Here is a 57197-nt window from a genome sequence, read left to right as displayed (position 1 = left end):
CCTAACGCAATTTAAAGCGGTTTCCCCTGATAATTACGCCCAAGCTCAGGAAAAACACAGCGAATCCCCTCACCCGCTCTACAGCGATGGATATAGCCTAATGGACTTACTGGAGGCATTTTCATGAATAATCACAAACGCAACACCCACAATAACGTGACTTCACTAGCGCCATTTCAGAAGTCTCCCACGGCATTTTTAATGGAAGGATTAGATAAACTCGATGCTAAAGCTAAACCATATCACGTAGAGGAGTGGGATTTCTCACCCTCACATATGGTTGGGATTAGGTCTAAGTTGACCCTAAGTTTTCGTACAACAAAGACGGAATATGTTAACGGAATACAGGACGCGCTCTATAAGATATATCACCATTACAAGAATAAAAACTCAACCTATTTATCAGTCAGCTATGTGGAGATCATAAAGGGTGGATTGCAGCATATCGCAGACTGCTTAGACGGGATAGAATGGCGCAAACTAGAAAATAATCGCGAATTGAAGTCTTTCCTTCGTCAACTGAAGCAAAAGAAACTCAGCTCTTCCAGTATTTCAACTATTCTTCAATCATTGAACAAACTGACGGGGTGTGGGCTGCTAAACGTCTACATTGATTCAAAGGCGCTATACCGATGCGTAGCCAGCAATGAATCAAAACAACATGTCGCTATTCCACATCGTTTGTATCAGCGCATCCTGTCTCGTGCCCTAGAAGTTGTTGAAAAGTATCACCCCTATCGTCATGACATCTCTAATGTGATGAGTCAAGTGTATGATATTCATGAGCGGATAAACTCAGGGGAAAAACTGGTTACTAAAGGTCGTGGTTATGGGCGTGCTGAACCATCAATGTCACCTGATGCTATTAACGGCAGAATTCGTCGACTTTGCAAGAGTATAACTCATGGCATTCCTGACTTTGATATAAGGTTAGATGGTTCACAACTCACTGATATTCTGGTTAGCTGCATAATCGTTACTCAGGGGTTTTCAGGTGTTCGAATTGGTGAGCTGGTAAGTTTTAATACCAATAGTGCTGATGAAATCATAGTTAATAGCAAGAAGATCATTGTCCTTACAGGGGAAACAACCAAAGGTAATAATGCCAAGCCTAAGACTGTTACATGGCAATCGCATCCTGTAGCTAAAGTTGCGCTAGAGCTAGCCTACGACATGATGGCGGCTAACCGAGCGCTTTATCAAAAGGATGTTGATGAAAAAGAAAGGCAGGGCGAAACCCCAGAAATGATTAACCATATGAGAAGGCAGTTGGAGTCAGCGTTTTTAGTGCCAACTGCGACAATGCAGGTAAGTAATAACTACATATTCAACCCGTGGAAAGCACTGAAAAAATTTATTAAAAATTTAGACTACAAGGCAACTACTGAAGATATTGAAGAGTTTAATATGCTCAACCCAACAAGAGAGGGAGAGCTAAAAGTTGGTGGCACATACTCAGGTTTGTCTTCTCACGACTTTAGACGGAGTTTTGCGGTATTTTTCGTTCGTTACGGGTTTGGTACTGCCTCTGGAATTAAATTTCAGTTCAAGCACGAAAATATCAACATGTCGGGCTACTATGCCAACAACGCTGAACTTGCGCAGATGAATGACCTTCTGATGGATGAAGACATCCTTGAAGAGCTAAAAGAGGCAGGTATTGATTTAGGTGTTGATATTTTTGATGAAATCTTTAACCAAACTGAGCACTTGAGTGGTGCTAAAGGTGAGGCAATCATGCAAGACCGAATGCAGAAGCTAGAGGCAGGAGAAAGCATCTTCATGACTCGTGAGGAAATTGAGGAAAACATTCGTCGCGGGAACTTCCATATTATGCAGCTCCCTAGTGGTGCCTATTGTACGAATGGTTCTTGTGACCGAGTGTGTGGGACTTTGTCATTTCGTGCAGAAATCAAAGAGTGTGAGCATAAGGTTGTCACAGATAAAGGTGCTAAATTGATTGCTAAACAACGAGATCGACTGATTGCTAAGTTTACGAACCTAAATACTGGCGATCCACTGAAAAGCTCGATTCTAACTGGTTTAAAACAGAAAATTCAGGTTGAGGAGCTGACGCTGAAAGCACACGAAATCCCATACCAGCCATTTAACGATGACATTATTTTGAATAGCGCTAGTTAAAAGGTTGAACCGATATTATGAATACAGAAGAATTAAAAAAACTGAAGCAAGAAGAGAAGTCTCTCTCTGCTGAGGAAAAGCTTAAAAAGGCACTAGAGCGCCTTCAGGCTGGTAAACCTGTTCGAACCAAAGCAAAAGGCCGTCTAACCCTGAATAAAATCAACAATGAGGCTGGTTTAGGGCGAAGCTATATTCATAAGTTTAAGGATTTCGTTGAAAATGTTGCTAACCCAGCAATCGAAAAATACAACGGTGCCTTGGATGACCCTGAACAATCTGAGCAAATGGCTTCAGGGTCAGAGGATATGAGTGAACTTGATAAGCTCAGAGCCGAATTAAACCGAGAGAGAGAACTTAAGGTCGAGTATCGGCGAGAACGAGATGAGGCGATTGCGATCAATACTGAACTCGAAACTCTCAATAAATCTTTGATGTTTCGTGTGTACGAGCTTCAGGAGCAGCTTTCGGCTGAAGTTGTAGAATTTGAGCACCACAAAAAGTAATTACGCTTAGGTTAGGCGCGTAGCTGGCAACTCGTAAGGGGGCGTTCCTTACCAGTTGCCTGTTGGGGCTAATATGGATTAGTCAGGACGTGATCTGCCAGTTCTCTAACAGCGATGTAATCAGATCTGACAGATTACTCTAGCTCACTTTTGCCCCGTTTCTACTTAGATAAAAAACTCACTCATATGTTGTTCATCTCTTTTTGCCTTACTAAACCTAATGGTACAGCGTAAGAGTTTCAGGTGGATTCTTTCCGACATGCAAGGCCAACAATCACATAACGTGCTTATATTGCTTGAGTTGCATAAATGATGGTAGCAAGATATACCGAAAGCAAAGGCAGAAAGATTCTACCTAAAAAACGTTATAACTCATGGGGGAAGAATGTACTTTTACTTACCAATTTATAAAGAAACAAAGGAACAGTTTGAAGATAAATATGAAAATGCCTTTGCTAAGAGGATTTCTGAGTTAGAAGCTCAAACTGATGGTGTAATTAGTCAAAATATGCAAATCAGGATGAAAGATCAGTTGGCTAAAGATATGGGGAGAAGCTGGCGAGAGAATCATGCTGTTGGCTGGATTAGAGTCGGTAAGGGGAAAGGTGGTTTTACCTTTATTATCTCTAAATCAAACCCCGAAAGACCACGCAGTCCTAAACGCTATTTTGATTTGATACCACCAGATAAGTGTTATGGCGCATACCACGTAATTTCATTTGAAAGCTGTACAAATACAGCGGAAGTGCTAGGTCAATTTAAGCGTATCTTCTCAGAGATTGTGCAAGATTCTCCATTCAAAGGCTGCTTCGTCGATGATAGTCAAATTGTAAATTTGAGTGATTTTATCGATTGGAAAGCACTCATCGAAAAATGAGTTATGTTTCAGAGGATGATATGGAAAAATACTTATACTTAACGGAAGTGGAATGGGCTGATGCATGGGTAAATGGCGGCGATATTCCAATAGCATTAGCTAGCTCTTATTTAAGTGATAATAGGGAAGGAATTTATACCCCAGATGAAAACTTAATTCATGATTCACCTGTAGATCTAAAAGGTTTATCTCCGTTCTTACACATAGCAGATGGTGCTCAAGTAAAAGGTCTAACTATGACCAACAACACCGTTAATGGTAGAAAAATGCCTGATGTGGTCAACGCGAGCTACTTTAATGAAGATGGGTTGATATTATCACTTTGCAATGAGTTTTCACCTGATATCGCTAAGGAAATGGGGAAGAAATGTTGCGTCAAAATTATCAATGTTGAAAAGTTAAGGAGAGTTATTGATAAGCAGCTTGGGTGTAAAGGTCGAATGGATGATTGTCTTTATACAAACAATCATGAAAGAAACCATTTCCTTAAATCGATAGATGATAGTTGGCAAAAAGAATATCGCTTGTTTTGGCGTTCTCTTGAGAGTAAATGGGTAAAGTTACCTGCTGGTATGGCTGAATTTGTCTGTGAATTTGAATAAAAGCATAACAAATATTAGTCGTCGGAGCTGTTTAGCAAAGCGTTAGCTGTATACCGATAATCAAGGAAAACTATGTGTGAAGTAGAGCAATGTAATAGTCGAAATATCCCACTACCAATTCAACGGGAAGTTCGTCAAAGGTGTGGTTTTGGCTGCGTGATTTGTGGTTTGCCTCTATATGAATATGAACATATGGAGGAGTGGGCTGTTGTCAAGCGTCATGTAGCTGATGAAATTACTCTTTTATGCGATCAGCACCATCGAGAAAAAACTGGTGGGTTACTTCCTATTGAAGTTGTGCGTGCGGCTAACAAATCTCCGTACAATTTGAGAGAGGGTAATTCAAAGCCCTATAACTTACACTTTGCTGGTACTGAAGCCACAGTTGAAATTGGTAGTAATAGTTTCACTTGTCAAGACAAGGGGTATGGTACAGCTATGGTACCAGTAAGCGTTGATGGTACGCCTCTTATTGGTTTGATACTGGCGGATGGGCATTTGTTACTCAATTTGGTTGTGTTTGATGAATTTAATTCTCCAGTGCTACATATCAAGAATAATCAATTAATATACTCAACTTCGCCGTGGGACATACAGTTAGTAGGTAAAAAACTAACCATTAGGGAAGCGCACAAAAAAATCCTGTTTGAAATCGAGTTTTATCCACCAAATCGTGTAGTTATAAACCGTGGACGCTTACTGAGAAATGGTGTGGAGATTTTAATAAGACCAAGCAATATTTTGGTCACTAACAATTCAATGTTACTAAGTGAATGCCATGCTCACAATTGTTATGGCGGCCTTATTATTGGACACCATGACAAACCAGTAGGTGGCTTTATGGCACTACAGAGCGTGCCAAGATATCTAGGCGACCGTACAGAGGCGCTCAAGTTCGAAAAAGAGTCTCTCAAGTGAATGAAATGCAGCTAATAAGTTACTTAAGTGAACGCAAAATGTTCGGCGCTTTGGGTTTGGAGTTTGGTATGTACGCTTTCGTCAGCGCCACTTATAAAAACGGTATTCCATACTAGAAATAATTCACCAGTTACTAAATTAGCAAAGCCACTGACAAGGTTTTGTCCAAAAGCGATTTTGGTGGCATAAGGGACAGTCTGTACGACTAGGTCACACTTCACCACCATAGGTGTCAGATTGTGTATAAGTCAGTACAGCTAATAGCTAACTTTAAGAATTTGCGCTTTGTTTAATGTCATTTTCAGTTAGCTCCATCACAATCGTGTTTACGTCGTGTTCCACACTACTATCGTCGGCAACAATTCTATCCGCCACCAACTGCAATAACTCCTTAACGCTGATCCCTAGTGCTCTCGCCTTTGCGTTAATTATAAATTGCTGATCCATATGACCTCCGCCTACACATTGTATCTTTTATGCCATTTAAATGTTATTTGGTGCTGTAGGGCCAACATCCTAATGCCATTGGCTAGCCCCTTGTCGCCTGTATACACACGTAAAATGCTGTCTCTAGATATATTGTTGGATGCCAACATTACAGCGGTGTCAGCGACAAGCCTGAAATCAGATGCCTGTCGCCCGATGGGTACGATCTTACCAACTCGACGCCCTCCTATAATGGGCAATTTGTTCGAGTGTACTGATGCTGCAATTACCGTAACGCCTTCTGGTGCCCTATTTATGCGTATAGGCCCCAAATTGTCCGCATCCATAATCCAGAATTCCATTTCCTATCCTCCATGATATGCTGTTTAAATATACAGTATTTTTTGCATCACCGCTATGATATTGGTTTGATAATTCTGTCGCAGAAGTGAGGTTTTTGATGAGGGTTTTGTATGTGAACGTGTTTTCACTTTTATACTCAAAGCGCTTTATAGGCAGCAATGAATCTGTTCTCGCTACATACCAGTCTGGGCAATACCGAACGCCCCTAGATGTTATGAGGAGCATCCCGCATGATGTAATGTCAGCTAAATTGTTGGAGCAGGCTGCCGTATCGGCTGGCATGTTGATCTATCCTGTCGAGCCTAGAGGCATCAGAAGTTTTATTATCGATAGAGATATTTTTAGTCGCTCAGCTCTAGCGCCGGATATCAATTGGACTGGTGCATTAAGAATGGGTAGTGACAGCCACATTGCACGTATACGCAAACACGCTGAGTTAGCTGGCGTGAGAGATTGGCGTAGTTGTGGTGACCTATTTTGCTGGGAATTCAAGCATCAACAGCATCTGCATCTAAAAAGTCCGCCCGATAGGGGCGTTACCCCGCAGCTATTGCGGAGAATTCGTGCTATCAAACAAGAGGAACAAATATGAGTGACAAGCAGCAACCAGAGGTGCCAGAGGAAGGTTCTGTACAATTTATGCAGGAAATCCTTAGGGAAAAAGCAGTAGCGTCTGTAGTGATGGGTGAGAGCGGAAATGTGGTTGTTCAATATTGCGATAGCATCACGGTCTACAGTCGAGATAACTCGGCTGACCTTGCTGCTAAACTGCTAAGCATTATCGCCGAAACCCAAAAGGGTTAATGTAGAGTATGCCTGAATATGTTTTGTATCCGAACTCGCTCTGGTATGTCTCCACTGATATTGCGAGAAGATTTGTCGTCGAGTAGTAAGTTGTACAAGCACCTTCATGTACTCATGCGCAATGGAGAAATACGCTCATTTCCATTTCATGGGTTCATACACCTAGACAACGTTTATCCGCTAGGAACACAGTTTGTAAAGGTGCTTTATGTTGAGGCGTTTTCTTCTGATGGAGAGTTCTCCAAGTTTTGCGAAATATCCAATTTTAGGAAGTGCTATACCGTTGGGATGTGGACAGGATCAGGAGTTAAGGTTTGCCTGTATAACAACAGCCCGAGGAGCCTTCCATTGCCTGAAGGGTTTGAAGAGCGAGGTAGTCAATCGAAGGGTGATGTAATCAACCTACATGACTATCGGCAATGATGTGTGGGGGGCACTATATGCCAAAAATATTAGAAACATCAATGATGTTCTCTGGCATAGAAGAGGGAAAAAATGCTAAATCGATATGATATTGATGAACTCAAGGCTCTATTAAAAAAAAACGACGTATCAGTTAGCGAGCATGAGTTTATTATTAGACAAATTGAATACGGCATGTGGGAATTCAAAGTCAGGGAATCCAATGCTAACCAACATTTTCTAATGTAAGATGGTGATATATTATTGGTTTTATTTAGATTCTTGGGTAGCGTTTTATGAAAAGGAAAGAACAGTTAAAAGTGCTAGCAGCTAATTGCGGTACTACGTCACAATGCCCTTACTGTAACTACGAGCTAGAGAGAGTACCTAAACGTAAAGCAAAGTGTAAATCTTGTAAGAAGCCCATTTACCCAAGAAAAGAGCCATTGTCTGGTAATCAACGCCTCTATCGTGAGGGCGATTTGTTTCTGTTGGAAGAACTGAAAGCGCTAGCAGATGGATGGTGGCATGACTGGTATGAAGCTAATAAGGGCGTATTAAATGCACGTAAAAATTTAGCAAAAGAATGGAATGTTGATGAAGTCAATGTGTCAATTGCAGATGCTAGATGGAGAGAGTCTCATACTAATCTAGCTGAAGCGACCGAAAAGCAAGATTGGGATCTAGTCTATTCGGCATATGAGTCTATGCTGAGGCAAGTACAAAGAGAAAAAAGCCAAGATAAAACACCTTTGGAAGAGTTGGTAGCTGGGCTTTTGGTCACTGGCTATGGGCGTGAGCGATCTATTAACGGTTACTTATTGGAGCATAGAATCGGCAGACCGCAATACATGTTGATTGACCAGCTAACTACTGAGCCAAGCAAAGTTTATGAATTGGTTAAAGGCACCAATACAGCAAAGACCTATTGTACATTGTTGAATGTGTCATTAGATACGGTGATTAACCGTTACAAAGATGAACTCAAAGAAGATGATGAGATAAGAGATAGCTTAGAACAAAAAGGAACCCCTTCAAGTGCTACAAACATCGCATCCACTTTAAATGTTGTGGAGACGCCACCTAAGGAGTCCAAGAAAAACAATGCTGCCTCAAAGCTACCAATATTGCTTCTCATACTGGCAGTAGTAATAGTGATTTTTATGAACACATAATTGCCCCAAAGCCATTTAGACTAAATACCTAACACAATGCAAATGACGTGCGTTTACCTTACTAAAACTTATTTGATTGAGTTGATAACCTATCATTCCCGTTATTAGGCGACGTCTTGCAGTCTAACTTCCCTTCATGTGGCATAACTTATTGATTATCAGTTGAGTTAATATAAAAAAGACTGGATCATCGAAGGATGAAAGACGATTATTTGTCGCCTAATAAGCGTTAGGGTGCAATTTGAGTATGGAGGACGAATGTCTGGTAATTCTGGAATAGATTACGTAATTCAAGAACCTTTAGAATTACTTGATAAACTGCTATTTGAAGCTGAAAAGATTGTTTCTATCCCAAATAAAAACGATTTTTTTAACTTTGTGGTTACAGCAGCAGTATTAAGTGAGTGGATTTGCAAGCACTATGATGAGCAAATGGATACCAACTTTAAAAACACAATGAAAGGTAAGTCTGATACAGGTTTGCCTCTTATGTCAGAGGATTGGATTGAAGATAAAACCTGCCTTCCTAACCAACACCAAGGTGCTGTTCGACATATTTTGAATAGTATACGTATATGTTGGCACACAACAAATGCGACAAAACACTATAAATGGAAAGAGTCTTCAGGTGTCAACTCTATCGGTACTGAAGCAAAGATTTTTAATCACTATGATTATTGTTTTACATCGGTAGAAAATGGAATATTCATCCGATACCATGATGAGAATTACACAATTAAACAAGTTAAAGACATCTTAATTCAGTTTTATCCAAAGCTAATTAGTCACCTAGAGTCAATCAGAAATGCACCATAACAAAGCGTTTAAGGCAGATTCGCAACGCATGGCATTTGCGGTTTGCTTTAAATTTAGTGTTTACGGCACAATGGTTTAGGTTCAGTGGTAGTGTTGCTCACTACTTAACGCGGCGTTATGTTTTAAGAGGATTCTATGGGGTTAAATGATTTTCAGAAGAAAGTGTTTGAAATGTCATCGGTTACAAAGGGGCATTCAGGTTTCGCTGCAAAGTCGAGTATTCGCTATGTCGAGCGATCCTTTGAACTTGCGGGAACAATGCCTGAAGTGGCTGCATTTTTAGCTATCACTGCTGAAGAAGAGGCTGCAACAGCTCTATTTCTTGCTCTGAAAAGTAAAGGGTATCTTCGTTCTAGTGAACTAAAAATGCATGATCATAAGCATAAAGGGGGCTTGTACCCATTTTTAACTCTGTTAGGTGTTGCATTAAAGTTAAGTGAAGTTCCATATCAGCTAGTCGTCGATAACAATAATGGGCGAGATACACTTAGGACTCAGATGCAGATCGGTGATTTTGTTTTACAGCCAGACCCTCCACTTAATCAGGTTAATGTGGATGCTTCAGGTGATGCTAAAAATTACCTACACGAAGTACGTGCGGTTGCGTCCGAGAGAGGAATTACTTCAATATTTCAATATATTAAAGACACTGCTAACAAAAGAAATTTATTATTATATGCATCTGCTACTGCGTTACCTAGTGTTGAAAATGTTAATGCAGAGCTTCAAAGGCATATCGGTGCAACGATACTGATCCACATAATTTATCTTTTAGTTATTCAGCATAGTAAGCAGAATTTGGTTGAAGAGTGTGTGAATGTGTACTTGAAGATCCAGCATAATCTTGAAAATAAAACATAACAAACGACGTTTAAGGTTTTAAGATACTTTTTCTAATCTGAACGAAATGGTTTAGAGCAACACACCTAAAACATTCTGTCCAAAAATGAGTTTCATAGAGTTTGAAGCCTATAACTATTCTATATTTTGCCTGTGCCTAACATACTAAAAGGTGTGAATTCGAGTAGTTTCTGATTCTCACCTTTTAAGAAGTTTTGAGGCAAATTTCACTATAATGTGTGAATGGTGAGACAACCCTTTCATTACCTCTTCTCTCTCACCAATTTGTTATAATAAAGTGTAAGGGTGATTGAAGGCGAAGATGCGCTTTACCCTGAAGAAGATGAAGACGACGAGTAATCAAAGCTCACTACTTTTGGAAAAACCAGCGTTTAACGCTGGTTTTTTTATTCCTTGAAAAACTGACGAATGTGGAGGCGATAAATAATTCACATTGAGTTTATAGGGGATTTCTCCCTATAATGCGTGAAAATTGATCTAGCTCAAGGTGTATATGCAACTCTCACTCGCCGGTTTATGGCAAGTCTCTCCACTGACGGACCTTTCTATCCCACAGGATGACATTACTTTCCCTGCTCCTTTGAGTCAGGTATTGCCAGCTGAACTGACAGAAGAAGCAATTCGTCAGCAAGAGTGGCACCTGATGCATGACATTGAAGTGGACGAATCCATGATGGCATTCCCAGCGGTAGAAATGGTGTTGGGTGGTGTGGATTACCATGCAGAAGTGCGTTTGAACGGAGTAGCATTGTTCGACTGTGACGGTTCTCAAAATGTCTACAAGAAAGACATTCGTCCGTTCATGCAAATGGGGCGTAACCGCTTTGAAATCTTGTTCTTAGAGGAAGAAGAGGATCTTCTGTTTGATGAAGATAAACCTGAGCTGTGCTCTCTGTCCGATCATGAATATAAAAAAAGTGATGAGCGCTTAGGGGTATGGCAAGAACCGTATCTGCAGTTCATTCGCAATGTACGTTTAGACCGCGTGGCAACCGAGCAGATTTGGCACCACGGTGGTGGTTGCGAGTTTAAAGTAGACTTGTACTATCAAACTTTTGCGCCGGGTCTGGTCTCTGCATCGGTTAAGTTTAATGGTATGACTTACCATATTCCTATTGATGTCCGAGCGGAGCATGCGAGCGCTTTATTCCAGATCGAAGCGCCAAAGTATGCCGATCTTACTGATCCTGATCCAAGTGATCTCTACCAATTGTCTGTTGAGTTGGATGGGCAGCACCAAAACTTCACTGTTGCCTTGAGCCAGGAGCTTTGTGTTACCCATGTTGTGCTTTAACTTCTAATAATATTATCTATTACAGCATCTTAAGCATTACGACTTCACATGCATCATGCCCTGTTTGTCCAAGCGGGGCATCGAGATGCTCAAAGCCTAGCTTTTCATACAAGCTTACCGCTTCTCTCAGACATTCAGTTGTCTCTAAATAGCACTGCTGATACCCAAATTGTTCCGCCAATTGTAAGCTCAATGCGACGATGCGTTTGGCTAAACCGTGTCCTCGTGTTTGAGGTAAGAAGTACATCTTTTGTAGTTCACACACATTTGGCTCGCCAGCTAAAGGGGCAAAGCCACCGCCACCAACGATCTCTCCGCGATGTTCAATGACCCAATAGGCGGCCCCGCATTGATTGTAAACCGAATACATATCATCAAGCGTTGGATCGGCCACACCATAACCTTTGTCTGCGGTTAAGCCGTATTCTGCAGAGACTTTACGAATCACATCTGCGACTTGCGGGTTGTCTGCTTTAGTAAGAGGCCGAAGAACGTATTCCTCAGACTGACACACTTTTGTTAGCCCTTTTAGGTAAGTCTCTAGACCAAGTTTGAGTTGCTCTTGCTCGCTGTCATCGAGTTGGGTAAGCAGTTGTTCAAAGAAGTGGTTTTGCTGTTGGTCCAGTTGTGATAACGCCTGTTGGCCTTGCTCTGTAATCGCTACGAGTTGACTACGTTTGTCTTTTGGGTTTTCGATGCTCTCGACCAAACCTAATTTAATCAAACCAGTAACGGTTCGGCTCGCGTTGGACTTGTCGACATTAAGCTGCTGTGCCAGCTGATTGATGGTCAATGGCTGCAATTGGATTTCACCCAATGCGTGCGCTTGCACTGGAGTGAGAGCGACATCGCCGCATTGTTTATCAAGCATACCAAGCAATCGGACGGCTTGACGGGAGTAGTGTCGAAGTTGACGAGCGTTCATTATCACTTACCTCTAAAAATAAAGTTGCGCACCGCAATTAAATTAATTGCGGTGCGCAACCTTGTCAATGGTAAATGTCATTTTTCTCGTTAGGAGACGTAGTGAGCCTCCATGTTTAAGCGTGGTGATGTAAACAAAACTGCGGTGCTGGAGCTTTTTCTGATGATTTACGCATCCATACTTTCTCGTGGAAGTAGTAAGCCACCGTGTTCAAACTCGGCTCTAGCATCGCCATTACGCCGCCGACAAATGCATCACCTGTTAGTAAGTAAACCACGGTAAAAGCGACGCTGAAGTGCACGGTCGCAAAGCTTGCGGTTTTTAATTTGGTCATCCACTGACGAGCTTTAAGTGCTGGGACTTTTGCCCATGCCTTTTCATGAAAGTAGAAGGCTACGGTGTTCACTGAAGGCTCAATCATGGCAATTAAACTACCAATTAGAATGTCGCCTGTGAGTACGTAAGCGACACTAAATGCGATAGTAAAATGCAGTGCTGCGAAAGTTAGTGTCTTTTTCATGATAATTACTCAATCGTGTTTGTTTCGATGAGTTCATTATCGATAATAATTCTCATTAATGCTAATGGGTAATGAGTATTGTTGTGATAGGGGGAAGCTATTGATGATGGTTTTGGTGAAATGTATACAAAAAAGGTTGGCCATGATGACCAACCTTTGAACCAAAAGTGAGAAGTGTTAATTCTTCTCTTTCACTGAGGCTTAAAGCGCAGCGATCGTTGTCTTCTGCTCTTCTAGCTTAGCTAGTGTCTCTTTGTAGCCTTCAAGCTTCTCACGCTCTTTAGCAACAACTGCTTCAGGTGCTTTCGCTACGAAGCCTTCGTTACCTAGTTTGCCTTCGATACGCTTGATTTCGCCGTGAGTCTTCTTGATTTCGCCATCTAGACGAGCAAGCTCAGCATCTTTGTCGATCAGACCTGCCATTGGGATCATCAACTCAGACTTACCAACCAGTGCTGTCGCACATGCAGGAGTTTGTTCGCCAGTTTCAAGCACGCGTACTGCTTCTAGCTTCGCTAGTGACATCAGTACTTGCTTGCTTGCTTCTAGACGAGAGGCATCTTCTGCATTTGCTGCTTTCAGCATAACGTCAAGCGGCTTACCAGGGTTGATGTCGTATTCAGCACGTAGGTTACGGATGCTGGTAATGAACGCCTTCACCCATTCGATATCATCTAGCGCTTCTTGGTTGAAGTTTGCTTCGTCGAATTGAGGAAGTGTTTGTAGCATGATTGTCTCGCCTTCTACACCTTCAACTAATGGCTTGATGCTTTGCCAGATAGTTTCAGTGATGTAAGGAATCACTGGGTGAGCTAGACGTAGAGTCTTCTCAAGAACCGTGATTAATGTACGACGAGTACCACGCTGTTGTGCTTCAGTACCTTTCCATAGAACTGGCTTAGTAAGCTCTAGGTACCAGTCACAGAATTGGTTCCAGATGAATTCGTAAAGCGTGTTCGCAGCCATATCTAGACGGAAGTTGTCGATATGGTTGTTGAACGCTTTCGCTGCTAGTTCAAACTGAGACTCGATCCACTTGTCTGCTAGTGAGTATTCAATCTCACCACCGTTGAAGCCACAATCTTGCTCTTCTGTGTTCATCATTACGTAACGGCTTGCGTTCCATAGCTTGTTACAGAAGTTACGGTAACCCTCAAGACGCTTCATATCCCAGTTGATATCACGACCTGTCGATGCCATTGCTGCAAGAGTGAAACGCAGTGCGTCTGTACCGTATGCTTCGATACCGTTTTCAAACGTCTTACGAGTGTTCTTCTCGATCTTCTTCGCTAGTTGAGGCTGCATCATGTTGCCACAACGCTTCTCTACGAGAGACTCTAGGTCGATACCATCGATCATGTCGATTGGATCAAGGACGTTACCTTTCGACTTAGACATCTTGTCGCCGTTTTCATCACGGATTAGACCAGTAACGTAAACCGTCTTAAATGGTACTTGTGGTTTGCCGTTTTCGTCTTTCACGAAGTGCATGGTCATCATGATCATGCGCGCAACCCAGAAGAAGATGATGTCGAAACCAGTTACTAGAACGTCTGAAGGGTGGAATACTTTCAGGTCGTCAGTTTGCTCTGGCCAACCTTGAGTACCGAATGTCCATAGTGCAGAAGAGAACCACGTATCCAGTACGTCTTCGTCTTGGTGCAGTTCAATGACTGACTCTAGGTTGTTGTTCTTACGAACTTCTTCTTCAGTGCGACCTACGTAAACATTACCTTGGTTGTCGTACCAAGCTGGGATGCGGTGACCCCACCATAGCTGACGAGAGATACACCAGTCTTGAACGTCACGCATCCAAGAGAAGTACATGTTTTCGTACTGCTTAGGAACAAATTGGATGTCGCCGTTTTCTACTGCTTCAACTGCAGTTTTCGCTAGAGGCGCAGTACGTACGTACCATTGGTCAGTTAGCATTGGTTCGATAACCACGCCACCACGGTCGCCGTAAGGAACTTGTAGATCGTGATCTTTCACTTCTTCAAGTAGGCCTAGCTCGTCGAATTCAGCAACGATAGCTTTACGAGCGGCAAAACGCTCCATACCGTGGTATTTAGCTGGTAGCTCAGTGCTGTAAGCGTCGCTTGCTTCGCCGTTGGTGTTGAATACTTCAGAAGCATCACGGATGTTTGCGTCGAAAGTCAGAATGTTGATCATTGGTAGCTGGTGGCGCTTACCTACTTCGTAGTCGTTGAAGTCGTGCGCAGGTGTGATTTTCACACAGCCAGTACCTTTTTCCATATCTGCGTGCTCATCGCCCACGATTGGGATGCGACGATCAACGATAGGAAGGATGATTTCTTTACCGATAAGATCTTTGTAACGTGGATCTTCTGGGTTAACTGCAACACCCGTATCGCCTAGCACGGTCTCTGGACGAGTCGTTGCAACAACGATGTAGTCTTTGCCATCGGCTGTTCTAGCGCCATCTGCTAGTGGGTAGCGGAAGTGCCACATGTGGCCTTTAGTGTCTTTGTTCTCTACTTCTAGATCTGAAATCGCTGTGTGTAGCTTTGGATCCCAGTTAACCAGACGCTTACCGCGGTAGATTAGATCGTCTTCGTATAGACGTACGAACACTTCTTGAACGGCGTTAGATAGACCATCGTCCATCGTAAAGCGTTCACGATCCCAGTCTACAGATGCGCCAAGACGACGAAGCTGCTTAGTGATAGTGCCGCCAGATTCGCCTTTCCATTCCCAGATTTTGTCGATGAAAGCTTCACGACCGTAATCGTGTTTTGTTTTGCCTTCTTCTGCAGCGATCTTACGCTCAACAACCATCTGAGTTGCGATACCAGCGTGGTCAGTACCTACTTGCCAAAGGGTGTTTTTACCCTTCATACGTTCACAACGGATAAGCGTATCCATGATCGTATCTTGGAACGCGTGGCCCATGTGTAGGCTACCAGTGACGTTCGGTGGCGGGATCATGATGCTGTATGATTCTTTAGTAGTGTCACCGTGTGGCTTAAAGTAGCCTTTCTCTTCCCAAGTCTGATACAGAGCTTGTTCGATTGAAGTTGGGTTGTATGTCTTTTCCATAGCGCTCTTTTAATGGATACGTTGATGGTTGAATCTTAGTCAATCTTTATAAGTGAGGGATCTTAACAAGATCGCCTTAACTATAAGGATTGACCGTTAAGGATATTGAATTTCGATCGTTTGCAGCTGGTAACCTGCTTGACGGTAAATTTTATATCTTTCTCTTGCGAGTTGTTTAGCTTTTTCTTCGCAGGGCACGAAGTCTACCACTTGAGCAAACTTGTTCGCAAAGGTTGTCTCATTTTCCGCCAAATTAATTACCAGCTGACGGTTCCAATTAGGTTTTACACCTTCATGGCCGATTTCAATATTGGTGGCGTATTTCGGTCCCTCGCCTACGAGGTTATGTGCCATGAACTTGTCTGCATCAACTTGCCAAAAGGCTTCAGCGAGCTGCTCGGCGTGTGGTTTGTCTTGGCAGTTTAAATACACTTTAGCGCCTTGGCGAGCAAAGTGCTGAGCCAAAAACACGATGTATTCTTCAAAGCCAGCCACCGTTGCTTGCGGGCTCTCTTCGTTAATGATGTAGAAGGTTGCAGTTTGCATCATTCTCTCACTTGCCTTGGGTCTCTTCCTAAGACCATCTTAAGTCCCACTTTCATTTTAGAAAATTAGGATAATAAAAAAGGGCCTTGCGGCCCTTTTAGATTCTGTTCAGAAATTACTCTTCTGTCTCTTGGCCGCTGCGGTTCAAAAGGAATTGGACAAGCATTGAGACAGGACGGCCCGTTGAGCCTTTCGCTGCGCCTGATTTCCACGCGGTACCTGCGATATCGACGTGTGCCCAGTTGTACTTCTTCGCGAACTTAGATAAGAAGCAACCCGCAGTAATTGTGCCACCAGGGCGACCACCAATGTTTGCCATATCCGCAAACGGGCTCTTCAACTGTTCGTGGTACTCGTCTGCCATTGGTAGACGCCATGCACGGTCACTCGCTTGCTCAGAAGCGTTTACTAGCTCATGAGAAAGAGGGTTGTGGTTAGAGATTACGCCGCTGATATGGTGGCCTAGTGCGATAACACAAGCACCAGTTAGCGTTGCAACGTCAACCACGCAGTCTGGTTCGAAACGCTCTACGTAAGTCAGTGCGTCACAAAGAACAAGACGGCCTTCAGCATCCGTGTTCAGAACTTCTACAGTTTGACCAGACATGGTCGTTAGGATGTCACCTGGACGGTAAGCGTTGCTGCCAGGCATGTTTTCACAGCCCGCTAGAACACCAATAACGTTGATTGGTAGGTTTAGCTTCGCTAGCGCTTTCATTGTACCGAATACCGATGCCGCACCACACATGTCGTACTTCATCTCATCCATACCTTCGCCCGGCTTTAGAGAGATACCGCCTGAGTCGAAGGTTAGACCTTTACCTACGAGCACAATCGGTTTTGCATCTGAGTCAGGGTTACCTTTGTACTCGATGATAGACATCATAGATTCGTTTTTAGAACCACGGCCTACTGCTAGGTAAGAGGTCATACCCAGTTTTTCCATCTCTTGCTCACCAATGATTTTGGTGGTTACGGTTTCGTAATCGTCCGCTAGACGACGAGCTTGAGAAGCAAGGTAAGCTGGATTAGCTACGTTTGGCGGCATGTTGCCAAGGTCTTTTGAGGCTTTGACACCTGATGCGATAGCAAGACCATGAGTGATTGCTTTTTCACCCAAGTTCAATTCACGACGCGTTGGTACGTTGAAAACAAGCTTGCGCAGTGGGCGGCGAGTCTCAGGTTTCACGCTCTTGAATTGATTAAATGTGTATAGACCATCTTTAGTCGCTTCTACAGCCTGGCGCACTTTCCAGTATGTATCACGACCCTTAACATGCAGTTCAGTTAGGAAACATACCGCTTCCATTGAGCCTGTCTCGTTAAGTGTGCTGATCGTCTTTTGAATGATTTCCTTGTACTGGCGCTCGCCAAGTTCACGCTCTTTGCCGCAACCGACAAGTAAAACGCGCTCTGACAAAACACCTGGTACTTGATGCAGTAGCAGCATCTGACCAGGTTTACCCTCTAGATCACCACGGCGAAGTAGTGAACTGATGTAACCGTCACTGATTTTATCAAGTTGTTCGGCTACTGGAGAAAGGCGACGTGGTTCAAACACACCAACAACGATACATGCGCTACGTTGTTTCTCTGGACTGCCACTTTTTACACTGAACTCCATGCGTACTCCTACATCCTGAAGACAAATTGCTCTAAATGTTAGATAATGATCGCTTACTTGTTGAATTTTAGCTCCAGGCTTACATGCAGAGCTGATTAAGCGACTAACATCTAGTTTATAATTTTTAAAAAAATAAATGGTTCAACGGGAAACTATAGTGATTCGACCAAAAAAACAAGTTTTGTATAGGTAATTTCAGCGTGATTATTGTTAGATATTTGATCCGCGAAACACTCAAGAGCCAATTTGCGATTTTTTTCGTACTTTTTTTGGTGTTTGTAAGCCAGAAATTCATAAGTGTTCTTGCTGATGCTTCTGATGGGGATATTCCTGCTGGATTGATTTTCTCGATTGTTGGTTTGAACATGCCAGCAATGGGTCTGTTAATGCTGCCTTTAAGTCTGTATATCGGCATATTGATCACATTTGGTCGTCTGTATGCAGAGAGCGAAATTGTCGTAATGAACGCGACAGGTATTGGTAATAAATTCTTGGTTCAAGCGGCCTTATACCTAGCGTTGATTACTTCAGCGGTGGCGGCTTTCAATGCGTTGTGGCTATCGCCGTGGTCTCAAGACCGCGTTGAGCAGCTTTATGAGCAGGTAGCGTCAGAAAACAGCGTTGACCTACTTAAAAAAGGTCAGTTCCAAGGTACACCAGACGGTTCATCGGTTGTGTTCATCGATGACATTAAAGACAATACCTTGAGCAACGTTTTTGTTGCGCAGATGCGCCCTCGAGATTCAGTGTTACCGAGTGTGATGTTCTCATCTTCTGGTGAAGTAAAAGAGCTTTCGGACGGTCGTCAGATCATCACTATGAAAGAAGGTACGCGTTATGAAGGTGTGCCTACTCGCGTTGAATATATGATCACGAAATTCGATGAATACGAAGGTGTTATCGGCCAACGTGAGGTCAAAAAGAAAGGGCGAGACTGGGAAGCATACCCAACGGTTGACTTGATAGGTCACCCAGATCCAGAGGCGCAAGCGGAGCTACAATGGCGAATTTCGTTATTTGTGTGCATTCCACTCTTAACAATGCTCGTTATTCCTTTGTCTGCGGTGAATCCGCGTCAGGGACGGTTTGCCAAAATGGGGCCTGCGATCCTGATCTACCTAGCGTATTTCTTGGCGATCAGTGCAACCAAATCTGCATTAGAAGATGGTGACATCCCGGCTGCTATTGGTATGTGGCCAATCAATGCGATGTTGCTGATTGTTGCTATCATGGCGAATATGATGGATAGCGTTGCTGCTAGACGAATAAAAGACAAATTCCGCAAGAAGAGGCTCGCGTAAGCTGTGTTCAAAATCTTAGACCTTTACATCGGTAGAACCATCATCTCTACCACTGCCTTGGTTTTAGCGACGTTTGTTGGCTTATCGGGCATCATCAAATATGTAGAACAGCTACGTAAAGTAGGGCGAGGTGTGTACGACCTCACTCATGCGTTGTACTTTGTGTTACTCAGTGTGCCGCGTGATATCGAAATGTTCTTTCCAATGGCGGCATTACTCGGTGCCCTTATCGGCTTAGGTATGTTGGCTTCAAGCTCTGAGCTGGTGGTGATGCAAGCTGCTGGTTTCTCTAAGCTGGATATCGGGTTATCGGTACTCAAAACGGCCGTCCCGCTCATGATTGTTGTTATGGCGTTAGGTCAATGGGGCGCTCCTGAGGCCCAGAAGATGGCCCGTGACTTACGTGCGTTTGCGATATCAGGTGGTAGCATTGTGTCTGTGCGCTCAGGTGTGTGGGCTCGTGACGCAAACGACTTTATCTTTATAGGTAAAGTCGAAGACGACAAGCTTTATGCTTTAAATATGTGGCGTTTTGATGATGATAAGAATCTACAAAAAGTTATTTTCGCCGAAGAAGTCGACTACCAACAAGATAACAACTGGCTGATGCGCTACGTACAAATTACGGACATGGAAAATGAAAACGTAATTTCAAAGCAAGACATCGAACAGATGGAGTGGCACACCTCTTTGGCACCGGATAAGCTAGCTGTGGTGACCGTGAAGCCAGAAGAACTGTCACTGAGCGGTTTGTATGATTATGTGACTTACCTAAAAGCATCGGAACAAGATGCATCTCGCTATGAGTTGGCGTTTTGGCGTAAGTTGACTCAGCCGCTTTCAATTGCTGTGATGATGTTAATGGCGCTATCTTTTGTTTTCGGTCCACTCAGAAGCGTGACCATGGGGGCAAGGGTATTGTCGGGCGTGGTTGCCGGGTTTACTTTTTACATATCCAGTGAGTTCTTTGGCCCATTAAGCTTGGTGTATGGCATATCCCCAGTGTTTGGTGCTTTGGCCCCGAGTTTGGTGTTCTTAGCTATTGCGATTGCACTACTACGAAGAAAGCTATAACTGAAGCATCATCGAATAAACCAAGTTTTACCGAACCAAATGTAAAAGGAAGGCATTACGCCTTCCTTTTTTGTGTTCCTAGACAAGTTAGTTTGCCTTGGGTAATACAACAACCTCTGTTTTGGCCCAAATGTCGTGGAAACCACGTCTCTTCGGATCAATCGGTACAGTCAAATTTGCCAAGCCAAAGCCAGATGTCGAAATACGAATCAGAGCTTGAGTTACCGTAATTGGTGCTCCGTCTTTGGCATTGCGAACTCGAAGTTTCCAAGCGCGCATCCCAAGAGTTTGTCCTGCTCGCGTCCAGAAGAACACAAAGAAATATATCCACACACCCGCAAGATAAAGTGTAAATAGAGGGCTCAATACAGGGTGTTTTCCGAGCATATCTGCGGCATCAGCGTACTCGCCATAGCTCAACAATCCTGCTGCATTTAGTGCAAACACAACGGCCATAACAATACCTGCGGCCATCATTTCAATTGCGATAATAATCAATGTGTCGTAAATCAACGCTGCAAGTCGACGAAAGAGACCAGCAGGTGGAAGAGTTGTAGACGTTGTCATTATTCCATCACTTACCTTAAAAATTGTGCGTCAGAATATAGATTCCCTCACCAAGAGAAAAGAGACCTAACGCACAGAGTCTTTAATTGTGTATAAACGAAGAGACTTTTCTGCCCTACGTTATCAGCACATGTCATGATACACGAGGCCGTGCAGCAATATGTTTCAACTGAATTCGACTCTCTTAACCATTGGCTTTTTGGTCTGTGACCAGATTAGATAGCTGAGAGAGTTGGTGTTTCTCATCTTCGGTATAATGTTGGCTTAATGAAAGCTCTAAAGCTTTTTCTGACAGCTTGATTGCTGGTGACAAAAATAACTTAGGGTGCATACTAGAGAGAGCTAGCAAGGCCTTTTGTAGGCGAATCTGTATTTGGAGTTGCGCTGCACCATCGTGTGCTATCGGCAAAAAGACATCATCGAACAAATCCTGGCAGCTTAATGCGGGCACAAATAGTCTAGGGTATCGAGTTTTGGTAGGCGGCTCGCTGAGTAGGTCTCCCCATAATGAAAGTGCTCGTACAGAACGCCCAAGAACGTCAATCGCGGTGCCATTATCATTTACAGCCGGAGATAGTGCTCGTGAGGCGATTTCCGCCATAACGACTAAACCAAAGCGAGGGTCCTGATCATATGAACGCTCCGTTCGAATCGTGAAGGCTGCCGTTACTTCGCTTTCGTCTGGCAACTCTCCACAAACCCAAGCCAATGGTTGACCTACGTACACAAAACTTCCCGGTTGTCGCTCAAGATAGATGGTGCATTGGTTTGCTTCAGCAATACTATCGAGATGATGCATATCAACATGCTGTAAGTAGCCAATTTCTTGGCTCAAAATAGGTTTACTTCCTCTGGGTTTATGTTCTGGGTGGCTCCACGGGTGAGCACCTAGCCAGCGCTCTTTACCCCGTTTTCTTATCGCATCTAACAAGGCTTGCTCTACGTATGAAGTGGTTTCACTGACCCTTCCTAGTACGGAAAGGTGCTGAATCCAACGTAACAGAGTGAGTATGATCATCACGATTACGGCGATAGTCACGATGAATAGATAAATTTGTGCTTGTTGATGATAGGCCCCAATACCTAGCGCGATAATTCCTACCAAACTAAATAGAAAAGAGCCAAGAAAGGTTGCTAAGGCATTTTGTGTTGTGCTGTCTTCCATCAACAGTTTTGTCGCTCGCGGCGTTACCCCTGCACTAGCGGCACTGTACGCTGAGACCATAATATTGAGAGAGAATGTAGTCACTGCAAGCATGGAGGTTGCGAGGATATTTAATATGTTGTTCAACAAATCCTTGCTGACGTTGATGGCAGGGGGCAGAGTAATGAACTGGTTTAAAACAATCGACATTAAGGCGGTAGCAACAGCTAGTAATGCGTAGAGTGACGTCCGGACCCACAGTTTTCGTGTCATCTGTTTCAGTAACCACTGCCATTTTGACCCAGTCATTCTTTGCTCCTATTCAGTTCTCACTAGAAAGTCGATAGAAAATTCAGAAAGTTATTCTTGCTTAAGCATAGGTTAAATGCCCGTCGTTCTGCTTGATATTTCATGCATCACGAAAGTAAGAAAGCTGCTTGCTTCAAAGAATGGTGCTCTTGAGGTGTGAATTACCACGATTCTGTTACCTTAATTGATAGATGAATTAAAAGTATGTGATTGAAAAGAGGTAGCGCATGATTGTAATTACAGGTGCAAGTAGCGGCTTAGGGGCGGAACTAGCAAAGCGTTATGATGCGGAAGGCAAAGAGACGTATGTAATAGGAAGAAATACAGAAAAACTATCCGCACTAGCAAAACAACTCTCTCATAACGTCGGCTATCAAGCTTGCAACCTCTCATTACATCAAGGTGTGAAACAGCTCTTTGATGGGATGAAACAGCCGCCTGAAATGGTCATTCATAGTGCAGGAAGTGGTTATTTTGGCTTACTGGAAGAGCAGGAGCCGAAAGAGATTCAAAAGTTGATTGATAACAACCTGAATTCTGCGATTCATGTGTTAAGAGAGTTAGTAAAGCGTTACAAAGATCATCCAATAAAAGTGGTCATGATCATGTCCACAGCCGCGCAACAACCTAAAGCGCAAGAGTCTACGTATTGTGCAGTGAAATGGGCCGTCAAAGGATTAATTGAGTCGGTTCGTTTGGAGCTAAAAGGAAAACCTATGAAAATTATCGCGGTTTATCCTGGTGGAATGGATACGGAATTCTGGAAAACAAGCGGCAATACGATGGACACGAGTTACTTCATGCAAGCAGAAGATGCCGCAGAGATGCTCCATAATGCGTTGTCGAGCATTGGGAATGGTTATGTTTCTGATATTACAGTGAATAGAATTTAAAAAGAGTTTCGTATACTCACTTTCATCTGGAAGAGTAGTAGAAAATGGAGCGTACGTTTCTTATGAGTACAGCTTTGTCACACTTTGTGGCGAAATTATCAGCAAACGATAGTTATTTAAGGTATTTCTGCTTGCGCAGGTCAAAAGCTTACGTATAATGCCAACCATCAAAGGGCAATAGCCCAAAGATGCCGGTGTGGTGAAATTGGTATACACGACGGATTCAAAATCCGTTGCCTTCGGGCGTGGCGGTTCAAGTCCGCCCACCGGTACCATATTAGAAAGGTCGCTTTTATAGCGGCCTTTCGTCGTTTTAGGTGCTTGAAAATGTTCGGTTTTTCAGGTGTTTGCCTCAAAACTCCTTTCCTGCTATCGCCTCTTCTCTTCCCAAAATAGACTCACTTTATCTCCCTTAAAATTTCTCCCATGGTCCATATATGGTTCATCGCATGACGATTCTGTGCGCAAGGGAATCTTAGTAAATCCAACAAATGCAAACTTCTGTAATCTCGCAAGTCAGTATCTTCAAGGGTTTCGAGCGAGAAGAACCATGATACGACCATGGTGACTTTACGGTACTATGCGGTTTTGGCTTTGCCTTTATGGAACAACTGATCGTTTTGATGGATAGTCGAAAAGTCGGTTTGAGATAGGAGGTTTTGCGGTGTGTGTAGTAAGCGCGTTGGGGTAATACATCTACAATCAATCACACAGATGAATTAACTCCAAGTTGATATCAATATGCAACTGTGTAATCTTCTTTATAGTGGTGAACAAATGGAGCTTGACCAACTATGAAGATGATTTTCGTCGATGCTGAAAATGTAGGACTGAAGGAGCTAGAAAAGATTAACGCTTCTGTTGTTGATAAAGTCTTTGTTTTTTCTAAGTCAGATTCAGTCAAGCTTGTTTGTGAAAAGTCGTTGTACCTGTTCTTATCTGACTATCCGACAGGTCAGAACCAAGCCGATTTCTATATCATTGCATATCTGTCTAGGGTGCTACTTGCTTTAGATAAAAAGCAGTTGGGCTCTGTTCATTTTGAGCTATACAGTAACGATGAAAGCTTGATTTCAGCATTTGAGTTTCAGTGCAAGCAATTAGGCGCACCTTGTCAAAGCATCAGGACTAGAGAGAATACCGTTGTTCCAATTGTTAAGCCACAACAGACACCCCAAAAATCTCCTGAAGACAAGCTTCTTCATGCTTTGAAGTCTCCTCGTGCTTTAGATCCTAGCTTTCAAAAGCAGCTAGGGCTGTCAAAGTCAGATTTTACCAAGGCAATCAATGAGCTTTCCAAAAATAACCAAATCAAGCGTAGTCCTCAGTCCAAGAAAAAATGGGTTAGGTGTTAGTACGCTGACTTACCGACCTCATTAAAGTGTAATAAATGGCGGTATTCTCCATCTCTACTACTAACCGTCAGTGTGTGAATATCGCTGCCCTAAGCTTGCTGAGTGATGATCTCGGTACTCTCTGGCGATTCGAGTGAGGGATTGGTGTGCCGAGTGGCGTACCGTAGAAAAATATGTGGTTTGAGCGAGTGTCTATGTAAGTTATGGACTCTAAACGCGTTGCTGGTGTCGGTAGTTGTAGGATTACGTGGATGTGGCTTGATAGATGAGGACTAGATCTTGGTTGGGATTTTTATATTAAATATATAATAACCAGTACAACAGCTTGCCGTAGGCTGCTGTTGTACTGGTTATTATTAATACTATGTTAGTGGTTCTGGTGGCGAAATCTGTAGGTAATACAGTGGTAGTTTCCCTTTTAAGCTATGACATTTTTCACTCATCCGTCCAAAATCACTGAATATCACTAAGAATCACTGAACAATCACCGTCCCATCATCGTCGCTACTAAACCACCTCTCATACAATGTCATCGTTCATTCAACAAAGGAGATAGAACGATGAGCAACAAACAGAACAACCATAAAGCAAATCAAGCTAACAGCAACAAAGGTACATCTGGACATAACACCACGTACCAAAAGGCTCAAGATAATCGAGCAAATCAACTAAACCCAAACAACTCACGTTATCAAGGAAAGAAATAATTATGATGAATCCTTCAGATATGTCACAAGACGAGCTAGACCTGTGGTCTGATATTAATAACCCTAATAATGATTCTGATATGGATGACTGGGCGGATGCTCACAATCCAAATAATGATGACTACTTAGGGGATGACTAAGTCTAAAGCCGATGGTTTAATGCCATCGGCTTTCTATTAAATAACAGTTGGTTAGCATGACAAAAGTGACGGTAAAAAATACAAATATACAAGGCAGTTGTTGAAAATTGCTAAGCAATTAGCTGCCCCCCCCCCCACATTTAGGGCAGTTATATGCAGAAGTACTAACTTCTGTATAGCATTCAGGACACTTGATCAGAGCCATAGCTACCACCTTATACTAGGTGTGTTATTGAAATTAGGCCAAAGACTAACCTATACAATTGTTGAAAATTGAAGCTCTAGCAAAAAGTTTCTATTGATTTCTTTGACACTTAACCTTCAGCTCAATAAAACTCTTTGTCCCTCACATTCTGCAAGTAGCGATAAATGTCAATATGTAAACAAACGCAGTGCTAGAACTACCTAGTCCTCAAGCTCATATTCGTTCAACATTTCTTCAAAAACTCTTATAACATACCCATCCATAATGAGCTTATCGCGCAATGATGTATAGTAGGATTCATCCGACAATTCATCTACAGAAACAATAGCAGTACCCAACGGTGGGTTTGACTTGAATGTAGTCTTGGTTGGCTGAGGCAACTCATCACAAAAGATAGTGCATTGAGTCTCAAGTGGCTTATCAGTTTTAATTAGTACATACCCATCTGCTTCTAAATTGGTTTGCGCTTGCAGGCGGTTTATACTCCAATTGATGTAGTAGTTTTTAGCATCAGATGACACACTCAAGTCTGGTAGATTATTAAGACTATGAATACCTTTAATTTTTAATCTATCGTAAGGTTCGTATTCTGCTTTAGGCTCTTCTGGATACTTATTCTTGGGTACGTGAAGTGATGACCCTTTGTGGCGTGGAATTATTAGCTCTACAGACACGCCATTTGCCAAGATACTACTATCGTTAAATATGGTTAGGTAAAGAATCTCTGCACCAGCCCACTCTCTGAGCACATCGGCTCGCTCTCGGTATAAATCCTTATTAAGCTGTTTTCCAGTATCCTCCCCATGCTCCCACGGGGCGGATACGCTCAATATCGCCAATAGACAAGAAATTGCAGAAAATATTTAGCCTAGCCTGTGTAAAAGTCCTACATAAATCTACCTTCAACCTACCGCTGCCAACTTTATCCAACCGCCTATTTAACATTAAATTATGCGGCAAAGATCACATCAAAAAACAAAAACTCGAAGTAATATATATGCATATAATCAAGTTTCATATCAATTTGGGTATGAATAAAATATTGTCCGTTCGTCAGTAGGCTAATTTATATGCAACTTTATGGGGTGTGCCCTTCGTGTAAGAAGAGTACGGTGTTTAATCGAATACACCGATCATTCATAGAAAAAGTATTCCGCAAAAAATACTTCAAATATGAGTGTGTAAATTGTTCAGCAGAAGTTTTTTCTCATCAAACTCAAATAGATATAGTTCTTCATCGAAATGGGAGCTTAAATGAACAATGACATCAGATCTATGGATCAAGCTGATGGTTTGCGTCGTCTTGCGAAACCTCCAACTGGCTTAGATAAATTGAAGGCTCTACAGGTCGAATTACGCAGTGCCATCATCGCAGGGAAATACAAAGATGCAGACAGACTAATGGCGTTGCTAGATAAAGCTCAAAAAGAGCTAGAAGAAACACATTGGAGGTAAACTGTCGTTCGATCTGGTAAGCAAAACTCTGATCTGCTCCAGCCAGACTGGACACTTCATTAAGCGACATTTTGCTGTTCAAAGTTAACTGGGCTTAGATACCCAAGAGCACTGTGCCTTCTCGTCCGATTATATACTCGCTCAACTTGAAGATGCAGGTTTCAAAATCTGAAAATTATCCGTAATTCGGGATACCAGTGAGCCTGCAACTTCTGGCAACGTTACATTGAAAAATTCATTAATAGCCGTTGTAAATTCAGCCTTCGAGGAGAAGTAAATATTGTTCCTCGCATGCTCATTCATCACTTTCCATAACCGCTCGATTGGATTTAAATTTGCCTTCCCATTTTTTTAATCTCAAGCATACTTCACCGATGAGATTTTCTTTTTATCAAAAGCTAATGAAACTTGGTTTGCATAGCGATCTGTTGCCGTTTTAAGATGTAGCCGAAAACCCAATAGCCAAACCTCAAAGCAGAACTGGATGTCAGTTCAACAACAAGTACCTTTCATCATGAGCACCACCTTAGCTTTAAAGTTGAGGTCGTGTATAGGTATTCGGATAACCTTGTAACCTGTCACTGACTAAGTGAAAACGCTGAGGCAAGTAGCTGAAACGGTTCAAGGTTTATTAGGGATAGGGGTGGGTAAAGCCGAACCATATAACTTCGTGTTGTATCGTTCGGCTTTTATTTTTACTTCATGCAATTCTTTATTTTACCTATTAAAAATTCGCCAAATTCTTTAGTTATCTGTACTTTATCGTTACCGAAGTTAAGCGTGCCTAGAGTGAAATTTCCTGACTTCGTCACTGGAATTGTGGGATAAAGTTGTCGGAATTCTTCTAATGCTGCGTTACGTTTAATGTCATATTCCCACCATGAGCCACCGAAGTCACAGCTATGGTTTTGTCCTTCCATATACCAAGGCCAGCGTTCTTTCCAAGCCTCCTGTTTTATCTCTTGATCTGTTACATGGAAAAGACTACCCGTGACTTTGAAGTAACTAAGCAAGGAACCACACCCTACGCCAGTTGTAATGACGATATCGCCTTTGGTTACACCTTTAGGCTTTTTCTTGGAAAAGTGTAAGTTCTGGTGGAGATCTGAGTAATCTCGTCGTTCTTCGAGAAGTACAGGATCATCCTGAGTCCCAATTGGTTTTAGGAAGTAGAGTGGCTCTTTATCTGAGTCGCTCTCAGAGGAATAGACTCGTGGTAGGATATCGATGTCAGCACTTGGCTGCTTTGTTTCCCATGCTTTTTGTGATCTATACTGCTCAGCGAACATCACGGCTTTTCTGAGTTGAGTTAACGTAAGCTCTCTAAATTCAATGGCTTCGTAAATTTCATCAATAAGATTGTCCAGATGGGCACTGTGTGGGGTTAGTACCCCCCATTCGTGATTGCGGTGTAATCCGTTTTTAGTGAAGTTTGCCGATGTGATGATAGCTTGATGCTCATGGTTTTTGGTTAGGGCATAGATTTTTCCATGAAGGTTATTATCGATGTGAACTTTTGCCTTTACCTTTGGGTATTTGGCATTGAAGTATTCGAGGAAGTCTAATAGTTGTTTTGGCTTTGTTAACTGCTCGGGATCATTGGCTTTGAATGTCGTTACCAGTTCAATGTTCTTGACTGCATTGAAATGAAAGCCATCTAAAAAATTTGTCATATCAGAAGCTAAGAACGGTGATGTAATGAGAAGTCTATCGCCACCTTGATCAACTAACCTTTGCAGATCTTGGTGATGGGAGCCAGTGATATTCGATAATATATACATGTTTTTCTAGCCTTGAATGACGTGTCGATATCTCATCATATTTGGCTGTGCTTGGTAGTGCATCAATATCGTCCTATGTCTGTTCAGTTTTGTTAACTATAGTGGTTTTTTACCTAAAACCACTATTAATCAATGGTGTACCCGTAACTAAAGACCTCTGAAATTTATATTACTGAAGTGTGGGTATATAAATTAACGGAGGTCTAAATGAGCAAATCACAACGACTCACCACCACTTTCCTTAACAACCTTAAATCCAATCCAGCTAGCGCTAAATCTACCGATTACGAAGTCAATCTGTCCGCTATGAAGGATTCTGGTTTGCCTACTGGTGTTCGCTGCTTAGTGGGTAAGTCTGGCGGGAAACGCTTCCTTCTACGCTATACCAGTCCGGTAACAAGTAAGAAGGCAAGCATTGGTCTTGGTAAGCACCCTGAAACTGACCTCGCCACATTGCGCAAAACAGCCAAAGAGTATCGCCAGCAAATTATAGAAGGCGTTGATCCCAAGCTTGAGCGTGACAATCAGACTACCGAGAAGACGATGACTCTGGAGCGGTTCTTTGATGAAGTGTACCTGCCACTGGCTAAACAGAAACGTAGCTGGAAAGATGACGTTGCTCGGTTTCGTTTGGCAAAGTCGATACATCACATATCCATTCATGAACTAACCGCCGCCGATATCATCAAAGTCCAAATGGAGATGCAGAATGCCGTTACGATTAAGGGTAAACCGTATGCTCCTGCCTCGATAAACCGTGTTCTAGCTCTGCTCAAAACGATCAATCGTCAGGCATATAAGTTGATGGACGCGCCACTCATTGCTGACAAGGTGAGCTTGTTGAAAGAAGATAACGTGCGAACTGGGTACTTGTCCGAATCACAGCTAAAGGAGTTCATAGGTCACGCTCTGAACCATGAAGATAAAAGTATTGGCGCGTACCTAGCTTTGCTGTTTTTGACTGGCGCGAGGGATAAGGAACTGCGTTTGCGCTTGAAATCCGATGTGAATTGGGAGGAGAAAACACTCACTATTCCGCATACGAAAAACGGTAGTAGCCACGTTATTTACTTGAGTGATTACATGCTTGATATTTTGAGGTCAGTGCCTCATGTGGCGAATAATCCGTATCTCTTTCCTGGACGCAAAAAGGGTAAACCAGTAGGGCAACCTAGGCATGCTTTCAAGGCTATCAAAGCCAGGATGGGACTGCCCGACATACCTGGTGATAAAGCGAATCTAACCCTGCATTCAGCTCGTCATACGGTTGGAAGTTTGTTAGCTAGCCAAGGAGTCTCGTTACACGACATAGCCAAGCAGTTAAATCACGCTGACCTGTCATCAACAAGACGCTATTCGAAGCTGACTGTAGGGCGTCGGCGGGAGATTGGCTCTCGTTTGTCGGATATGGTGACTGCGAAGCCAGAGATACGTTGGGAATAAAGAAGTTAGGTTTAACCAGTTAATTTAGAAATGACATTAGAAAAGCCCCTGTTTAGCGACGAGCTAAACAGGGGCTTTTTCATTCTTAAACGGAGATTAGAAATGAAAACAGTAAACAAGTTTGAAGATATTCAATCACTGCCAATGCCTGATGGTGTGAAAGCAAAACTACTCGAACACCTGATAGAGCCATTCGGTGATGAAGAAAACACCAAAGCATTCTGGGATGAAGTTGGTACGACCTTGTACTTGATTGAGGAAGGGGATACCAACGAAAAACTGAATGAAGAATCTGAGGAAGATCTGCACTTCCTTCGCTTTGTTACTAATTACCCAGAATGGGTGCTGTTGTTAAACGACGATGATTGTCCTTGGCTTCTAGCGGTCGCCATAGTGACCATGGAGGGCTCAGGTGTGTACTGCTGCGCTCCAATTAACAGTCCAACGTTCCCTGTCGCCAAGTTAGCTGACCAAGCTGAATCTTAAAACCAAATTATACCTGAACAATTCCATCTCAAAGGAGGTGTCCTATGGCACGTAAATCAAACCAACAACAAGAAACAGTTCAACCTGAAATCGTAGAGGGCAATGAACAAGTCACGGTCACTGACGATCAACCAGTAGACCATTTCGCTAATATTGTGCGCGAGGGAAAAGCGAAGAAGTTAAGTCCGAAAACAGAGAACCATGTGTTCTATGAAATCGCCTTACATGACGAGGAAAACGAACTCTATATCCGTATGACTGGAAATCAGGGCTCTGGACTGCATAGTAAAGAGATGATCCCGCTTAAAGATATCACCGCTGTGCTAGATGTACAGGGTGATAAGCCGTTCAAGAGTTCAGTGCTGAAGTGTGTGTTTTCTGGACAGTCAGCGAACAACGCTGGTTTTATGGCTGCTTGTTGCAGGGGACTTGGTCTTATCATCCAGTCGGAGAAGTCAGTGTTTCTCCACGTTCTAGCGCCTGACTACGAGCAACGTCGAGATGAAATTCTCTCTCTAGTTGACGCTGAAACCAAAGCGAAATAACCCCCCAAAAAGCACATCGATTCTTACCACCAAGTCAATTCTGGCTTTCATATCGAGCACTTAACAAGAGTGCATTCCTAACAAACTAAAAGAGATTTTATTATGAACTTAACTTTTGACGTTGAGCGATTACTGCTGCCTGTCAGTGTCGATCTTCAAGATGCTTTAAACCGAGTGATCAGCGAATCAGGCAAATGGACACCCATGATCCAATCGGTGGTGATCAACTTCCGAGATTCATCCTATAGTTCGGAAAACGGCGGTTGGCACCCTGTTGAAATAAGGCTTGTTCGCCTCTACGACCAGTGGATCTTTGATTACATCACTGACTTTACGTATTGCGGTGGTCCTTATCCCGAACTGGTTAAAGAGGTGGACTTTAACTTCTCATCTGGAACAGCAAGTTTTTCCTATGTTCCGGAGCTGCCGATAACAAGTAGTGAGGTAATGGAGTTCTACTCGATGTGGGAATCCAACTTTCTCAGCTACGTCGAAATGAGCGTGTTCGATGAGATAAAAGTCACGGTGGATTAGTCCATTCGTCTGGAACCAAGTTGAAAGCACCGTATATGAACCATAAAATTGGTTACTCACTTCCTAGTGACTCAGAGGCTTCCTATTGCTCCATGTTAATCATGGTGTGATGGGAAGCCTTTTTCATTGGGGCAAGTTTTAGCAACGTTTACCCAATCCGTTGCCTTCGGGATTCAGAGGGGATGAAGTTGCTGGATTGCAATGAACGGTGAAAACACCATGGAAGGGAGCGTTAATTTTAACGAGTTTGGTTGGTTTACACTGGTGTTTTGTTATTAAAAGCTCCCATTGCTATGTCGAAGCAATGGGAGCAGTAAGGGGTGGGAAGCCTATATAAAATACCGAGAGAATGATTTGTCTGATGCTATCTCTGCTGCTAGGGGTAAAGGCTAGCCCTTATTATGCGACGAGAGGCGCCCCTTAATCTTATGTTCGTAGTTTGGCGCGAAAACTAGGGTATTTTCAACGTTGCCATACGAAATGACAACTTATCCAATGTACCCCCCAGTACAAACAGAATTAGGTATAACTTACTGACTTAGTTCGTCCAGTAGAGACAACCCTAGCTGATACTTGTCATCTAGTGCCGATGGGTGAACATGTCTCTTTATATTTGGTAGAGAGTTCAGGTAGCTGAAGAATCCGGAAGTGGTCATAGGGTATCCAGGCTCAAAATACTCTTCCTCATCATCCCCAAATGAAAACCAATGACAAAGCATTACGAGGTCTTCTTTCTCGTAAACAACCGCAGATGTGCGTGACTTTTCATGGTCGCTGTAAGCTAGAAAGTCAATGAAGATAACTTCTTGGCTTTCTGGGTTTTCCAAATGCTCTTCTGCCATCTGAATCGAGTAGTGATCCGACTCTGCGAAAAACATTTGAGTTCCCATCGTTGCTTCATGTCCCCAAGCTGCTGCCGCACACTTGGCAATTTTCTCACTTTGACAGTCGTTAAGTAGATGCTCTGTTTTATTGAATGAAATAGACATGTTTTTTGTACCTATTTTGTTTTGGTTTCGATATGCGGATTAAACATGCTTCACTTATAAAACACTAGTCTAACTGATAGATTTATAACGATATTCGTGAATGGATTGACACAAATGAACTTTTACTCAAATTTTTCACCTATTTTCAGAAGCTAGTTAAAACAGGCTAGGTGTAACAAAAGGAACTTGTCACCGGAATCTATAGTGACAAGTTCAATTCATGGCTCTGTTTATCCAGTCATCATACCCAGTAGATAGCCAACGACGGTGAAGCTTAACAAGTTAGCGATATCAACTAGGTAAAAATACGGACTGGACTGAGTGATTTGGAGCAGAGTTCGTGCATCAGACATCATGGTTATACCCCTATTAAATTACTTCTCCTACCGGAGTTATTTTAGTGTTTGCTAATTAACGACGAAAAATGGCATCATTTTGAGTTTTCCCTTGCGCGGTATCGGTTTGAGGTTTCGCTAAATCACCCCTTTCGCTTATTCCACATAGGTAAGCTCAAAATCGGTACATAGTGGCAAGTTGATGGTTAGGAGGGGCTTTAGCGGCGCAGTGAAACGACATTATGTCGTGGTTCTTTGGTGTCTTGGAGCTGTGCTTCTAGAGAGAACACTAGGGCGTTATTTATTAACGTGGCATCGTGATGAAACGATACTCATGTACAGCAAATAAAGTATTTGGATCATCATGATCTAATTGCTCAGTAAGCTGATCGGTTTCAGTAGTCTAAAACGTGTTGACTACTTGTAACGATCCAATGTGGCGTGGAGATCGCGTATCAGTTCAAGCTTAAGGCTGACAGGGGAAAGCACCTCGACTTGAGGTATCCAAGACTTCAACAAAGGCAAGATATCGCTCAATCTTGATACTCGACTGCTAACCAACAAACTACCGTCGCTCAGTTCTTTCAATAGCTGCTGGTGGGGAAGAATCATACCTTCAAGAAAGTGCGGAGCTGCTTCCCTATCAACCTGTACAAGCACTTCTGCATCATCCGGAGTTAGCCACTCCATCCCTTGTTTATATATCTCCTCGTGGACTTTTTGACTCGGTTTGTATTTATCTTCCCTGCGGTGAATCCGTGAAATATTCGGCAGTCGGTACGAATGTAGCTGGTCACAGTAGGTCGCAGCGAGGAACCAGATACCACGGTCATTCACCAAGCGATAGGGATGGGCAGATTCAAACGTTTTGCCATTGTAGGTAAGGTCAATAACAGAGTGAGTGGTAATAACTTCGGTCAACTGTCTAAACAGCGCATCGAACTTCCCGATGGATTCGGAGCGTGGATTCTTAAACAGAACGGGGGTGTGACCGTTGAACTTGTAATGATTAGGTAGTAGCGCAGACAAACCCGTATCGTGCAGTACCTTGTTGGTATTCGCATTACCATTATTTCGAGTTACCGGATCTAACCGATAACCCTCATTGGTGCGGATAATTGGAGCGTTGACTAGCCTTTCATTGAAATCGCGTCTCAGGGTTTTCTCACTTACCTGATAATCCGCTACCAACTGCTCAGGGGAGAGCACTTCTCCCATAAACAATCTCGTCAATATGTCACCTAGTCTTAAAGCTAGCTTTTCACTCTTATCGCTCATGCTACTAGCGTACGGTTTCCTCTGGACAGGTTGAGGGCAAAACATTTTTAAATGTTTCAAACCGTCGCGCACTGAGATTTGGCATAGCTTTCATCGGATAAGGCAGGGCAATGACGATGACTATTTTCACACTCATTCTGCGGTCTTGGACATACCCTGTCCGAGCGCAGTGGGATAATACACAACGTAGATTTACTACAACGTCAATTAAAGGAAACTATAATGAAAGTGACATTCATTAAGCCACTTATGGCATCAGGTTATTCATGCCGCTCTTTAGGTTGTCCCGGTTGGGTCAGTAAGGGCGGATCATGTGATACATGCGGCGCAATGGATTACAGCTAAGAAGGAGTATTCGTTATGGGCGGTTGGACAGAAGACCAAGGTGACTATGATGATGGCACAGAAGATTCTGGCTTCAGTCAGGACTTCGACATGGAACCGGGCGACGATGGTTGGCTCGGCGGTGACTTCATGGCTGATGATGACGATGATTAAGTTATCTTGATAATTTGAATATATCTAAGGGCGATATCAGCAATGGTGTCGCCCTTTTTCGTACCTGTGAGAAAAGGAGAAGCTATATGGAATCACTCCCCGAAGAAAGCGCTATTAAGGTATATCACCCTGAACGTGATAGCTCTGTGAAATATGAAGTTGAGTTAAGTGAATCTGGAGCTCGTAAGGGCATGATTATTGGTGGAATGATAGGCTCAAAGGTTCCCCATCCTCTAGGCACTCCTGTTGGCGTAGTCGTAGGGGGGATCGTTGGTGCAATTTGGGGCAAGGCTGACTAAAGAAATAGTAGGGATGGTTTGTCCCTACTTTTTTCTTTATCGTAACTTATGGGAAGTGTTTTCCCTTTATCTCGTCGGGCTTTTTCCTCTGTGTTCATTTAGCCCGTTGGGGAATTAATACCATTCTTAATTTCACACGGCCATGTGAGCAAGATAGGTTTCGTTTTATATGCTTGAGGTCTTTCAATGAACATTTTGGGTGTAACGATATCGTGAAACTCTGTCAGCGAGAGCGATTGGTGCATACGTTGCAAGATATATCTTATGCTGCGTTTGCCGATATGTCCCTCCGATGTTGAGAGCTTTACGTTACATGTGTGAATTTTTCTTTGTCTAACAATTGTGTGTTTTTTGTCAGGTAACGATGGCTCCCAAAAGTTGAACTTATTGAATAATATCTGACCAGTAAACGGGTTAGGTACGTCTTGCTGAAAGTCTTGCTCGATGGTGGCTTTATATTTTATTCGACTTTTGTCACTAATAACGAGTTCGAGCGTTAATTGATTACGGTTTTTAATTGCATACACTGAGTAAGTGCTGTCTCTACTACTAAGATATTTGTAGAGCGGATTTAGGTTGGTAATTTTGAACGGGATGTATTTGATACTTTTGCTTGGTTTAACCAAGAGATAGATAAGGTACGTGCTCTGTTCGTCGTCTTTCTCGTCAGTTTCGCCACGCGTATCGTCATAATAATCTAAGTAATTATGAGTGGTTGTCTCAATCTCTTTGCTTTCTTTGGTATCAGCTTTACTATCTTTGTTATCAACCTCGTCGTTAATGGTGTTAAAGATAACGAGTTTGGCATCTAAGAGCTGTTTGTTAGCTACTTTATTGGTACTTGGTTGACCAATATGTTTTTTGTAGAACTTGAGATTCGTTTCTATTAGGTGCTTTTCTGCTGGTGGTGATGCTCTGCGTACGGCTTCAAGAAGCAACTGATGGCTTTCTTCTTCGTACTTTCGCTCGGTTGAAATGAAGTTTCCCAAGAGCTGGATAAATTCTCGGTTTTGTTTATACCAGGGTGGGAAGTCTAGAATATCTACCGTGATTGGCATCTCTATATCTTGGTATGCCTCGTCTTTACTGCTGTCCAATTCTACAATGCTGCTCTCGATTAAAGTGAGCGCAATTCTTTTCTTGTTTGACAATTCTTTCAATGGCTTGAGCGTTTTAATGTGCTTAGTTTTATAAGTGGAATGTGCGGAACGCTTTGGGAACGACTGGTGTAACCCTGCTTTTTTAAAGGCACTTTCCAATGCTGCGGTAGCTTTATCAGGACTGAAGCCAAATAGCCGCTGTAGGGTAATGATGAGCAAGTGCTTGTTATGAATTGATAAGGGTTTAGCTTTTGGCGTGAAAAGGTAAACCGTTTTTTCATAGAGTACGGGTTTTCTTCTAGGCATATTAAATCAAACAAAATGGTTCCTTAATCTGTGCATACTAACTAGTTAATCTCTTTGTATGAACTCTTTTTTCTTACGGTGCATCATATTTTATGGTCTGTAGAGGGAGTCGTGTGGTCGGCACTCTTCAGTCAGTGTCACCTTAATCTTTGCTCACGATTTACTTATACGGAGTGAGATATTGTGAGCACTACACCGATAGAAATGAACCAGAAGTTACTTAACGCCTTGCCTCGTCCTGCTAAGGGCGAGCAAGGTGTTGAGTATCCTTGGAAGAAAAACCCCCGATTGCGCGTACTTGTGACCGCGAAGAGTATGCGCTGGATTGTTCGCCTTGGCTGGAAAGGAAAGCGTTACTACGAGTCGTTTGGGACTTACCCCGAAATGAAGTTTGCTGAATTCAATCAGTTGGCTTACCAATTTATCGCTGATGTTCAGTCTGGGGCATACCAGAAGGGGTCGCGTTTGACTGTACAACAGTTCTTTGATGACGTTGTACTTCCATACAGTCGTAATCATCACCGCGATTCTAAGACCTTTTTATCCCGCTCTAAGCGCGTAATGGCTGCGTTTGGTAAAGAGCGTGTTACGGACGTGACTCGCCGTGATGTTGAGCGGTTTCTCAATTCACTTACTGACTTAAGTCATGCGTCTATTAACCGCTATCACGCCTTCTTGTCGAAACTTTTTTCGATGGCGGTTGAGCACGAGATTATCGATAAAAGTCCAGTAAAGGGCGTTAAAAAGAGGGTGGAGAACAATGCGAAAGACCGAGTGTTGTCCTCGAAAGAAGCGGAAAGCTTTTGTCGGAATGCGTGTGCTGAACCTAACTTTCTACATGCGAGTGCGCTGATGTTGAGTTTGTTGACAGGTATGCGCATTGGTAATGTGATTAGCCTGACTCGATCTATGCTTGCGGATGACCTTTCTTCTGCGCTCCTGCTGATGACTAAGTCTGGTAAATCACAGCGCGTCTATTTCTCCGAGCCAGCAAAACGCCTGATCCGTAAATGTCTCAAAGTGTCGTTCAACGATTGGGTGTTCCCTTCGTTAAAGAACAAAGGTGAGCACATTGCCTACCCACGCGCTTGTATGGAGCGCATTCAGCTTGCCATGAAGCAAGAAGGCTGTCTGGACGCACCTTTTACTATCCACGATCTTCGCCGCACTTACGCAACCCAAATGTTGATTGCGACGAACGATATCCGTCTCGCGCAGCAAAGCCTTGGTCATTCCAATGTGAATGTCACCGAGCGTTACGCCTACTATCAAAATACCCATTTAGCGCAAGCCTCTCAGCAGACCGTTGACGCCATGCTACCTAACTTACAAATCGATTAAGGAGTTCGACATGTCCAGAGTACTAACAATTGAAGAATTTGCTGAAATGTACGGCTTAAACCCGGCAACCGTACGAACTAATGTAACTCGCAACCCTAAAAGCTTACCGCCAGTGATGCGCATAGGCCGCAGTGTGCGCTTCTTGCGTAGTGAGGTTGAGCGTTGGGAGAAAGAGATGACAATGCATTAACACAGTAATATCTCTCAATAGAGATAAAAGCCCAAAGGCGTCCGTTAGGACGCCTTTGGGCTTTTTAGTATCTGCCTATGAAAATCAAACAAAAGTGTACCGAAGATCGAGCTTTTTACTATCACAGCATTGACGATTGATATTTCTTCTAGCGCCTTTCGTGACTGGGGATCTCCGCTTGAGATTCTTTGGTCTTAAATATCAAGGTCAGTTGTTTTGTGGTTTGTCGACTCTATTCCCTTCTTAGTTGAGTGCTTTCTTTCATCCCTAATATGGACCTCAGCAACGCAGCGATTCTCTCGCTTGGTTGTTCTCGAGGGGGCAGCGAGCTTCTTCGCTGCTCTTTAACAATTCAATTTTAGAAGGAAAAATAAAAAATGAACGCAATGTTTGTAAAAACGAAATCTGGTGTCGCGAATGTGGCTAACGGCAAAACAGTATTAGCGTCTGATGATCGCTTAGTGGTGTTGGATAAGAACTGTCACTTGATTCTTAACGAGTCTGGCGATCAAGTTGGTGAGCTGTTCGATAAGATCTTAAAAGCGGTGAAGCCAGAGAAAGGAAAGTGCTTGATGTTGGAAAGTGGAAGCTGGATTCACGCGAGTGCGATCTCCAACGCTTTCATTTCAGGTAAGTCTGGAGCGCTTCTGATTACGGCGACGAATAGCGATAACCTACTCGCGATGTTTACTCCCGAAGAATACTCAGATCTAGACGGTTTACGAGATGCGATTGTTGATGCGCTGATATCGTTTTCTGAAGGCAATGATTTGCCAACGGTGGACTGGTCAGAATATCGATAAGACCTATCTTTTAACCCTTTCAAAAAGATGCCTTCGGGCATCTTTTTGCGTATCTGGAGTAAACCTAATGAGTAAAAATTTTAATTGGTTAGAGCAGTCTTCTGACTTAAGCATGGACAACCTAGCAACATCCGGTTGGACTGAGGAAGAAGCGGTAAGTGCTTGGGGTGAAGCTCAACCGAGTGAGCCTGCTTCTTTTGATGGCGTAAAGCGCAAAGCTAAATCCATAGTGCTCCGCAAACCCAAAAAGAAGAAGCAAACCAAGCGTAAAAAGCGAAAGGCAACACCGTTCTTTGAACGTCCCGTGATAGCCATGGATACTGAGTATGTGGAGTCTGAATGCGGAGGCTACAACCGTATCTTGAGCTACCAATTCGCGGTTCTGTTCCAGGGCAAGTTATCAACTATTATCTTGTTCCCTGATTCGACCAAAAAATCGGGACGGCTGGCACTGGACAAATGCTTGGTTCAGGCTATAGAAAAAGCGATGGAAGATGAAGTACTTGATAAGTGGCCGACAGACATCATTTTGTGCGCCCATTGGCTATCGGCGGATTTGTTTAACTTCAGCCAAGCCTTTGATCAGTTAAAGACCCACGTAAAAGGGTTGCGTAAGACGGTGGCGAGTCTTGATGACGTATACGGACTAGAACTTGATAAAGTCATGTCTCGACGTATCGATAAAGAGCCTCTCAATGTTCACGACAAATCCCGCAATCGACACACCTTGTATATCACGTTTTACGACACCATGCTGCTTTCACCCAATGGATCATCATTAGCCTCTGTCGGAGAGCTATTGAAGATTCCAAAGGTAGAAATCCCAGAGCCTTACTCTATCTCTCGAATGGATGAGTTTCTGGAAGCACAACCGGAGAAATTCGCTGAGTATGCAATTACTGATTCAATTATCAGTGCTCGTCATTTCGAGCGTGTTTCTTCCTTCTGTCAAAATACACTCGGTCTAAATTCGGTTCCGTTCACCATCGGTGGTATTGCCGTTAAAGCCTTTGTTAATAGTTTGGAGGATAAGCGCGGTTACCGTGGTTTGTTTGGTTTTGAGAAGGTGACTAAAGAAGTGTGGCCTTCTGACCGAAGTAAACCGCTAACGATAACTCGTGATGTGCCTGTAACAGCTCGCATGACATTAGAGCATTTTTCGACCATGGCCTACCATGGAGGACGCAACGAGTCATTTATCGCTGGTCCTACTCCTATTGATACTTGGCGAGATTATGACGTTCCATCATGTTATTCGGCGATTACGCTAGGTCTGCGAGAGTTAGATTACGACCAGATGTACATGACCAGAGATCTGAAAGAGCTGTTTGGAGACAAATGTGCTTTGGCTTGGGTTGAGTTTAAGTTCCCTGAACATACTCGCTTCCCAAGTTTAGCCGTTCGATCTGAGTATGGATTGATATTTCCGCTATCGGGTGAGACGCACTGTACAGGTCATGAGCTTGAAGTTGCTTATAGCCAAGGTGCAGAAATTATCATCAAGCAAGCGTTTGTCGTGCCCTGGAAGAATGATAAACGAATCTTCGAAGACTTCATGCGCTGGGGGCGAGAACGGCGTAAGTCATTAGTTAAAAATAGCTTTGACGAGAAATTGACTAAGGAAATGTTGAATAGTTGCTATGGAAAGCTAGCTCAATCGTTGCGCCCAAAGAGGTCGTTCGATATCCAAGTTGGTTACTCTACACAACTACCACCATCGACTTTGACCAACCCATTTTTCGCCGCTTACACGACTGGCTTAGCTAGAGCCTTGTTGGGGGAAATGCTTCATAGCATCCCCGATGACAAGGTTGTTGTTTCAGTGACGACAGACGGCTTCCTGACTAATGCTGATCTGAATGAAATAGACTTAAAAGGTCCTATTTGTCAGCGGTTCCGAGAGCTCTACCACCGTATAGACCCAACTGGCGGTGAAGTACTAGAACTCAAGCATCAAGCGAAGCAACTGATCGGTGCTAAGACTCGTGCTCAGTACACCGTTATAGAGAGTGAAGGTTTTGAGCCAATACTGGCTAAAGGTGGCGTTAAAGTCGATCCAACCATCAATGACCAAAGTGCTTATATGGTGGATAAATATTTAACCCGTAAACCAGGTGACAAAGTTGATGGTAGCTACCTGACACCGAACCGGATGCGCTTTTTAGAACATAAGGATTTGATGCTTGAGAAGCGGTCTATCTTCCTGAATATGGAATATGATCAAAAGCGACAGCTCCTAAATCCGGTAATGGTTGACGTGAAAGGACGGAGTCATATTGCGCTTGAAACCAAGCCACACAAGTCTTTGGATGAGATGCTGTTTACACGATTGCGCTTTGATCGCTGGCGCAAGTCTCATGTTCTAAAAAACTTTGATGATTGGTGTTCATGGCAAGACCGTTTAGTAATGGCAGAAAGTACCAGTCACAAAGACGTTCGCTTAAAGGCTGATGAGACTTCGGAAAGCTTAATGGCGCGGTTGTTTTTGCGTTTCTATGCTCATGAGAAAAATGGCATGAGAAAGAAGGACATTACCGCCAAAGCATTAGCTGAGTGGTTAACAGATAACGGCTATCTGACTAAAGCGACCGCTGTTCGTAGTGCTAAGAACGCCAAATTGATTGAAGGCGCTGTACCGATGACTGAGCTAACCATCAGTTTAGCTCGCTTAATAGTCTCGAAGTTTCCTGACTTCGAAGTTGAAATCCTCTTCAACCCTGAATCTCGTTCCTCACTGCGAGAAGCTCTCAACGCCCGTTGAGATCGTAAATATTGACCTATCGAAAGCCCTTATCTCAAAGGGCTTTTTTACCAATCAACCATTGCACCGTTGGGGATATAAGAAACCCAACCTCACACGCAATGACATTTATTCAAATCCACAGCCGTCATTCCGGCGGCTAACTCAATAAAATTTTAAGGAGCATTATTATGGCTAATAAAAAATTTAACTTTTACGCATCGGTAAATAACAACATAGCTCGTATCGTAAAAACATGGACTGAATGTGAGAAAATTATTGCTAAACCCGGTGGTAAGAAGAAGGGGGCTTACACCTACAAACAAGCCGAAGAATGCTTGCAGGAGTTAGTAGTTGAACGTGATGCTCGCCTTGCACGCAGTAAGCCTAAGAGAAATCGATACAGTAATTCTCGACCAAAAGAAGATTTAAGCTTTTTGAGTACTTTCACAGCAAGACCTACGAAAAAGACCATTACCTGTAAGCTTGGTGTTGGCGGTAAGGGTTCGACTGTTTCGGTTGTAGGTGGTGACACGCAAGTATTTGAAGTTAAGAAATCTACAGTATCAGCAATGCGCTACCAGCTCTGTATGCACACATTAAACATCGCTAAAAGTTTGCTAGATCAGGAGGTGAGTTCTATTGAGATTAAAGGGATGGATGCCGCGACGATAAAAACGCTCACTGAATGGGCACCGAAGTGGAAGCAACAGAGCTGGGTGAAACCTAACGGACAGCCGAGACCGAACGCAGAACTCGTGCGCGAAATGCTGGCGTTATATGAGCAGATTAAATCCAAGGTCAGCCTCGGTGACTGTAAAACCCCTGAATATGACGACGCACCATTCTAACTAAACATTAAGTAGCCCTACAGGGGCTGAGAGGCTTGCCCTCTCTGCTCCTGTGGGGCTTTGTACTCTCTGAATTACAGGAATAATACCGATGAAAAATACTAAAATATTGACTGTGGAGGGTGTTGAGTTCCCTTCTCGCACTGCTGCTGCACGTCACTATGGTTTGAATCCTAAACTGGTCAACGAACGCATAACCAAGTTTGGCTGGACACTAGAGCAAGCCCTTGAACTAGAAGCGCGCCCTAAAGGTGACTACCGCAAGAAAGTTGTTATAGACGGCACCGAGTACTCAAGTATGCGCCAAGCGGCTAGAGAGCTAGGTGTGGCGCAAAGTACGCTGATGAACCGCATAAAGGCTGGCATATCTGTAGAGGAAGCGCTGTCTGCTGCACACACCGAGCGTGAGAAGTTAAAAGGTCAGTCCAAACCAATGTTCTACGGTAACAAACTTTATCCATCTGCGCGCTATTTGTTGCTTGCTAATCCCACTCTGGCTGCTGGTGGTGATTTGGGTAAAGCCGTTACCTCGCTGAATGATGAGGCTCGTCGAGCTAAGAATCAGGGCGGGGCTCGCAATCTGTCGTTGGATCAAGTTGCCGCTGAGTTTGGTCTTGCGAAAATTGGGTTTGCTGATGAGTTTGATGGTTTTGTTGAACGGTTAGTGGAACAAGTTGGTGAAGCTGTTTTGACCGAATTGTTCTATGAGCTAAAGTAGTCCGAATTGGTGTTTTGAAGGGAGAAGGGAGTAGTTGCGTTGAGTGACTGCTCCCTTTTTGTTGCCTGTGTTTTGAGTTGGTGAGCCTGTTGCCGGAAGAACTGCGCAGTAACTATTGCCGTCTCTATTTATAGTTGTGGGGCGAATATGGCTTAAGGCTTAGCGGTTGCTGAGATGCTTCTATATGTTTAGTTTGCGTACAGGTGGTGGGGTGGTTACCAAGATTTCAGAAGAAAGACTCCGACCTAATCAACGGTCAGTTCTACACTATTTCTGCCGATCTGGCACCTGAGTTTACCGATAAAATGGCACCACTAGCAGCACGTATTGAGCATCAAGGAATCCAGTCTTGTATTATGGGTGACGACTCTTGGGGGGCAAAACGATATCCCAACGTCTCTATCGAGCCTTGAACAGTATCAAACAGTGCTCTCTGACTATAAAGCCGCCAGCAATACAACGATGAACATCGAGTCGGCAATGACAACCTTGGTGAGAAACCAACCCTCGAAAAGCTTTACCCTGAAAAAACAGGGTCAAAGCTACGTATTCTACGAGCTGGAAAATGGTGAGCGTAGCGTCAATGTGAAAGAAGACGATCAAAGTGTCGGTATCGGCACGTGGGACTATGTGGATGGCAACATTGTCATTTCTAATGCTAAAGATGCTGATAATACGCCTATTAACCTCAAAGAGACCATCGCGATGACGTCTTGGAGCTACGATAACCTAGGTATTGCAGTCAAAAAACTACTTCAAGAACAACACTACGATTCGCTAGGGCTTGGAGAGTGGACAACACACGGCAGTGTTTCCTCAGACGTTTATGTGATCATTCTAGGTGCAGAGCATTAATTTGCCGTAGCGTTGTGAATGGCGTCATCAAGTAACGCCTTAAACCAAAAATCCGAGTGTTGATAAAGCACTCGGATTTTTCTTTCTCTGGTAAAATAATTACCTTAACTGGGTTTACCTAAAGCCTACTAATTCCATGGTTTATCTCACTAATCTGTCAAACGATAAACAGCTTCTAAGTATGTGAACTTTGCGATGCTACATCATACTTAAGCTTTTATTTAATGCCGTAACAGGGACTGGGCGACTTAGATAAAACCCTTGAGCTTGTTCACAGTCTAACTCCTCAAGAATACACAGCTGTTCAAGGGTCTCTATGCCCTCAGCAACGACTTGAATCCCAAACCCCTTGGCTATATCAACGATGCCGGAAGTAATTGCTCTTGATCGATAGTCAATAGCAATGTCTTTGATGAAACTACTATCTATCTTGATTTCATCAACGTCTAATTTATTAAATATGCCAAATGAGGTATAGCCAACACCAAAGTCATCAATGGAGAATGTTACACCATACTTCTTCAGTTTCTTTACTAGACTTGCACATTGCTCAATATCCTTTAACGTAGCTGTCTCTGTGATTTCAAAGCATAGGTATTGCGCAAAATCACGGTCTTGTTTTAAGTAAGTTTCGATTTGGCGCATGTCTTCGACACTATTTATCTCAGTAGCAGAAATATTCACCGATACGCTTTGAATGGCATATCCTAGGAGCTGGGTTTCTTTAAGTTGTTTTGATGCTTGCTTGATAACTAGTGTTGTTAAAGCACTACAGAGATTGTTCTCTTCTGCCAGCGTGATAAATACAGCAGGAGATATATCTCCATGTTGGTGGTGTTTCCAGCGAGAGAGCACTTCAACTCCAGTTACTCTCTTATCTTTTAGATGATACTTTGGTTGAAATACGATCTGTATTTGTTCTTTTCGTATTGCGTTACGTAGATCTGCAATCATCTGTTTTCTTTGGAGATCTTGCTCAGCGAGTTTTTTGTCGTGGTACCGGATAGTGTTTTTCGTTATCTTTGCTTGAGCGAGCGCATATTTGGCTGACGACATGAGCTGTTTAACGCTTTCTCCATCAAATGGATAGAGCGCAACACCAATAGAGCACGTTACATCAATGCCATGACGTTTTGAGTGCTGGCTAAACTGCCTTTGAATAAGTGCTAGGTGCCTGTCAATTTGCTTCTCGTCGTGCATGCGAATCAAGCAAGCAAACCCATCCGAATGAGTCCTTGAAGAGAAAAGTGGAGAGACAGTAGACGAACTAATAGATTGTGCTATGTCTTTTAAAAATTGATTGCTCTTTTCAAAGCCGAGTTGATCGGCAATGGGCTTAAAGTTGTCAATATCGAGAAGAAAGAGAACATAATGTTCATTTTCTTTGGCACTACTGAACTTTTGCTCCAAATAGCGAAAAAAGACGTAGGGACTATGCAGGCCTGTCACATAGTCAATGTCATTGGCCCGTTCAATATCTCGGTTGTTCTTTTTTATCAGCCCCCATAGCAAGAGAGACGTGATCACGATAAATAGCATACCCTTTAGTGACTGCACCAACGTGTATACTTGTAGATTACTAGATAGGAGCTCTACCGCTTTATCTGAGAATAAAACCCACAGTGACGCGAATACAAAGTAAGCAAAAACGAGTTTAGCGGAGGTGAGGGAGTTTTTTTTTCATATAGACCACAGTATTACTCGTGTACTGCCCATGACTAAGGTCATACTTATATGATTAACCTATCATTACATCGAATATCAAGCTAGTGACACATCACTTAAACTGTTTAAAATGCTACATTAAACATATAGTTTTACTATGAAAACTAATGTTTAGTAGCATCAAGACCCTCTAAATATAAGTTTTACTTTTTTGAACCCTTCAAGTATCGGCTAGCATTTTGATCTTGATGCTTGTTTTTTGGTCAGCTACTGGCTCTATTTTCTATCTATGTCGGCCATATCAGTTTCAAAATAGATATAAGCCAGTATAAGAGTTTCATATCTCATGCAGAAATGTCAAAATCTACTAAAACTTGATTTAACACATGTGCAGTAGTACGTATTATTACTTCGAATAAACCAATGGGTGACTTAATTTATGGAATATGTGGGTGAATCAAAACGGATGAAAGACAAGTTGAATTTGAGGCAACTTATTCTGATTCTAAGCATCTTTAGTGTATTGGTCACTCTTCTGAACGCTTTTTACTCCATATATCGTGTCCAACATGACCTCATTGTCACCAACACCATTGAATCCAATCGTGTTTACGCTGAAAAAATGGCCGAAATAACGGACACTTTCATTGAATCAGTTTTGTCTCAATTGGAGTATAGCGCACTTACGCTTGGGAGTAGGATAGGTGATTCAGATGCGTTGCAACAAGAAGTAGATCGATTAAGAACCCAAACTGACTCTTTTAACTCTGTAGTCATCGTCAATGCGAAAGGGGTCATCATTTCCGTTTCACCAGAAACAACACGAGTGAAAGGTGTCCAATTAACAACAGACAGTTCGCTACAATCGTTGAACGCTAAGGCTCCAATCGTCACGAATCCGTTCGTATCCCCGGCAGGTAATTATCTAATAAGTATTTCGTACCCTATCTTCTCCGCACAAAAAGAGTATTTAGGTTACGTTAGCGGGAGCATTTATCTCGATAAGAAAAACATATTAATGAGCATACTTGGGCACCATGGCTACAGAGATGGGTCATACCTCTATGTTGTGGATAAAAATCGGACATTGATTTATCACCCTAATAAACAACGAGTGGGAGAAGTCATTGTCAATAATGAAGCAATAAATGAGGTGACTCAGGGAGAGAAAGGTGGGAAAGTTATCATTAACTCTCAGGGTATTGATATGCTTGCTGGGTACGCACCAGTCAATTATTCTGGTTGGGGGATAGTTGCTGCGAAATCGGAAAGCCTCACTCTGTCAGTGCTTAATGACCAAATGTGGAGTGTATTTGTGGCAACGCTTCCAATTGGTGCGCTCACGCTTTTAATTATTTGGATATCTTCGGTTTTTATCTCAAAACCATTATGGCAATTAGCGAGTGTCGTCAAAAACTTTGAAAGCCACACTTCGACTAAACGAGACTTAAATAAAGTGAAACCTTGGTATTTTGAAGCGTCACACCTGAAGCGTTCATTCGTCAGTACATTCAATATTGTATCCAACACAATTGATCAACTGCACCTCGATACCTTAACTGATTCTATGACTGGGTTGTTAAACCGCAGAGGTTTAGATAAGGCCATTGATAATTTGCGTATACAAAACACTCCATTTTCTGTGCTCGCTCTGGATGTTGATTACTTCAAAAAAGTGAATGATACCTTTGGTCATGATGTCGGTGATACTTTACTCATCAGTGTGGCAAATATGATCAAGGCGCAGGCGCGAGAGGTGGATATTGTCTGCCGATCTGGCGGAGAAGAGTTCATGGTTTTTTTAGTTAAAGCAGACATACGTCAGGCTGAGTACGTTGCCGAGAGAATTCGAAAGTCCATTGAATCCAATGAGTTTGATGTCGTAGGTCACGTGACGATTTCTATCGGAGTATCCCAATGGTTAGCCGAAAGAGAGCCGATTAGCGCCATTCTTAAAGGTGCTGATGATGCACTTTACCAAGCAAAACATAACGGTAGAAATAGAACTGAGGTACATAAGTTCAGATGATAAAATAAATGGATACTGATCTGAACACCCATCTAAGCGAGTTTGTCATACTTTAGATAATTTTTACTTAATTGTGCTAAAACAGTTTTGCCCAGAAACGTGTTACAAAGAGTGGTCAAGTGTGTGTACCATTTTCCCATTTTAAATCTGTGCTCAACGCGTGCTAAAAAGATCCAATAAAATCCTATTTCATGGTCCTTGATATCCAAAAAAAACCTCTTAAATGCAAGTAATTACAAGTGGTTAAGAGGAATTCAAAATCCGTTGCCTTCGGGCGTGGCGGTTCAAGTCCGCCCACCGGTACCATATTAGAAAGGTCGCTTTTATAGCGGCCTTTCGTCGTTTTAGGTGTTTGTAAATATCAAAAGAAAGGTAGCGTTGCCTTCGCGGTGGCGGCAGGAATGCCCAGTCCAATCAACTCCGTCCACCGGTACCATATTTTAAGACAGAGCCTCGATGAAAGTCGGGGCTTTGTTGTATCTGGATTTTCAAAACAAAAAAGCGCGAGGGGTATGCCTCGCGCAAACTACTACATGGTGATAGTAGGAACAGCCTATAGAGCTGTGAACAAGGTATTTTGAGTGTTCGGAGTCCAGTCTGCTTGGGACACGTGCGGTACATCAACTAGATAACGCAAACCTTGATAAGTCACCACATCACCTTGTTTATAGGAAACATTCTGAGTCCAGTTAGTGGCTGGGTCCGCATTTGTCCAGAGGCTAGAGGTTGGAGACGGTGCCCAATCTTGTTGTGCAGTATGGTTTGTTACAGCCTGGTATACAGTACCTAGGTGTAAGACGTAATCGCCAGCGTCGTAGTTATGACCAACTTGCCAGTTCGGTGTGTAGTTATCCATTGTGTCGAAGTCATAACCCGCTTGTTTTGCTAACTGTATAAACTTAGCGAGCTTAGGTAGGTTTTGCGTTGCCCCCATGCCACGCTTACCATCTTCAAATAGGAACTCGTGAGTTAAAACGATAACTTTATCGGCGTGTAAAGGTGTACCACATGGGAACTCTTGAGCTTTGGAGTTGATCGGGTTAATCGTTGTTGGTGCACAAGTGTTTAACGCGGAATCCACATATCCAAGAAATGCTTCTGCTTCTGTAAGGCTGTTTGCTGGCATTTCAATGCCCCAATTTTCAGGTGCCCAGTCCACATCCCAACCGTGAGTTTGATAGCCGTTATTCGCTAGGATATTTTGAACCTCGATAGCTGCTTTTACACTGTTGGATGGGTTGGATGTATCGCATACATATCCTGGTTCCCAAGGTTTCAGGTCATCAGACGTGGCACATAACCCATCTGCTTTGAAGTCTTTCGTCACGCGCCAACCGTTGGTGTAGGGCAGTCTAGCAAACTCTGTTGCCTTGTAGTTCGGGTAGCTTGTAATGTTCGGCAAATACTTTGCTAACACAGATAAGTTTTCCGTAAACATTGAGGCATCGTAAACAGGGTCTTGATACGAGTTAAGCTGGTGGTCCCCGGTCGCATTACACTCCGCAGCACTGTTCGGTCCAAACTCATCAACGCAATTATGAACCATATGATCGTAACTGTGGTTCGCGACAATATGACCAGTGTCTAATGCGAGCTTTAAGGCTTCTAGCGAACGGTCTTCATTCTCATCACCAATTCCATCTAAATGCCAAGCATTAAAGTAAAACGTCGCTTTGATATCTTCCTGGTTAAGTACTTGAATAACGTCAATAGATGCATTGATTGGTCCATCATCAAACGTTAGATAAATGGTGCCTTTAGAGTCGGTTTGAGCAAATGAGTGCTGTGATAGTGCGGCACTTACAAGCGCTGCAATAGCCAATTTATTAAATTTCATTCTCTATTCCTTTTAAGAAATTAATAACGACGTTGTCAGTAGTAAAATATTGATAATTTGAAACTTAATGTGATGTCTTAAATTATTTTATGACTTTTATCCTAGACCTAAATAATTACAAAAAAATAGGTGGTATTTTCTAAATTGGGATTGTGTTCACGAATAATGCAACCGGTTGCGCTTTTTTGTCTTGGTTATTTTTGCTACAGTTTTTACAGGTTGAAATTTACACAACGGGAGTAAGGCTATGAAAAAGATCCTTTTATGCTGTAGCGCAGGGATGTCAACCAGTATGCTTGTTAAGAGAATGGAGCAAGCTGCTGAAAATAAAGGAATTGAGTGCAAAATTGATGCAATGTCAGTGAATGCGTTTGAAGATGTAATTAAAGAGTACGATGTTTGTCTTCTCGGGCCTCAAGTACGTTTTCAGCTAGAAGAGCTAAGAAAAACGGCGCAAGAGCATGGTAAAAACATTGATGCTATTTCTCCTCAGCATTATGGAATGATGAAGGGAGAAGAAGTACTAGAGCAAGCATTAGAATTAATTAACTAAACTATAGTTTTAAATTAAAAAGATAACTGTACATCAAATATAAATATTTGATGCGGGATTCTTTTGTCTAAAATAAGGATGGATTCTATGAAGCTTTATGACGCAATTATAGGCGCAGTCGAAAAGCATATAGCCCCTATAGCAGCTAAAGTGGGGAATCAGCCCCATGTTCGCGCAATGAGAGACGGTTTTATTGTCGCAATGCCGTTTATTATTGTCGGTAGTTTCATTTTGATTTTTGCATTCCCCCCATTTGCCGAAGATACAACCTTTACTTTTGGTCGAATTTGGCTCGATTTCGCCACTACACATTTTGATACCATAATGATGCCCTACAACATGTCGATGGGGATCATGACCATTTTTGTTTCGCTGGGCGTTGCTTATAGTTTAGCGAAGGCTTACAAGATGGATGGGATCACGAGTGCTGTATTGTCACTAATGTCTTTTTTACTCATTGCGGCCCCAGCTAAAGATGGCGCGTTGTCTATGTCTCACATGGGCGGAACCGGGATCTTCACCGCAGTGATGTGTGCATTTTTCTCGGTGGAGCTCTACCGTTTTATGAAAAAGCACAATATTACGATTCGCATGCCAGAGCAGGTGCCACCGGCGATTGCGCGATCATTTGAAGTATTGCTACCAGTCTTAGCGATATTCATTACCTTATATCCACTTAGCCTTTTCGTACAAAACCAGTACGACATGCTGATTCCAGATGCTGTTATGGCTATCTTTAAACCGCTAATTAGTGCGTCTAACTCATTGCCTGCCATTATTGGCGCTTTATTGCTTTGCCAGCTGCTTTGGTTTGCGGGTATTCATGGTGCTGCAATTGTTGTTGGACTGCTTTCTCCAATCTTTTTGACCAACATTGGTGCCAACATTGAAGCCTTTGTTGCAGGTGAACCGATTCCAAATGTATTTACTCAACCGTTCTGGGATTTTTACATCTTTATTGGCGGCTCTGGTGCAACACTTGCTCTTGTTATGCTGATGTCGTTTAGCCGTTCTGCTCACCTTAAGAGCATTGGTCGAATGAGTGCGGTGCCTGGCTTTTTCCAAATCAACGAACCAGTGATCTTCGGTAGCCCAGTTGTGATGAACCCGACCTTGTTTATCCCGTTCGTCTTCGCTCCAGTCATCAACGCTACGATTGCGTATTTTGCTGTGCATGTCGGCTTTGTGGGTATGGGTGTCGCTACAACACCTTGGACAACACCGGCACTGATAGGTGCTTCGTGGGGTAGCGGTTGGACCTTTGCGCCAGTATTGCTCGTCATTGGTTTATTAATTCTTGATCTAATCATCTACTTCCCATTCTTCAAAATGTTTGAGAAGCAAATGTTGGAGCAAGAACTACCAACGACGAAGGAAACTAAAGGTGACACGCAGCCGTCAGGCGAAGGCGTTACTGCTTAACTGTGCTTAATGGGCCGCAATTACCGCGGCCCGATTTTCGGAGAGAAAATGATGGAACAAGAATTGGTTGTAATGGAGATCATTTGCAATGCTGGTGAAGCCAGAAGTTTAAGCTACGAGGCATTGCGTTTATCTCGAGAACAAGATTTTGAAGCGGCTGATGAGAAGCTCTCTCAAGCAAGAGAGTGCATTAATAAAGCCCACTTAATACAGACTCAGCTTATTGAAGAAGATCAGGGAGAAGGGAAAGTCCCGATGACGTTAGTGATGGTGCATGCTCAAGATCACCTAATGACTACGATTTTGGCTCAAGAGATGGCTGTAGAAATCGTCGCACTGAACAAAAAAATCTCGAACAAATAAAGGGGGATGAAAATGTCTAGAGAGGCGATCAAGCTTGCCATTATTGGCGGTGGTAGTAGCTATACCCCGGAATTGGTTGAAGGGGTTATTAAGCGCTTAGAATATTTACCCGTTAAGAAAATCCATTTTGTGGACATTGAGTCAGGAGCTGAGAAGCTTGAGATCATCAAAGGATTGGCTCAGCGAATGGTCGATAAAGCCGGAGCAAAAATTGAGATAAAAGCCGGTTTCGATCGCCGTGCTGCGATAAAAGATGCGGATTTTGTGATGACGCAGTTTCGTGTTGGTGGCCTTGCTGCACGCGCTAACGATGAGCGAATCCCAATCAAGTACGACGTCATCGGCCAAGAAACAACGGGCCCTGGTGGTTTTGCTAAAGCACTGCGAACCATTCCGGTCATTCTTGATATCTGTAAAGACATTGAAGAGTTGGCTCCAAACGCATGGATGCTCAATTTCACCAACCCAGCGGGTTTAGTTTCCGAAGCGGTCAGTAAGTACACCAAAGTAAAGAGTATTGGTTTATGCAATGTGCCCGTTTCAATGGAAATGATGATTGCAGAAATGATGGAGTGCGAGCCAAAAGAGCTGCAACTTGAGTTTGCTGGGTTAAACCATCTCGTGTGGGTACACAAAGCATGGCTCAATGGGGAAGATATTACTCAAACGGTATTAGAGAAAGTCGGTGATGGTGCCAACTTCAGTATGAAGAATATCTGGGAAGAGCCGTGGGATCCGGCATTTCTAAAAGCACTGGGGGCGATACCATGTCCTTATCATCGTTACTTCTACCAAACTGATGCCATGCTTGCTGAAGAGAAACAAAGTGCCGATGAAAAAGGCACTCGTGCTGAGCAGGTAATGGAAACAGAAAATGCGCTATTTAAGCTCTATCAAGATCCTACCCTCGATCATAAGCCGAAAGAGTTAGAGGAGCGGGGTGGTGCTTATTATTCTGATGCATCACTGAACCTAGTTGATTCAATTTATAACAATCGTAATAGTATTCATGTTGTTAACGTTTTAAATAATGGAGCGATCAACGGCCTACCTGACGATGCTGTGATTGAATGTAGTGCCGTGATTGGTAGCTGGGGGGCGAAACCTCTTGCGGTTGGCGAGTTGTCAAACAATATCAAAGGATTACTCCATCAAGTTAAAGCGTATGAGCAGCTAACAATAGAAGCTGCTGTCGAAGGTAATTATGACAAGGCGCTTATGGCATTAACCAATAACCCATTGGTGCCTGACATTGGCCGCGCCAAGTCAATCCTGGATGATATCCTAGCGGTGAACGCTCCGTATTTACCTCAATTTAAACTAACGACGTTGTAAGACTAAGGAAGGGCGCCGATGAAAGTCATTTTTAATGCTGATGATTTTGGTTTAACGAGAGGTGTAAATAGCGGCATCGTTAAAGCTCATCAGCAAGGTGTGGTTCATTCAACCACCATGATGGTGGGTATGGATGCTGAGCAACATGCCTTAGAACTAGCTCGCCATAATCCAGACTTGAAAATTGGCGTTCATCTTAGGTTTACAGCAGGTGTGCCTATAACGAAGCATCCTAACTTGACCAACGGCCGAGCGCACTTTATCAACTATGACGAACTTTGGAGTAAGCAGGATTTCGAAACTCAGGTCATTTATGATGAAGCAAAAGCTCAGGTGGAACATTTTTTATCGCTTGGGTTAGAGCTAAGCCACTTAGATAGCCATCATCACGCGCATACTCACCCTCAAATTTTGCCCGTTATTAAAGAAGTAGCGAATGAATACAGAGTGCCACTGCGGGGCACTGGCTTGTGTCAAGAATCGATGACAATCAGGTATATCTTTACTGATGAGTTTTATGATCAAAAAGTGAGCTTGGATGGCTTAATGGCACATCTATTGAGCTTAAAAGCTGACTATGACTTGGTTGAGGTGATGTGCCACCCGGCAGAGGCCGATCAGGCGCTTATCTTAAAGAGTGGCTATGCGCTTCAGCGAGAGCTAGAGTTACAAGTTCTTACCTCTCCCATTTTAAAAGAACAGTTAGCTCATCATGGCATAACTGTCACGGATTACTCTGAGCTTGTTTCTACCAATCAAATGGTCGGTGTATGATTAAAGGCTGCCAGCTTCGCCCCCTATAGCACCTTACGAATTGCTGGCAGCCGTTCTACACAAACGAATATTTAATAACAATTGCAGTTGGACCCAATAGCATTATGGCAAGGATTAAAGATGTAGCCGAACTCGCCGGTGTAAATCGCTCTACCGTTTCTCGAATTATTAATGGAGAGGGGAAATTTCGCGAGGAAACTCGAAAAAAAGTAGAGCAAGCTATGGCGCAATTGAATTATCGTCCTAGTGCAATTGCTCGTTCACTCGCAACCTCATCCAGTAATATGGTTGGGTTATTGGTGACTTACTATACGGGGGGCTTCTTTGGCGAGATGATGGAGCAGGTTCAGACCGAGCTGGATATTCATAAGAAGTTTTTGATTACAGCTCAAGGCCATCATTCTGCACAAGGTGAAAAAGAGGCAATTCAGCGTTTTAATGATTTACGTTGTGACGGCTATGTACTTCATAGTCGTTATTTGTCAGATGATGACTTACGTGAATTAGCTAAACAGCCAACACCTTTCGTTCTCCTGGATCGCTACGTGGAAGGAATAGAAGAGCGTTGTGTTACCTTTAACCATCATCATGCAAGCCGTATTGCCGTTGAGCACCTTTTAGCTGGTGGTCATCGAAAGATTGCTTGTATTGCCGGTCCATCCCAACGTCATAACAGTGTATTGAGAAAGCTTGGGTATATTGATGCAATGAAGGATGCTGGTATAGATATTGATGAAAGCTGGTGTGAAGAAGGGAATTATGGTCGGCAAAGTGGTTATGATGCAATGGCTGCAATTTTACAACGACACCCTGATGTGACGGCTGTCTTTTCGTGCAGTGAAGAAATGACGGTTGGCGCAATGCAGTACTTACACGAGCACAGTATTTCTGTACCAGAGCAAATCTCATTAACTAGCTATGACAGTGTTGATCTTTGTGAAAGTCTTTACCCTACAGTATCAGCAGTGCACTTTCCTATCAGTGACATGGCCCGTGTAGCGGTACAAACGTTAATGGGGCTAGTCAAAGATCAAGAAGTAATAGACAAGCCAGTGTTCGAGGCCAAGCTTAAAATACGCAAAGCAGATCGCTCCTTAAAGTAGCTTACTTCTATCTAATTAAGTGAGTCGCTTAGAAATAACGGTTTGATGTTTTGATAGTTACTGATGAATTTATTCACAAAATTTACTAGTATTCTAACTCTCTTAAGAAATATAAATCAGTAGTGAATAAGTGGCAGCCATTAAACTAACGGTCGATCGTATTCAACCCGGATTACATATCCGTCTTCCGCTAAAGTGGAACGATCACCCCTTTCTACTCAATAGCTTTAAGATTAAAGACCAAGAGCAAGTCGAGATGATCCGCCACCTCGGCGTAAAGTTCGTTTACTTTAATCCAGAGCAAAGCGATGCCGTTCCACTCCCTGTTGATCAAAGACAAGCTGACAGAGTAACAAATGAAGCGTCGTTAGATCATGAAACTCAAAAAATGTGGCAAGAAAAACAGAACCGCATAGAAAAGTTAAGTGCATACCGTCGACGCGTGATTCAGTGTGAAAAAGAGTTTGAGCGCTCTCTGGCACGTATGCGTTCAGTCATGACTAAAATCCGTAACCGTCCGACAGCAGCAGTTGATGAAGCAAAGCTTCTTATTGAAGATATCGTCGAGAAGTTAATGTGCGATGATAATGTTACGTTACATCTGATGAACGGAAAAAATGAGTTTGAAGATATTTATTTCCACTCATTGAACGTGGCTGTTATCTCGATGATGATTGGCCGTGCTAAAGGGTACTCAGCAGCACAGTTGAAAGAGCTTTCCTTCTCCGCACTATTCCATGATATCGGGAAAATAAAAATCCCGACTGCAATATTAAGAAAGCAACTACCTCTAACAGAGCCAGAAACCAACTACTTAAAGTTGCACACTAAATATGGCGTCGATCTTGCGAGTCAAATCGAGGCTTTTCCCGAAGTCGCGAGAATTGTGATTGCGCAGCACCATGAGCTAAGAGATGGGTCTGGTTATCCTAAAGGCCTGAAAGGAGATGAGATCAACGAGTTTGCTCAAATTATTGCTGTAGCCAATGCGTTTGATAACTTGTGTCATACACCGATAGTCTCAGATCAAAAGATTCCTTATACCGCACTCTCTCATTTATATAAGAACTGTAAACACCTATATAAAGAAGAGAACATGAACATCCTAATTAAGTTTATGGGCGTGTTTCCTCCGGGTACCGTAGTTCAGCTTTCTAATAATATGGTCGGCCTGGTTATCTCAGTGAATGCATCGCATTTATTATTCCCGAATGTCTTGGTTTACGATCCATCAGTACCAAGGACTCAAGCGCCAATCATTGATCTTGCCTCAAAAGATATAAAGATAGTTAACGCGATTCATCCGTCAAAATTACCGGATAAAGTAAAAGAGTATCTAAATCCGCGTTCGCGTATTTCTTATTTCTTTGATAGTGATGAGTAGTTATCCACAGCTTTTTGTGGGTAAATTGTATAAATCCTGAGTGTTATTTCTGGGTAATTTTAGGGTTGGATGGAAAGTATCCATTTGGCATGTTTTTTTAGAAAAAATGCATTTTTAGTATTGCCAAAGAAAATCTTCTCCCTATAATGCGCATCCATCGACACAGCAGACGTCACAAGGCTTCAGCAGGGTCGAAGAGGTAAAAAGCTTCTACAAAAAATTAGTTTAAAAAAGTGTTTGACACTAACAACTAAATCGCTAGAATGCACCTCCGCTTTGAGAGAAAAACTTCTCGCAAAGCAAGCTCTTTAACAATATAGACCTATCAATCTGTGTGGGCACTCGTTGATGATAATCCAATTAGATATTTCTTTCTTAACGGAAAGCGGTATCAAATTAGGTTTCAATGAAACGAAGTGACCATTTGAATTGGGAAGCAGCCTTGAGCTGTTTTGTTTTACTTTTTCAAAAGTAAAAACCAATAAGAGCACAGTCAATTCAAACATTACTTCTGCTATTTATTAGCGAAAGGAATGTTCAGTATTCATTGAGCCGACAAAATCTTAAATTGAAGAGTTTGATCATGGCTCAGATTGAACGCTGGCGGCAGGCCTAACACATGCAAGTCGAGC

The 57197-nt window shown here is 42.9% G+C and carries 57 protein-coding genes, 1 tRNA gene, 1 rRNA gene and 2 pseudogenes (1 of these 61 running past the window's edge); 43 read left to right on the top strand and 18 right to left on the bottom strand.

Annotated features, from left to right (window positions below; genetic code table 11):
* The 6 genes from R7O12_RS11380 to R7O12_RS11355 form a co-directional block, all read left to right on the top strand.
* On the top strand, window positions 1-127 hold the 3' portion of the coding sequence (locus R7O12_RS11380) for a hypothetical protein (protein ID WP_262583982.1). The gene continues 1718 nt to the left of window position 1, outside the view; 127 of the gene's 1845 nt are visible here — the last part of the coding sequence; its start codon lies off the left edge, out of view; its stop codon occupies window positions 125-127.
* Complete coding sequence (locus R7O12_RS11375) at window positions 124-2142, top strand: hypothetical protein (RefSeq protein WP_225468006.1); 2019 nt, start codon at window positions 124-126, stop codon at window positions 2140-2142. The genes R7O12_RS11380 and R7O12_RS11375 overlap by 4 nt, the downstream gene beginning before the upstream one ends.
* 17 nt (window positions 2143-2159) lie before the next feature.
* Window positions 2160-2645 (top strand): hypothetical protein, encoded by a 486-nt coding sequence (locus tag R7O12_RS11370; RefSeq protein ID WP_065300241.1) that lies wholly within the window; start codon window positions 2160-2162, stop codon window positions 2643-2645.
* Between the two features lie 385 nt (window positions 2646-3030).
* Window positions 3031-3522, top strand: a complete 492-nt coding sequence (locus R7O12_RS11365; RefSeq protein ID WP_029812206.1) for a hypothetical protein — start codon at window positions 3031-3033, stop codon at window positions 3520-3522.
* A 20-nt stretch (window positions 3523-3542) separates the two neighbouring features.
* On the top strand, window positions 3543-4124 hold the full coding sequence (locus R7O12_RS11360) for a hypothetical protein (protein ID WP_029812205.1): 582 nt from the start codon (window positions 3543-3545) through the stop codon (window positions 4122-4124).
* Window positions 4125-4196: 72 nt separating this feature from the next.
* Window positions 4197-5042 (top strand): hypothetical protein, encoded by an 846-nt coding sequence (locus tag R7O12_RS11355; protein ID WP_029812204.1) that lies wholly within the window; start codon window positions 4197-4199, stop codon window positions 5040-5042.
* Window positions 5043-5312: 270 nt separating this feature from the next.
* On the opposite strand, the gene R7O12_RS11350 is transcribed toward R7O12_RS11355, so the two are convergent.
* On the bottom strand, window positions 5313-5489 hold the full coding sequence (locus tag R7O12_RS11350) for a hypothetical protein (RefSeq protein ID WP_152915097.1): 177 nt from the start codon (window positions 5487-5489) through the stop codon (window positions 5313-5315).
* Between the two features lie 580 nt (window positions 5490-6069).
* On the opposite strand from R7O12_RS11350, the gene R7O12_RS11345 reads away from it, so the two are divergent.
* The 6 genes from R7O12_RS11345 to R7O12_RS11320 all read left to right on the top strand — a co-directional run bounded on the left by R7O12_RS11345 (window position 6070) and on the right by R7O12_RS11320 (window position 11183).
* Window positions 6070-6423, top strand: coding sequence for a hypothetical protein (locus R7O12_RS11345; RefSeq protein WP_140316758.1), 354 nt, complete (start codon window positions 6070-6072; stop codon window positions 6421-6423).
* On the top strand, window positions 6420-6635 hold the full coding sequence (locus R7O12_RS11340; RefSeq protein WP_031843742.1) for a hypothetical protein: 216 nt from the start codon (window positions 6420-6422) through the stop codon (window positions 6633-6635). The genes R7O12_RS11345 and R7O12_RS11340 overlap by 4 nt, the downstream gene beginning before the upstream one ends.
* Before the next feature lie 698 nt (window positions 6636-7333).
* Window positions 7334-8212 carry a hypothetical protein gene (locus R7O12_RS11335; protein ID WP_225468008.1) on the top strand — a complete coding sequence of 293 codons (879 nt, stop codon included), beginning with the start codon at window positions 7334-7336 and terminating at the stop codon, window positions 8210-8212.
* Between the two features lie 258 nt (window positions 8213-8470).
* On the top strand, window positions 8471-9028 hold the full coding sequence (locus R7O12_RS11330; RefSeq protein WP_262583977.1) for a hypothetical protein: 558 nt from the start codon (window positions 8471-8473) through the stop codon (window positions 9026-9028).
* 135 nt (window positions 9029-9163) lie between these two features.
* Complete coding sequence (locus tag R7O12_RS11325) at window positions 9164-9889, top strand: hypothetical protein (RefSeq protein WP_225468010.1); 726 nt, start codon at window positions 9164-9166, stop codon at window positions 9887-9889.
* A gap of 493 nt (window positions 9890-10382) precedes the next feature.
* On the top strand, window positions 10383-11183 hold the full coding sequence (locus tag R7O12_RS11320; protein ID WP_033906208.1) for a glycosyl hydrolase 2 galactose-binding domain-containing protein: 801 nt from the start codon (window positions 10383-10385) through the stop codon (window positions 11181-11183).
* A 19-nt stretch (window positions 11184-11202) separates the two neighbouring features.
* On the opposite strand, the gene R7O12_RS11315 is transcribed toward R7O12_RS11320, so the two are convergent.
* From R7O12_RS11315 to pepA, 5 genes are all read right to left on the bottom strand, one after another.
* Entirely contained in the window at window positions 11203-12108 is a 906-nt protein-coding gene (locus R7O12_RS11315) for a bifunctional helix-turn-helix transcriptional regulator/GNAT family N-acetyltransferase (RefSeq protein WP_080996865.1), read from the bottom strand.
* Window positions 12109-12223: 115 nt separating this feature from the next.
* Window positions 12224-12628: a DUF2061 domain-containing protein gene (locus tag R7O12_RS11310; RefSeq protein ID WP_005381078.1), complete on the bottom strand. Its 405-nt coding sequence runs from the start codon at window positions 12626-12628 to the stop codon at window positions 12224-12226.
* Window positions 12629-12829: 201 nt separating this feature from the next.
* Window positions 12830-15688: a valine--tRNA ligase gene (locus R7O12_RS11305; RefSeq protein ID WP_115386304.1), complete on the bottom strand. Its 2859-nt coding sequence runs from the start codon at window positions 15686-15688 to the stop codon at window positions 12830-12832.
* A 96-nt stretch (window positions 15689-15784) separates the two neighbouring features.
* Complete coding sequence (locus R7O12_RS11300; protein WP_031777270.1) at window positions 15785-16234, bottom strand: DNA polymerase III subunit chi; 450 nt, start codon at window positions 16232-16234, stop codon at window positions 15785-15787.
* 115 nt (window positions 16235-16349) lie between these two features.
* Window positions 16350-17858 carry a leucyl aminopeptidase gene (gene pepA / locus R7O12_RS11295; protein ID WP_005381073.1) on the bottom strand — a complete coding sequence of 503 codons (1509 nt, stop codon included), beginning with the start codon at window positions 17856-17858 and terminating at the stop codon, window positions 16350-16352.
* A gap of 200 nt (window positions 17859-18058) precedes the next feature.
* Between pepA and lptF the strand changes: the two genes are divergently transcribed.
* Together lptF and lptG are read left to right on the top strand one after the other, a co-directional pair.
* Window positions 18059-19159 carry an LPS export ABC transporter permease LptF gene (lptF, locus tag R7O12_RS11290; protein ID WP_005381072.1) on the top strand — a complete coding sequence of 367 codons (1101 nt, stop codon included), beginning with the start codon at window positions 18059-18061 and terminating at the stop codon, window positions 19157-19159.
* Between the two features lie 3 nt (window positions 19160-19162).
* Window positions 19163-20233 carry an LPS export ABC transporter permease LptG gene (lptG, locus tag R7O12_RS11285; RefSeq protein ID WP_005381071.1) on the top strand — a complete coding sequence of 357 codons (1071 nt, stop codon included), beginning with the start codon at window positions 19163-19165 and terminating at the stop codon, window positions 20231-20233.
* An 87-nt stretch (window positions 20234-20320) separates the two neighbouring features.
* On the opposite strand, the gene R7O12_RS11280 is transcribed toward lptG, so the two are convergent.
* Complete coding sequence (locus R7O12_RS11280) at window positions 20321-20800, bottom strand: RDD family protein (protein WP_042523472.1); 480 nt, start codon at window positions 20798-20800, stop codon at window positions 20321-20323.
* Window positions 20801-20984: 184 nt separating this feature from the next.
* On the bottom strand, window positions 20985-22253 hold the full coding sequence (locus R7O12_RS11275) for a DUF2254 domain-containing protein (protein WP_005385537.1): 1269 nt from the start codon (window positions 22251-22253) through the stop codon (window positions 20985-20987).
* 227 nt (window positions 22254-22480) lie between these two features.
* Between R7O12_RS11275 and R7O12_RS11270 the strand changes: the two genes are divergently transcribed.
* From R7O12_RS11270 to R7O12_RS11250, 5 genes are all read left to right on the top strand, one after another.
* Window positions 22481-23146 carry an SDR family NAD(P)-dependent oxidoreductase gene (locus R7O12_RS11270; RefSeq protein ID WP_042523470.1) on the top strand — a complete coding sequence of 222 codons (666 nt, stop codon included), beginning with the start codon at window positions 22481-22483 and terminating at the stop codon, window positions 23144-23146.
* 190 nt (window positions 23147-23336) lie between these two features.
* Window positions 23337-23421, top strand: a tRNA-Leu gene (locus tag R7O12_RS11265).
* A 519-nt stretch (window positions 23422-23940) separates the two neighbouring features.
* The gene (locus tag R7O12_RS11260; RefSeq protein WP_213912443.1) at window positions 23941-24501 is read left to right on the top strand and encodes a hypothetical protein; all 561 of its coding nucleotides are present in this window, start codon (window positions 23941-23943) and stop codon (window positions 24499-24501) included.
* A 560-nt stretch (window positions 24502-25061) separates the two neighbouring features.
* Window positions 25062-25208 carry a hypothetical protein gene (locus tag R7O12_RS11255; protein ID WP_023585697.1) on the top strand — a complete coding sequence of 49 codons (147 nt, stop codon included), beginning with the start codon at window positions 25062-25064 and terminating at the stop codon, window positions 25206-25208.
* Window positions 25209-25210: 2 nt separating this feature from the next.
* The gene (locus R7O12_RS11250; protein WP_203345219.1) at window positions 25211-25348 is read left to right on the top strand and encodes a hypothetical protein; all 138 of its coding nucleotides are present in this window, start codon (window positions 25211-25213) and stop codon (window positions 25346-25348) included.
* Window positions 25349-25753: 405 nt separating this feature from the next.
* Here the strand turns inward: R7O12_RS11250 and R7O12_RS11245 are convergent, their stop codons facing one another.
* The gene (locus R7O12_RS11245; protein ID WP_203345220.1) at window positions 25754-26302 is read right to left on the bottom strand and encodes a hypothetical protein; all 549 of its coding nucleotides are present in this window, start codon (window positions 26300-26302) and stop codon (window positions 25754-25756) included.
* Window positions 26303-26807: 505 nt separating this feature from the next.
* Between R7O12_RS11245 and R7O12_RS11240 the strand changes: the two genes are divergently transcribed.
* Window positions 26808-27008, top strand: a complete 201-nt coding sequence (locus tag R7O12_RS11240; protein ID WP_023585700.1) for a hypothetical protein — start codon at window positions 26808-26810, stop codon at window positions 27006-27008.
* A gap of 59 nt (window positions 27009-27067) precedes the next feature.
* Here R7O12_RS11240 and R7O12_RS27290 read toward each other — a convergent pair.
* The 3 genes and pseudogenes from R7O12_RS27290 to R7O12_RS11230 form a co-directional block, all read right to left on the bottom strand.
* Window positions 27068-27154, bottom strand: a pseudogene (locus R7O12_RS27290) (IS3 family transposase); the annotation flags it as partial.
* Window positions 27150-27344 (bottom strand): annotated as a pseudogene (locus R7O12_RS11235) (IS630 family transposase); the annotation flags it as partial. The pseudogenes R7O12_RS11235 and R7O12_RS27290, both read right to left, overlap by 5 nt.
* Before the next feature lie 359 nt (window positions 27345-27703).
* The gene (locus R7O12_RS11230; protein WP_213912441.1) at window positions 27704-28789 is read right to left on the bottom strand and encodes a phospholipase D family protein; all 1086 of its coding nucleotides are present in this window, start codon (window positions 28787-28789) and stop codon (window positions 27704-27706) included.
* A 207-nt stretch (window positions 28790-28996) separates the two neighbouring features.
* Here R7O12_RS11230 and R7O12_RS11225 point away from each other — a divergent pair, with 207 nt between their 5' ends.
* From R7O12_RS11225 to R7O12_RS11210, 4 genes are all read left to right on the top strand, one after another.
* Window positions 28997-30232 carry a tyrosine-type recombinase/integrase gene (locus tag R7O12_RS11225; RefSeq protein ID WP_213912440.1) on the top strand — a complete coding sequence of 412 codons (1236 nt, stop codon included), beginning with the start codon at window positions 28997-28999 and terminating at the stop codon, window positions 30230-30232.
* A 102-nt stretch (window positions 30233-30334) separates the two neighbouring features.
* A complete protein-coding gene (locus tag R7O12_RS11220) occupies window positions 30335-30718 on the top strand; it encodes a hypothetical protein (RefSeq protein ID WP_129153031.1) in 384 nt (127 codons plus the stop codon).
* Between the two features lie 44 nt (window positions 30719-30762).
* On the top strand, window positions 30763-31263 hold the full coding sequence (locus R7O12_RS11215) for a hypothetical protein (protein WP_213912439.1): 501 nt from the start codon (window positions 30763-30765) through the stop codon (window positions 31261-31263).
* Between the two features lie 102 nt (window positions 31264-31365).
* The gene (locus R7O12_RS11210; protein ID WP_025796205.1) at window positions 31366-31797 is read left to right on the top strand and encodes a DUF2787 family protein; all 432 of its coding nucleotides are present in this window, start codon (window positions 31366-31368) and stop codon (window positions 31795-31797) included.
* A gap of 530 nt (window positions 31798-32327) precedes the next feature.
* Here R7O12_RS11210 and R7O12_RS11205 read toward each other — a convergent pair.
* The 3 genes from R7O12_RS11205 to R7O12_RS11195 all read right to left on the bottom strand — a co-directional run bounded on the left by R7O12_RS11205 (window position 32328) and on the right by R7O12_RS11195 (window position 34399).
* On the bottom strand, window positions 32328-32786 hold the full coding sequence (locus tag R7O12_RS11205; protein WP_025767633.1) for a hypothetical protein: 459 nt from the start codon (window positions 32784-32786) through the stop codon (window positions 32328-32330).
* Between the two features lie 230 nt (window positions 32787-33016).
* Complete coding sequence (locus R7O12_RS11200; protein WP_256900693.1) at window positions 33017-33142, bottom strand: hypothetical protein; 126 nt, start codon at window positions 33140-33142, stop codon at window positions 33017-33019.
* A 396-nt stretch (window positions 33143-33538) separates the two neighbouring features.
* A complete protein-coding gene (locus R7O12_RS11195; protein WP_069543714.1) occupies window positions 33539-34399 on the bottom strand; it encodes a helix-turn-helix transcriptional regulator in 861 nt (286 codons plus the stop codon).
* A 222-nt stretch (window positions 34400-34621) separates the two neighbouring features.
* On the opposite strand from R7O12_RS11195, the gene R7O12_RS11190 reads away from it, so the two are divergent.
* From R7O12_RS11190 to R7O12_RS11180, 3 genes are all read left to right on the top strand, one after another.
* Window positions 34622-34744, top strand: a complete 123-nt coding sequence (locus R7O12_RS11190; protein ID WP_276449501.1) for a hypothetical protein — start codon at window positions 34622-34624, stop codon at window positions 34742-34744.
* Between the two features lie 15 nt (window positions 34745-34759).
* Window positions 34760-34897, top strand: coding sequence for a hypothetical protein (locus tag R7O12_RS11185; protein WP_023585706.1), 138 nt, complete (start codon window positions 34760-34762; stop codon window positions 34895-34897).
* A gap of 86 nt (window positions 34898-34983) precedes the next feature.
* Window positions 34984-35196, top strand: coding sequence for a hypothetical protein (locus tag R7O12_RS11180; protein ID WP_005484882.1), 213 nt, complete (start codon window positions 34984-34986; stop codon window positions 35194-35196).
* A 98-nt stretch (window positions 35197-35294) separates the two neighbouring features.
* Here the strand turns inward: R7O12_RS11180 and R7O12_RS11175 are convergent, their stop codons facing one another.
* Window positions 35295-36602, bottom strand: coding sequence for a hypothetical protein (locus R7O12_RS11175; RefSeq protein ID WP_213912437.1), 1308 nt, complete (start codon window positions 36600-36602; stop codon window positions 35295-35297).
* Window positions 36603-36785: 183 nt separating this feature from the next.
* Between R7O12_RS11175 and R7O12_RS11170 the strand changes: the two genes are divergently transcribed.
* The 7 genes from R7O12_RS11170 to R7O12_RS11140 all read left to right on the top strand — a co-directional run bounded on the left by R7O12_RS11170 (window position 36786) and on the right by R7O12_RS11140 (window position 44100).
* Complete coding sequence (locus R7O12_RS11170) at window positions 36786-37943, top strand: tyrosine-type recombinase/integrase (RefSeq protein ID WP_318110752.1); 1158 nt, start codon at window positions 36786-36788, stop codon at window positions 37941-37943.
* A gap of 10 nt (window positions 37944-37953) precedes the next feature.
* On the top strand, window positions 37954-38133 hold the full coding sequence (locus R7O12_RS11165; RefSeq protein WP_005484891.1) for a helix-turn-helix domain-containing protein: 180 nt from the start codon (window positions 37954-37956) through the stop codon (window positions 38131-38133).
* Window positions 38134-38510: 377 nt separating this feature from the next.
* The gene (locus R7O12_RS11160; RefSeq protein ID WP_065274879.1) at window positions 38511-38936 is read left to right on the top strand and encodes a hypothetical protein; all 426 of its coding nucleotides are present in this window, start codon (window positions 38511-38513) and stop codon (window positions 38934-38936) included.
* Window positions 38937-39003: 67 nt separating this feature from the next.
* Window positions 39004-41697: a hypothetical protein gene (locus tag R7O12_RS11155; RefSeq protein ID WP_318110753.1), complete on the top strand. Its 2694-nt coding sequence runs from the start codon at window positions 39004-39006 to the stop codon at window positions 41695-41697.
* 170 nt (window positions 41698-41867) lie between these two features.
* The gene (locus R7O12_RS11150) at window positions 41868-42527 is read left to right on the top strand and encodes a hypothetical protein (protein ID WP_213986437.1); all 660 of its coding nucleotides are present in this window, start codon (window positions 41868-41870) and stop codon (window positions 42525-42527) included.
* Between the two features lie 91 nt (window positions 42528-42618).
* Window positions 42619-43245, top strand: coding sequence for a hypothetical protein (locus tag R7O12_RS11145; protein ID WP_213912434.1), 627 nt, complete (start codon window positions 42619-42621; stop codon window positions 43243-43245).
* Window positions 43246-43572: 327 nt separating this feature from the next.
* Window positions 43573-44100 (top strand): hypothetical protein, encoded by a 528-nt coding sequence (locus R7O12_RS11140; protein ID WP_318125835.1) that lies wholly within the window; start codon window positions 43573-43575, stop codon window positions 44098-44100.
* Between the two features lie 198 nt (window positions 44101-44298).
* Here the strand turns inward: R7O12_RS11140 and R7O12_RS11135 are convergent, their stop codons facing one another.
* Window positions 44299-45639: a putative bifunctional diguanylate cyclase/phosphodiesterase gene (locus R7O12_RS11135; protein ID WP_250157701.1), complete on the bottom strand. Its 1341-nt coding sequence runs from the start codon at window positions 45637-45639 to the stop codon at window positions 44299-44301.
* Between the two features lie 592 nt (window positions 45640-46231).
* Between R7O12_RS11135 and R7O12_RS11130 the strand changes: the two genes are divergently transcribed.
* Window positions 46232-47794: a sensor domain-containing diguanylate cyclase gene (locus tag R7O12_RS11130; protein WP_213912453.1), complete on the top strand. Its 1563-nt coding sequence runs from the start codon at window positions 46232-46234 to the stop codon at window positions 47792-47794.
* Window positions 47795-48347: 553 nt separating this feature from the next.
* Here the strand turns inward: R7O12_RS11130 and R7O12_RS11125 are convergent.
* Window positions 48348-49631 carry a carbohydrate-binding protein gene (locus R7O12_RS11125; protein ID WP_017821842.1) on the bottom strand — a complete coding sequence of 428 codons (1284 nt, stop codon included), beginning with the start codon at window positions 49629-49631 and terminating at the stop codon, window positions 48348-48350.
* A gap of 247 nt (window positions 49632-49878) precedes the next feature.
* Here R7O12_RS11125 and R7O12_RS11120 point away from each other — a divergent pair, with 247 nt between their 5' ends.
* From R7O12_RS11120 to R7O12_RS11085, 8 genes are all read left to right on the top strand, one after another.
* Window positions 49879-50184, top strand: coding sequence for a PTS sugar transporter subunit IIB (locus tag R7O12_RS11120; protein ID WP_318106175.1), 306 nt, complete (start codon window positions 49879-49881; stop codon window positions 50182-50184).
* 87 nt (window positions 50185-50271) lie between these two features.
* Entirely contained in the window at window positions 50272-51606 is a 1335-nt protein-coding gene (locus R7O12_RS11115) for a PTS sugar transporter subunit IIC (RefSeq protein WP_318106177.1), read from the top strand.
* A gap of 51 nt (window positions 51607-51657) precedes the next feature.
* Window positions 51658-51969, top strand: a complete 312-nt coding sequence (locus R7O12_RS11110) for a PTS lactose/cellobiose transporter subunit IIA (protein WP_031777269.1) — start codon at window positions 51658-51660, stop codon at window positions 51967-51969.
* Between the two features lie 12 nt (window positions 51970-51981).
* Complete coding sequence (locus R7O12_RS11105) at window positions 51982-53304, top strand: 6-phospho-beta-glucosidase (protein WP_005381048.1); 1323 nt, start codon at window positions 51982-51984, stop codon at window positions 53302-53304.
* An 18-nt stretch (window positions 53305-53322) separates the two neighbouring features.
* Entirely contained in the window at window positions 53323-54078 is a 756-nt protein-coding gene (gene chbG / locus R7O12_RS11100; RefSeq protein ID WP_054579416.1) for a chitin disaccharide deacetylase, read from the top strand.
* A 104-nt stretch (window positions 54079-54182) separates the two neighbouring features.
* The gene (locus R7O12_RS11095; protein ID WP_054702626.1) at window positions 54183-55181 is read left to right on the top strand and encodes a LacI family DNA-binding transcriptional regulator; all 999 of its coding nucleotides are present in this window, start codon (window positions 54183-54185) and stop codon (window positions 55179-55181) included.
* A 130-nt stretch (window positions 55182-55311) separates the two neighbouring features.
* The gene (locus tag R7O12_RS11090; RefSeq protein ID WP_318106184.1) at window positions 55312-56565 is read left to right on the top strand and encodes an HD-GYP domain-containing protein; all 1254 of its coding nucleotides are present in this window, start codon (window positions 55312-55314) and stop codon (window positions 56563-56565) included.
* A 565-nt stretch (window positions 56566-57130) separates the two neighbouring features.
* Window positions 57131-57197 (top strand): 16S ribosomal RNA (locus R7O12_RS11085); the annotation flags it as partial.

The organism is Vibrio sp. Vb1574 (assembly GCF_033338675.1).
Note: the sequence above shows the minus strand (reverse complement) of the source record. Positions and strands in the feature narration are given on the sequence as shown.

What these genes read in the sequence shown, in the direction of transcription:
- R7O12_RS11375 (WP_225468006.1), top strand. Translation starts at nt 124, where the DNA reads ATGAATAATCACAAACGCAACACCCACAATAACGTGACTTCACTAGCG.
- R7O12_RS11370 (WP_065300241.1), top strand. Translation starts at nt 2,160, where the DNA reads ATGAATACAGAAGAATTAAAAAAACTGAAGCAAGAAGAGAAGTCTCTC.
- R7O12_RS11365 (WP_029812206.1), top strand. Translation starts at nt 3,031, where the DNA reads ATGTACTTTTACTTACCAATTTATAAAGAAACAAAGGAACAGTTTGAA.
- R7O12_RS11360 (WP_029812205.1), top strand. Translation starts at nt 3,543, where the DNA reads ATGGAAAAATACTTATACTTAACGGAAGTGGAATGGGCTGATGCATGG.
- R7O12_RS11355 (WP_029812204.1), top strand. Translation starts at nt 4,197, where the DNA reads ATGTGTGAAGTAGAGCAATGTAATAGTCGAAATATCCCACTACCAATT.
- R7O12_RS11350 (WP_152915097.1), bottom strand. Translation starts at nt 5,489, where the DNA reads ATGGATCAGCAATTTATAATTAACGCAAAGGCGAGAGCACTAGGGATC.
- R7O12_RS11345 (WP_140316758.1), top strand. Translation starts at nt 6,070, where the DNA reads ATGTCAGCTAAATTGTTGGAGCAGGCTGCCGTATCGGCTGGCATGTTG.
- R7O12_RS11340 (WP_031843742.1), top strand. Translation starts at nt 6,420, where the DNA reads ATGAGTGACAAGCAGCAACCAGAGGTGCCAGAGGAAGGTTCTGTACAA.
- R7O12_RS11335 (WP_225468008.1), top strand. Translation starts at nt 7,334, where the DNA reads ATGAAAAGGAAAGAACAGTTAAAAGTGCTAGCAGCTAATTGCGGTACT.
- R7O12_RS11330 (WP_262583977.1), top strand. Translation starts at nt 8,471, where the DNA reads ATGTCTGGTAATTCTGGAATAGATTACGTAATTCAAGAACCTTTAGAA.
- R7O12_RS11325 (WP_225468010.1), top strand. Translation starts at nt 9,164, where the DNA reads ATGGGGTTAAATGATTTTCAGAAGAAAGTGTTTGAAATGTCATCGGTT.
- R7O12_RS11320 (WP_033906208.1), top strand. Translation starts at nt 10,383, where the DNA reads ATGCAACTCTCACTCGCCGGTTTATGGCAAGTCTCTCCACTGACGGAC.
- R7O12_RS11315 (WP_080996865.1), bottom strand. Translation starts at nt 12,108, where the DNA reads ATGAACGCTCGTCAACTTCGACACTACTCCCGTCAAGCCGTCCGATTG.
- R7O12_RS11310 (WP_005381078.1), bottom strand. Translation starts at nt 12,628, where the DNA reads ATGAAAAAGACACTAACTTTCGCAGCACTGCATTTTACTATCGCATTT.
- R7O12_RS11305 (WP_115386304.1), bottom strand. Translation starts at nt 15,688, where the DNA reads ATGGAAAAGACATACAACCCAACTTCAATCGAACAAGCTCTGTATCAG.
- R7O12_RS11300 (WP_031777270.1), bottom strand. Translation starts at nt 16,234, where the DNA reads ATGCAAACTGCAACCTTCTACATCATTAACGAAGAGAGCCCGCAAGCA.
- pepA (WP_005381073.1), bottom strand. Translation starts at nt 17,858, where the DNA reads ATGGAGTTCAGTGTAAAAAGTGGCAGTCCAGAGAAACAACGTAGCGCA.
- R7O12_RS11280 (WP_042523472.1), bottom strand. Translation starts at nt 20,800, where the DNA reads ATGACAACGTCTACAACTCTTCCACCTGCTGGTCTCTTTCGTCGACTT.
- R7O12_RS11275 (WP_005385537.1), bottom strand. Translation starts at nt 22,253, where the DNA reads ATGACTGGGTCAAAATGGCAGTGGTTACTGAAACAGATGACACGAAAA.
- R7O12_RS11270 (WP_042523470.1), top strand. Translation starts at nt 22,481, where the DNA reads ATGATTGTAATTACAGGTGCAAGTAGCGGCTTAGGGGCGGAACTAGCA.
- R7O12_RS11260 (WP_213912443.1), top strand. Translation starts at nt 23,941, where the DNA reads ATGAAGATGATTTTCGTCGATGCTGAAAATGTAGGACTGAAGGAGCTA.
- R7O12_RS11255 (WP_023585697.1), top strand. Translation starts at nt 25,062, where the DNA reads ATGAGCAACAAACAGAACAACCATAAAGCAAATCAAGCTAACAGCAAC.
- R7O12_RS11250 (WP_203345219.1), top strand. Translation starts at nt 25,211, where the DNA reads ATGATGAATCCTTCAGATATGTCACAAGACGAGCTAGACCTGTGGTCT.
- R7O12_RS11240 (WP_023585700.1), top strand. Translation starts at nt 26,808, where the DNA reads ATGAACAATGACATCAGATCTATGGATCAAGCTGATGGTTTGCGTCGT.
- R7O12_RS11230 (WP_213912441.1), bottom strand. Translation starts at nt 28,789, where the DNA reads ATGTATATATTATCGAATATCACTGGCTCCCATCACCAAGATCTGCAA.
- R7O12_RS11225 (WP_213912440.1), top strand. Translation starts at nt 28,997, where the DNA reads ATGAGCAAATCACAACGACTCACCACCACTTTCCTTAACAACCTTAAA.
- R7O12_RS11220 (WP_129153031.1), top strand. Translation starts at nt 30,335, where the DNA reads ATGAAAACAGTAAACAAGTTTGAAGATATTCAATCACTGCCAATGCCT.
- R7O12_RS11215 (WP_213912439.1), top strand. Translation starts at nt 30,763, where the DNA reads ATGGCACGTAAATCAAACCAACAACAAGAAACAGTTCAACCTGAAATC.
- R7O12_RS11210 (WP_025796205.1), top strand. Translation starts at nt 31,366, where the DNA reads ATGAACTTAACTTTTGACGTTGAGCGATTACTGCTGCCTGTCAGTGTC.
- R7O12_RS11205 (WP_025767633.1), bottom strand. Translation starts at nt 32,786, where the DNA reads ATGTCTATTTCATTCAATAAAACAGAGCATCTACTTAACGACTGTCAA.
- R7O12_RS11200 (WP_256900693.1), bottom strand. Translation starts at nt 33,142, where the DNA reads ATGATGTCTGATGCACGAACTCTGCTCCAAATCACTCAGTCCAGTCCG.
- R7O12_RS11195 (WP_069543714.1), bottom strand. Translation starts at nt 34,399, where the DNA reads ATGAGCGATAAGAGTGAAAAGCTAGCTTTAAGACTAGGTGACATATTG.
- R7O12_RS11190 (WP_276449501.1), top strand. Translation starts at nt 34,622, where the DNA reads ATGAAAGTGACATTCATTAAGCCACTTATGGCATCAGGTTATTCATGC.
- R7O12_RS11185 (WP_023585706.1), top strand. Translation starts at nt 34,760, where the DNA reads ATGGGCGGTTGGACAGAAGACCAAGGTGACTATGATGATGGCACAGAA.
- R7O12_RS11180 (WP_005484882.1), top strand. Translation starts at nt 34,984, where the DNA reads ATGGAATCACTCCCCGAAGAAAGCGCTATTAAGGTATATCACCCTGAA.
- R7O12_RS11175 (WP_213912437.1), bottom strand. Translation starts at nt 36,602, where the DNA reads ATGCCTAGAAGAAAACCCGTACTCTATGAAAAAACGGTTTACCTTTTC.
- R7O12_RS11165 (WP_005484891.1), top strand. Translation starts at nt 37,954, where the DNA reads ATGTCCAGAGTACTAACAATTGAAGAATTTGCTGAAATGTACGGCTTA.
- R7O12_RS11160 (WP_065274879.1), top strand. Translation starts at nt 38,511, where the DNA reads ATGAACGCAATGTTTGTAAAAACGAAATCTGGTGTCGCGAATGTGGCT.
- R7O12_RS11155 (WP_318110753.1), top strand. Translation starts at nt 39,004, where the DNA reads ATGAGTAAAAATTTTAATTGGTTAGAGCAGTCTTCTGACTTAAGCATG.
- R7O12_RS11150 (WP_213986437.1), top strand. Translation starts at nt 41,868, where the DNA reads ATGGCTAATAAAAAATTTAACTTTTACGCATCGGTAAATAACAACATA.
- R7O12_RS11145 (WP_213912434.1), top strand. Translation starts at nt 42,619, where the DNA reads ATGAAAAATACTAAAATATTGACTGTGGAGGGTGTTGAGTTCCCTTCT.
- R7O12_RS11135 (WP_250157701.1), bottom strand. Translation starts at nt 45,639, where the DNA reads ATGCTATTTATCGTGATCACGTCTCTCTTGCTATGGGGGCTGATAAAA.
- R7O12_RS11130 (WP_213912453.1), top strand. Translation starts at nt 46,232, where the DNA reads ATGAAAGACAAGTTGAATTTGAGGCAACTTATTCTGATTCTAAGCATC.
- R7O12_RS11125 (WP_017821842.1), bottom strand. Translation starts at nt 49,631, where the DNA reads ATGAAATTTAATAAATTGGCTATTGCAGCGCTTGTAAGTGCCGCACTA.
- R7O12_RS11120 (WP_318106175.1), top strand. Translation starts at nt 49,879, where the DNA reads ATGAAAAAGATCCTTTTATGCTGTAGCGCAGGGATGTCAACCAGTATG.
- R7O12_RS11115 (WP_318106177.1), top strand. Translation starts at nt 50,272, where the DNA reads ATGAAGCTTTATGACGCAATTATAGGCGCAGTCGAAAAGCATATAGCC.
- R7O12_RS11110 (WP_031777269.1), top strand. Translation starts at nt 51,658, where the DNA reads ATGGAACAAGAATTGGTTGTAATGGAGATCATTTGCAATGCTGGTGAA.
- R7O12_RS11105 (WP_005381048.1), top strand. Translation starts at nt 51,982, where the DNA reads ATGTCTAGAGAGGCGATCAAGCTTGCCATTATTGGCGGTGGTAGTAGC.
- chbG (WP_054579416.1), top strand. Translation starts at nt 53,323, where the DNA reads ATGAAAGTCATTTTTAATGCTGATGATTTTGGTTTAACGAGAGGTGTA.
- R7O12_RS11095 (WP_054702626.1), top strand. Translation starts at nt 54,183, where the DNA reads ATGGCAAGGATTAAAGATGTAGCCGAACTCGCCGGTGTAAATCGCTCT.